General features: G+C 69.5%; 56 protein-coding genes and 1 riboswitch (2 of these 57 cut by a window edge). Of the genes, 48 read left to right on the plus strand and 8 right to left on the minus strand.

Features of this window, described 5'->3' with window-relative positions; translation table 11 throughout:
* The 7 genes from rsmD to mutM form a co-directional block, all read left to right on the plus strand.
* Positions 1-169 carry the end of a 16S rRNA (guanine(966)-N(2))-methyltransferase RsmD gene (rsmD, locus tag KCH87_RS22910; RefSeq protein ID WP_308298888.1) on the plus strand. The gene continues 503 nt to the left of window position 1, outside the view, so only the last 169 of its 672 coding nucleotides appear in the window; its start codon lies beyond the left edge, outside the window; it ends in the stop codon at positions 167-169.
* A 26-nt stretch (positions 170-195) separates the two neighbouring features.
* Positions 196-675, plus strand: a complete 480-nt coding sequence (gene coaD / locus KCH87_RS22915; protein WP_210588153.1) for a pantetheine-phosphate adenylyltransferase — start codon at positions 196-198, stop codon at positions 673-675.
* A 144-nt stretch (positions 676-819) separates the two neighbouring features.
* A complete protein-coding gene (locus KCH87_RS22920; RefSeq protein ID WP_210588081.1) occupies positions 820-1,887 on the plus strand; it encodes a DivIVA domain-containing protein in 1,068 nt (355 codons plus the stop codon).
* A gap of 159 nt (positions 1,888-2,046) precedes the next feature.
* Complete coding sequence (locus KCH87_RS22925) at positions 2,047-2,694, plus strand: DUF177 domain-containing protein (protein WP_374199018.1); 648 nt, start codon at positions 2,047-2,049, stop codon at positions 2,692-2,694.
* A 2-nt stretch (positions 2,695-2,696) separates the two neighbouring features.
* Positions 2,697-2,870 (plus strand): 50S ribosomal protein L32, encoded by a 174-nt coding sequence (gene rpmF, locus KCH87_RS22930; RefSeq protein ID WP_015657589.1) that lies wholly within the window; start codon positions 2,697-2,699, stop codon positions 2,868-2,870.
* Between the two features lie 19 nt (positions 2,871-2,889).
* Positions 2,890-3,783 (plus strand): ribonuclease III, encoded by an 894-nt coding sequence (gene rnc / locus KCH87_RS22935; RefSeq protein WP_210588155.1) that lies wholly within the window; start codon positions 2,890-2,892, stop codon positions 3,781-3,783.
* Positions 3,784-3,863: 80 nt separating this feature from the next.
* Positions 3,864-4,724: a bifunctional DNA-formamidopyrimidine glycosylase/DNA-(apurinic or apyrimidinic site) lyase gene (mutM, locus tag KCH87_RS22940; protein WP_210588082.1), complete on the plus strand. Its 861-nt coding sequence runs from the start codon at positions 3,864-3,866 to the stop codon at positions 4,722-4,724.
* Here the strand turns inward: mutM and KCH87_RS22945 are convergent.
* Positions 4,697-5,098: a helix-turn-helix domain-containing protein gene (locus KCH87_RS22945; protein ID WP_210588083.1), complete on the minus strand. Its 402-nt coding sequence runs from the start codon at positions 5,096-5,098 to the stop codon at positions 4,697-4,699. The two genes, mutM and KCH87_RS22945, sit on opposite strands and share 28 nt — an antisense overlap.
* A gap of 107 nt (positions 5,099-5,205) precedes the next feature.
* Between KCH87_RS22945 and KCH87_RS22950 the strand changes: the two genes are divergently transcribed.
* Complete coding sequence (locus KCH87_RS22950; RefSeq protein WP_210588084.1) at positions 5,206-5,796, plus strand: flavodoxin family protein; 591 nt, start codon at positions 5,206-5,208, stop codon at positions 5,794-5,796.
* Between the two features lie 70 nt (positions 5,797-5,866).
* Here KCH87_RS22950 and KCH87_RS22955 read toward each other — a convergent pair whose 3' ends face one another.
* Positions 5,867-6,964, minus strand: a complete 1,098-nt coding sequence (locus KCH87_RS22955; RefSeq protein ID WP_210588085.1) for a CAP domain-containing protein — start codon at positions 6,962-6,964, stop codon at positions 5,867-5,869.
* Between the two features lie 160 nt (positions 6,965-7,124).
* Between KCH87_RS22955 and KCH87_RS22960 the strand changes: the two genes are divergently transcribed.
* The 4 genes from KCH87_RS22960 (at position 7,125) to KCH87_RS22975 (ending at position 13,503) form a co-directional block, all read left to right on the plus strand.
* Positions 7,125-7,406, plus strand: a complete 282-nt coding sequence (locus KCH87_RS22960; protein WP_210588086.1) for an acylphosphatase — start codon at positions 7,125-7,127, stop codon at positions 7,404-7,406.
* Positions 7,407-7,787: 381 nt separating this feature from the next.
* Positions 7,788-7,991, plus strand: a complete 204-nt coding sequence (locus KCH87_RS22965; protein ID WP_210588087.1) for a hypothetical protein — start codon at positions 7,788-7,790, stop codon at positions 7,989-7,991.
* A gap of 218 nt (positions 7,992-8,209) precedes the next feature.
* The gene (gene smc / locus KCH87_RS22970; protein WP_210588088.1) at positions 8,210-11,833 is read left to right on the plus strand and encodes a chromosome segregation protein SMC; all 3,624 of its coding nucleotides are present in this window, start codon (positions 8,210-8,212) and stop codon (positions 11,831-11,833) included.
* Positions 11,834-12,081: 248 nt separating this feature from the next.
* Positions 12,082-13,503: a sugar porter family MFS transporter gene (locus KCH87_RS22975; protein ID WP_210588089.1), complete on the plus strand. Its 1,422-nt coding sequence runs from the start codon at positions 12,082-12,084 to the stop codon at positions 13,501-13,503.
* 91 nt (positions 13,504-13,594) lie between these two features.
* Here the strand turns inward: KCH87_RS22975 and KCH87_RS22980 are convergent, their stop codons facing one another.
* The gene (locus tag KCH87_RS22980) at positions 13,595-14,575 is read right to left on the minus strand and encodes an LLM class flavin-dependent oxidoreductase (RefSeq protein WP_210588090.1); all 981 of its coding nucleotides are present in this window, start codon (positions 14,573-14,575) and stop codon (positions 13,595-13,597) included.
* Positions 14,576-14,852: 277 nt separating this feature from the next.
* On the opposite strand from KCH87_RS22980, the gene ftsY reads away from it, so the two are divergent.
* The gene (gene ftsY, locus KCH87_RS22985) at positions 14,853-16,046 is read left to right on the plus strand and encodes a signal recognition particle-docking protein FtsY (protein WP_210588091.1); all 1,194 of its coding nucleotides are present in this window, start codon (positions 14,853-14,855) and stop codon (positions 16,044-16,046) included.
* Positions 16,047-16,130: 84 nt separating this feature from the next.
* On the opposite strand, the gene KCH87_RS22990 is transcribed toward ftsY, so the two are convergent.
* Positions 16,131-16,796, minus strand: a complete 666-nt coding sequence (locus tag KCH87_RS22990) for a bifunctional DNA primase/polymerase (RefSeq protein ID WP_210588092.1) — start codon at positions 16,794-16,796, stop codon at positions 16,131-16,133.
* A gap of 433 nt (positions 16,797-17,229) precedes the next feature.
* On the opposite strand from KCH87_RS22990, the gene KCH87_RS22995 reads away from it, so the two are divergent.
* The 6 genes from KCH87_RS22995 to ftsH all read left to right on the plus strand — a co-directional run bounded on the left by KCH87_RS22995 (position 17,230) and on the right by ftsH (position 26,853).
* Positions 17,230-18,714 carry a hypothetical protein gene (locus tag KCH87_RS22995; RefSeq protein WP_210588093.1) on the plus strand — a complete coding sequence of 495 codons (1,485 nt, stop codon included), beginning with the start codon at positions 17,230-17,232 and terminating at the stop codon, positions 18,712-18,714.
* A 306-nt stretch (positions 18,715-19,020) separates the two neighbouring features.
* On the plus strand, positions 19,021-20,358 hold the full coding sequence (locus tag KCH87_RS23000; protein WP_210588094.1) for an ammonium transporter: 1,338 nt from the start codon (positions 19,021-19,023) through the stop codon (positions 20,356-20,358).
* Positions 20,355-20,693, plus strand: a complete 339-nt coding sequence (locus KCH87_RS23005) for a P-II family nitrogen regulator (RefSeq protein ID WP_003997576.1) — start codon at positions 20,355-20,357, stop codon at positions 20,691-20,693. The genes KCH87_RS23000 and KCH87_RS23005 overlap by 4 nt, the downstream gene beginning before the upstream one ends.
* A 24-nt stretch (positions 20,694-20,717) precedes the next feature.
* Positions 20,718-23,165 (plus strand): [protein-PII] uridylyltransferase, encoded by a 2,448-nt coding sequence (locus tag KCH87_RS23010; RefSeq protein WP_210588095.1) that lies wholly within the window; start codon positions 20,718-20,720, stop codon positions 23,163-23,165.
* Between the two features lie 111 nt (positions 23,166-23,276).
* Positions 23,277-24,830 (plus strand): signal recognition particle protein, encoded by a 1,554-nt coding sequence (gene ffh / locus KCH87_RS23015; RefSeq protein ID WP_210588096.1) that lies wholly within the window; start codon positions 23,277-23,279, stop codon positions 24,828-24,830.
* A gap of 91 nt (positions 24,831-24,921) precedes the next feature.
* The gene (gene ftsH / locus KCH87_RS23020; protein WP_210588097.1) at positions 24,922-26,853 is read left to right on the plus strand and encodes an ATP-dependent zinc metalloprotease FtsH; all 1,932 of its coding nucleotides are present in this window, start codon (positions 24,922-24,924) and stop codon (positions 26,851-26,853) included.
* A 183-nt stretch (positions 26,854-27,036) separates the two neighbouring features.
* Here ftsH and KCH87_RS23025 read toward each other — a convergent pair whose 3' ends face one another.
* Positions 27,037-27,894 (minus strand): SAM-dependent methyltransferase, encoded by an 858-nt coding sequence (locus KCH87_RS23025; RefSeq protein ID WP_210588098.1) that lies wholly within the window; start codon positions 27,892-27,894, stop codon positions 27,037-27,039.
* Positions 27,895-28,093: 199 nt separating this feature from the next.
* Here KCH87_RS23025 and proS point away from each other — a divergent pair, with 199 nt between their 5' ends.
* From proS to KCH87_RS23115, 18 genes are all read left to right on the plus strand, one after another.
* Positions 28,094-29,509 (plus strand): proline--tRNA ligase, encoded by a 1,416-nt coding sequence (proS, locus tag KCH87_RS23030; RefSeq protein WP_210588099.1) that lies wholly within the window; start codon positions 28,094-28,096, stop codon positions 29,507-29,509.
* Between the two features lie 251 nt (positions 29,510-29,760).
* Positions 29,761-30,363 (plus strand): hypothetical protein, encoded by a 603-nt coding sequence (locus KCH87_RS23035; protein WP_210588100.1) that lies wholly within the window; start codon positions 29,761-29,763, stop codon positions 30,361-30,363.
* A 281-nt stretch (positions 30,364-30,644) separates the two neighbouring features.
* Entirely contained in the window at positions 30,645-31,064 is a 420-nt protein-coding gene (rpsP, locus tag KCH87_RS23040; RefSeq protein WP_210588101.1) for a 30S ribosomal protein S16, read from the plus strand.
* Positions 31,065-31,066: 2 nt separating this feature from the next.
* A complete protein-coding gene (locus KCH87_RS23045; RefSeq protein WP_003973401.1) occupies positions 31,067-31,306 on the plus strand; it encodes an RNA-binding protein in 240 nt (79 codons plus the stop codon).
* 84 nt (positions 31,307-31,390) lie between these two features.
* Positions 31,391-31,960: a ribosome maturation factor RimM gene (rimM, locus tag KCH87_RS23050; RefSeq protein WP_210588102.1), complete on the plus strand. Its 570-nt coding sequence runs from the start codon at positions 31,391-31,393 to the stop codon at positions 31,958-31,960.
* Entirely contained in the window at positions 31,957-32,790 is an 834-nt protein-coding gene (trmD, locus tag KCH87_RS23055) for a tRNA (guanosine(37)-N1)-methyltransferase TrmD (protein WP_210588103.1), read from the plus strand. Before rimM ends, trmD begins: the two co-directional genes overlap by 4 nt.
* Positions 32,791-32,925: 135 nt before the next feature.
* On the plus strand, positions 32,926-33,276 hold the full coding sequence (gene rplS / locus KCH87_RS23060; protein ID WP_210588104.1) for a 50S ribosomal protein L19: 351 nt from the start codon (positions 32,926-32,928) through the stop codon (positions 33,274-33,276).
* Positions 33,277-33,321: 45 nt separating this feature from the next.
* Complete coding sequence (lepB, locus tag KCH87_RS23065) at positions 33,322-34,077, plus strand: signal peptidase I (protein WP_210588105.1); 756 nt, start codon at positions 33,322-33,324, stop codon at positions 34,075-34,077.
* Positions 34,070-35,161, plus strand: a complete 1,092-nt coding sequence (gene lepB, locus KCH87_RS23070) for a signal peptidase I (RefSeq protein ID WP_210588106.1) — start codon at positions 34,070-34,072, stop codon at positions 35,159-35,161. Before lepB (KCH87_RS23065) ends, lepB (KCH87_RS23070) begins: the two co-directional genes overlap by 8 nt.
* A complete protein-coding gene (lepB, locus tag KCH87_RS23075) occupies positions 35,052-36,032 on the plus strand; it encodes a signal peptidase I (RefSeq protein WP_210588107.1) in 981 nt (326 codons plus the stop codon). The genes lepB (KCH87_RS23070) and lepB (KCH87_RS23075) overlap by 110 nt, the downstream gene beginning before the upstream one ends.
* A 70-nt stretch (positions 36,033-36,102) precedes the next feature.
* Positions 36,103-36,879: a signal peptidase I gene (gene lepB / locus KCH87_RS23080; RefSeq protein ID WP_210588108.1), complete on the plus strand. Its 777-nt coding sequence runs from the start codon at positions 36,103-36,105 to the stop codon at positions 36,877-36,879.
* Positions 36,869-37,393 (plus strand): NUDIX hydrolase, encoded by a 525-nt coding sequence (locus KCH87_RS23085; RefSeq protein WP_210588109.1) that lies wholly within the window; start codon positions 36,869-36,871, stop codon positions 37,391-37,393. The genes lepB (KCH87_RS23080) and KCH87_RS23085 overlap by 11 nt, the downstream gene beginning before the upstream one ends.
* Before the next feature lie 56 nt (positions 37,394-37,449).
* Positions 37,450-37,758 carry a DUF2469 domain-containing protein gene (locus KCH87_RS23090; protein WP_003965949.1) on the plus strand — a complete coding sequence of 103 codons (309 nt, stop codon included), beginning with the start codon at positions 37,450-37,452 and terminating at the stop codon, positions 37,756-37,758.
* Between the two features lie 107 nt (positions 37,759-37,865).
* Positions 37,866-38,237 carry a YraN family protein gene (locus tag KCH87_RS23095; protein WP_210588110.1) on the plus strand — a complete coding sequence of 124 codons (372 nt, stop codon included), beginning with the start codon at positions 37,866-37,868 and terminating at the stop codon, positions 38,235-38,237.
* Positions 38,238-39,863, plus strand: a complete 1,626-nt coding sequence (locus KCH87_RS23100; RefSeq protein WP_210588111.1) for a YifB family Mg chelatase-like AAA ATPase — start codon at positions 38,238-38,240, stop codon at positions 39,861-39,863. It begins immediately after the preceding gene.
* A complete protein-coding gene (gene dprA / locus KCH87_RS23105) occupies positions 39,860-41,020 on the plus strand; it encodes a DNA-processing protein DprA (RefSeq protein ID WP_210588112.1) in 1,161 nt (386 codons plus the stop codon). Before KCH87_RS23100 ends, dprA begins: the two co-directional genes overlap by 4 nt.
* A 271-nt stretch (positions 41,021-41,291) precedes the next feature.
* Positions 41,292-42,134, plus strand: coding sequence for an RNA polymerase sigma factor WhiG (gene whiG / locus KCH87_RS23110; RefSeq protein WP_210588113.1), 843 nt, complete (start codon positions 41,292-41,294; stop codon positions 42,132-42,134).
* 84 nt (positions 42,135-42,218) lie between these two features.
* Positions 42,219-42,776: a TetR/AcrR family transcriptional regulator gene (locus tag KCH87_RS23115; protein ID WP_210588156.1), complete on the plus strand. Its 558-nt coding sequence runs from the start codon at positions 42,219-42,221 to the stop codon at positions 42,774-42,776.
* 126 nt (positions 42,777-42,902) lie between these two features.
* Here KCH87_RS23115 and KCH87_RS23120 read toward each other — a convergent pair whose 3' ends face one another.
* Positions 42,903-43,505 (minus strand): M23 family metallopeptidase, encoded by a 603-nt coding sequence (locus tag KCH87_RS23120; RefSeq protein ID WP_210588114.1) that lies wholly within the window; start codon positions 43,503-43,505, stop codon positions 42,903-42,905.
* A 271-nt stretch (positions 43,506-43,776) separates the two neighbouring features.
* Here KCH87_RS23120 and rpsB point away from each other — a divergent pair, with 271 nt between their 5' ends.
* The 11 genes from rpsB (at position 43,777) to KCH87_RS23175 (ending at position 55,059) form a co-directional block, all read left to right on the plus strand.
* Positions 43,777-44,766 carry a 30S ribosomal protein S2 gene (rpsB, locus tag KCH87_RS23125; protein ID WP_210588115.1) on the plus strand — a complete coding sequence of 330 codons (990 nt, stop codon included), beginning with the start codon at positions 43,777-43,779 and terminating at the stop codon, positions 44,764-44,766.
* A 195-nt stretch (positions 44,767-44,961) separates the two neighbouring features.
* Positions 44,962-45,798: a translation elongation factor Ts gene (tsf, locus tag KCH87_RS23130; RefSeq protein ID WP_210588116.1), complete on the plus strand. Its 837-nt coding sequence runs from the start codon at positions 44,962-44,964 to the stop codon at positions 45,796-45,798.
* A gap of 186 nt (positions 45,799-45,984) precedes the next feature.
* Entirely contained in the window at positions 45,985-46,743 is a 759-nt protein-coding gene (gene pyrH / locus KCH87_RS23135; protein ID WP_210588117.1) for a UMP kinase, read from the plus strand.
* 130 nt (positions 46,744-46,873) lie between these two features.
* On the plus strand, positions 46,874-47,431 hold the full coding sequence (gene frr, locus KCH87_RS23140) for a ribosome recycling factor (RefSeq protein WP_210588118.1): 558 nt from the start codon (positions 46,874-46,876) through the stop codon (positions 47,429-47,431).
* The gene (locus KCH87_RS23145) at positions 47,431-48,579 is read left to right on the plus strand and encodes a phosphatidate cytidylyltransferase (protein WP_210588119.1); all 1,149 of its coding nucleotides are present in this window, start codon (positions 47,431-47,433) and stop codon (positions 48,577-48,579) included. The genes frr and KCH87_RS23145 overlap by 1 nt, the downstream gene beginning before the upstream one ends.
* 153 nt (positions 48,580-48,732) lie before the next feature.
* Positions 48,733-49,182, plus strand: a complete 450-nt coding sequence (locus KCH87_RS23150; protein WP_210588120.1) for an SRPBCC family protein — start codon at positions 48,733-48,735, stop codon at positions 49,180-49,182.
* Positions 49,183-49,225: 43 nt separating this feature from the next.
* The gene (gene rlmN / locus KCH87_RS23155; RefSeq protein ID WP_210588121.1) at positions 49,226-50,332 is read left to right on the plus strand and encodes a 23S rRNA (adenine(2503)-C(2))-methyltransferase RlmN; all 1,107 of its coding nucleotides are present in this window, start codon (positions 49,226-49,228) and stop codon (positions 50,330-50,332) included.
* Positions 50,333-50,367: 35 nt separating this feature from the next.
* Positions 50,368-50,486: riboswitch (TPP riboswitch) on the plus strand.
* On the plus strand, positions 50,484-51,566 hold the full coding sequence (locus KCH87_RS23160; protein WP_210588122.1) for a thiamine ABC transporter substrate binding subunit: 1,083 nt from the start codon (positions 50,484-50,486) through the stop codon (positions 51,564-51,566). Its footprint overlaps the riboswitch before it by 3 nt.
* Positions 51,542-53,218 carry an iron ABC transporter permease gene (locus KCH87_RS23165; protein ID WP_210588123.1) on the plus strand — a complete coding sequence of 559 codons (1,677 nt, stop codon included), beginning with the start codon at positions 51,542-51,544 and terminating at the stop codon, positions 53,216-53,218. The genes KCH87_RS23160 and KCH87_RS23165 overlap by 25 nt, the downstream gene beginning before the upstream one ends.
* Complete coding sequence (locus KCH87_RS23170; RefSeq protein WP_210588124.1) at positions 53,218-54,237, plus strand: ABC transporter ATP-binding protein; 1,020 nt, start codon at positions 53,218-53,220, stop codon at positions 54,235-54,237. The genes KCH87_RS23165 and KCH87_RS23170 overlap by 1 nt, the downstream gene beginning before the upstream one ends.
* Before the next feature lie 24 nt (positions 54,238-54,261).
* The gene (locus KCH87_RS23175; protein ID WP_210588125.1) at positions 54,262-55,059 is read left to right on the plus strand and encodes a maleylpyruvate isomerase family mycothiol-dependent enzyme; all 798 of its coding nucleotides are present in this window, start codon (positions 54,262-54,264) and stop codon (positions 55,057-55,059) included.
* A gap of 56 nt (positions 55,060-55,115) precedes the next feature.
* On the opposite strand, the gene KCH87_RS23180 is transcribed toward KCH87_RS23175, so the two are convergent.
* Positions 55,116-55,817 (minus strand): LAETG motif-containing sortase-dependent surface protein, encoded by a 702-nt coding sequence (locus tag KCH87_RS23180; RefSeq protein WP_210588126.1) that lies wholly within the window; start codon positions 55,815-55,817, stop codon positions 55,116-55,118.
* Positions 55,818-55,964: 147 nt separating this feature from the next.
* Positions 55,965-56,814: the 3' portion of an LOG family protein gene (locus tag KCH87_RS23185; protein WP_210588127.1), read on the minus strand. 275 nt of this gene lie beyond the right edge of the window; 850 of the gene's 1,125 nt are visible here — the last part of the coding sequence; its start codon lies off the right edge, out of view — the gene reads right to left on this strand; its stop codon occupies positions 55,965-55,967.

Below are 56,814 nucleotides of genomic sequence, written 5' to 3' on the forward strand. Positions count from 1 at the left end.
CCGCACCGGGGGCTGGCTCGCGCCGGAGGCTCTCGTCACCGTGGAGCGCAGTACCAGAGGCGGCGAGTTCGGCTGGCCGCCCGGCTTCGACGCGATCCGGGCCCGTCGTTACGGCGAGGGGACGTTTTGGTACGGTCGCGCCGCCTCTACGTGCGAAGACGCACGATGACCGGACCGGAGAGCGAGGGATCTCAAGTGCGCCGCGCCGTCTGTCCCGGGTCGTTCGACCCGATCACCAACGGACACCTCGACATCATTGGCCGTGCCTCCAGGCTGTATGACGAGGTCTACGTCGCGGTGATGATCAACAAGGCCAAGAAGGGCCTGTTCGAGATCGAGGAGCGGATCGACCTGATCCGCCAGGTCACCGCCGAATTCGAGAACGTCCGGGTCGAGGCCTTCCACGGCCTGCTCGTCGACTTCTGCAAGGAGCGCGACATCCCGGCCATCGTCAAGGGCCTGCGCGCGGTCAGCGATTTCGACTACGAGCTACAGATGGCCCAGATGAACATCGGCCTGTCGGGTGTCGAGACGCTCTTCGTGCCGACCAACCCCACCTACAGCTTCCTGTCGTCCTCCCTGGTCAAGGAGGTCGCGACCTGGGGCGGAGACGTCTCCCACCTGGTCCCTCCGCTGGTCTTCGACGCCCTCGCCGAGCGGCTGAAGAAGGACTGAGCGGCCGGATCGCGGGCCCCCGGCAAACGCTCCGGAAACCCCTCGCAAGCTGACAATCCGTCACCCGGTGTCCGGCGGGGACCCCATGGCCGTACAGTCGACCCGTCCGTCTCCATCACAGCTGTAGAGAGTGGCGAGCACACGGTGGACGTGCAGAAGAAGCTCGACGAGATCGTCGCCGCGGTCTCCAGTGCCCGGTCGATGCCCATGTCGGCCTCGTGCGTGGTCAACCGCGCCGACCTGCTCACGTTGCTCGAAGAGGTGCGCCAGGCCCTGCCCGGCTCCCTCGCGCAGGCCCAGGAGCTGATCGGCGGCCGTGAGCAGATGGTCGAGCAGGCACGCCAGGAGGCCGAGCGGATCATCCAGACCGCGCACGCCGAGCGCGGCTCGCTGATCTCCGACACCGAGGTCGCCCGCCGCTCGCAGAACGAGGCGGACCGCATTGTCGCCGAGGCTCGCCAGGAGGCCGAGGAGGTCCGCGGCGAGGCCGACGACTACGTCGACTCCAAGCTCGCCAACTTCGAGGTCGTCCTCACCAAGACCCTGGGCTCGGTCGGCCGCGGCCGCGAGAAGCTCCTCGGCACCGGACCCGGCCTCGACGAGCAGGGCTACGAGGACGAGGACGCCCCCGAGCGCAGCCACGACCCCGAGACCCTGCGCCGCTCCGCCGACGAGTACGTGGACGTCAAGCTGGGTGCCTTCGAGGCGGTCCTCGCCAAGACCCTGGACGCCGTCGGCCGCGGTCGGCAGAAGCTGCACGGCCGTATCGCCTCGGACGACCTCGGCGCCCTCGCCGACGACCTCAGCACCGTCCGGCACTCCAGCGACGCCGATTACCTCGCCGACCTCACGGCCCTCGCCGAGCAGGACGCCCAGGCCCCGCAGCAGCCCGAACAGCCCCAGCAGCCGGACTACGGCCAGCCCCAGCCGGCGTACGGCTACCAGCAGACCGCGCAGCCGGACCCGTACGGCGGCGGCTACCAGCAGCAGGCCTACGCCCAGCAGGACCCCTACGGCTACCAGCAGGCCGACCCCTACGCCGCCTATCAGGGCTACGACGCCCAGCAGCAGCCGGCGTACGACCCGAACCAGATGCCGCAGCAGGCCCAGCAGGCCCAGCAGGGCTACGCCCTCGACGAGACCAGCCTGTTCGACACCGGCATGATCAGCGCCGAGCAGCTGCGGGCCTATGAGCAGGGGCGCGGACAGTAGGCCGACACCGGATTGGGCCGAGAGCGAAAGGTCCAGTATCCTGGCTCTTCGGTCGCGTGTACGTCCGCGATCAACGCTGCCCTGGGTACAAGAGATGGGTGACATCTTTGCATCCGGCAGTGGCCCTCTGAGCTCAGAAGATCGAAAGCAGGAATTGGCGTGACAGCCCGCCCGGACCACCGCAACCCTCTCGTGTTCGACACGCACGAGCTGGGGCGGCGGCCTGGTGCGCTACAGCGCCTGACCCGCGAGATCGACGCCCCCAAGGATCTCGGGATCCAGGGAGTCATCGGAGTGCCGGAAGGCGCCCCGGTGAAGCTCGACCTCCGCCTTGAGTCGGTCATGGAAGGGGTGCTTGTCACAGGCACCGCCCGTGCACAGGCCGAGGGGGAGTGCGTAAGGTGTCTGGAGCCGCTGGAGCTGGCGCTCGAAGCGGACTTCCAGGAGATGTTCTCGTACCCTGACGCCGACGACCGGGGCCGCCCGAAGGCGGAGCCGGCCGACGACGCCGAGGAAGACGAGGACAGGCTCTTCATCGAGGACGGACTGTTCGACCTCGAACCCGTGCTGCGTGATGCGGTGGTGCTCGCACTGCCGATGCAGCCGGTGTGCCAGGACGACTGCCTGGGCCTGTGCTCCGAGTGCGGAGCGCGGCTCACGGACGACCCGGACCACCACCATGACGCCGTCGACATCCGTTGGGCGGCACTGCAGGGACTCGCCGGTTCACTCGAAGACGGCGAGAAGGACGAGATCAGTGGCGAAGCGCCTTCGTCGGCGCGCGCCAACGAGAAGCAGGAGAAGTAGCCGTGGCTGTTCCGAAGCGGAAGATGTCGCGCAGCAACACGCGCCACCGCCGGTCGCAGTGGAAGGCTGCGGTCACCCCCCTGGTTGCGTGCGAGCGCTGCCACGAGCCCAAGCAGCAGCACATTGCGTGCCCGTCTTGCGGCACCTATAACAAGCGCCAGGTCCTCGAGGTCTGAGCGGCTGGTGAGAGGCACAGTGTCCACGCCCAAGAAGAATTCCTCCCGTGCGAGCGGGAGTGACCCGGCGGACAACACGGCCTCGTCCCACACGCTGTTGGAAGGGCGGCTCGGGTACAAACTCGAGTCCGCCCTTCTGGTGCGTGCGCTGACCCACCGTTCCTACGCGTACGAGAACGGCGGTCTGCCGACCAACGAGCGGCTGGAGTTCCTCGGGGACTCCGTGCTCGGTCTCGTGGTCACGGACACGCTGTACACGACCCACCCCGACCTGCCCGAGGGCCAACTGGCCAAGTTGCGGGCCGCGGTGGTCAATTCGCGTGCGCTGGCGGAGGTCGGCCGTGAGCTCGACCTGGGTTCCTTCATCCGGCTCGGCCGTGGTGAAGAGGGCACGGGCGGCCGGGACAAGGCGTCCATCCTCGCCGACACCCTTGAAGCGGTGATCGGTGCGGTCTATCTCGATCAGGGCCTCGATGCGGCCTCCGAACTGGTGCACCGCCTGTTCGACCCGCTGATCGAGAAGTCCTCGAATCTCGGAGCCGGCCTGGACTGGAAGACCAGTCTCCAGGAGCTCACCGCGACCGAGGGGCTCGGCGTGCCCGAGTACCTGGTCACGGAGACCGGCCCCGATCACGAGAAGACCTTCACTGCTGCCGCCCGCGTCGGAGGCGTCTCGTACGGCACCGGCACCGGCCGCAGCAAGAAGGAGGCGGAGCAGCAGGCAGCTGAATCCGCGTGGCGGTCCATCAAGGCCGCGGCGGAAGAGCGTGCCAACGCTGCCAGGGCCGATGCGGCCAAGGCCGAAGCGGTCGGGACCGACGCGGCGCAAGCCGACGCGGTCAGGGCCGAGGCGGCCGAGCCCGAGGTGGCAGAAGCCACCGGGGGCGCCGACGAGGCCCAGGCCTCCGCCTGACGAACAGCGCAACCCGAGCGCCCGCCCCGGCTTGTGGGGCGGGCGCTCGGCTCGTACACCGGCTCGTTACGGGGGATCCCATGCCCGAGTTGCCCGAGGTCGAGGTCGTACGGCGGGGCCTGGAACGGTGGGTCGCCCACCGGACCGTCGCCGACGCCGAGGTCCTCCACCCGCGCGCGGTACGCCGCCACCTCGCCGGCGCTGACGACTTCGCGCACCGCCTCAAGGGTCATCGCATCGGCACCCCCAGCCGCCGCGGCAAGTACCTCTGGCTGCCCCTGGAGGACACCGACCAGTCGGTCCTCGCCCACCTCGGCATGAGTGGCCAGCTCCTCGTCCAGCCGCACATCGCACCTGACGAGAAGCACCTCAGAATCCGGGTGAGATTCGCCGACGACCTCTCCACGGAACTGCGCTTCGTCGACCAACGCACCTTCGGCGGCCTGTCGTTGCACGACAACACCCCCGACGGCCTGCCCGACGTCATCGCGCACATCGCCCGCGACCCGCTCGACCCGCTCTTCGACGACGAGGCCTTCCACCAGGCGCTGCGCCGAAAGCGCACGACCATCAAACGGGCCCTGCTCGACCAGTCGTTGATCAGCGGCGTCGGCAACATCTATGCGGACGAGGCCCTTTGGCGCGCCCGCGTCCACTACGAACGTCCGACGGCCGGCTTCACCCGCCCCCGCACCGCCGAACTCCTCGGCCACGTAAGGGATGTGATGAACGAGGCGCTCGCCGTCGGCGGCACCAGCTTCGACAGCCTCTACGTCAACGTCAACGGGGAGTCGGGCTACTTCGACCGCTCGCTCGACGCGTACGGCCGCGAGGGACTGCCGTGCAAGAGGTGCGGTACGCCGATGCGCCGCCGCGCCTGGATGAACAGGTCCAGCTACTTCTGCCCGCAGTGTCAGCGGGCGCCGCGCGTCTCGTCGTAACGAGCCCGTGCGGTGAGCACGTCGTCCATGCGGCCCTCGACGAAGTGGATGAGGGCCAGCAGGCGTTCGGCGACCTCGCGGCCCAGCGGGGTCAGTTCGTAGTCCACGCGGGGCGGGTTCGTCGGCTGGGCCTCGCGGTGCACCAGGCCGTCGCGTTCCAGTGCGTGCAGAGTCTGGGACAGCATCTTCTCGCTCACGCCGTCGACGCGGCGACGCAGCTCGTTGAAGCGCAGGGAACTCTCGTGCAGGGCGCCCAGCGTGAGTGTGCCCCAGCGGCCGGTGGCGTGCTCCAGGGTGTCGCGCGAGGGGCAGGCTCTGTCGAACACGTTGTACGGGAGGTCCTGCGCCTCCGTGCGCCCTTGAATGGTGTCCATCCCTCAAGCGTACTTGAGCGCAGCGCTAACCCGTAGATTGCACTAACTGAAAGTTAGTGCTTTCCTTTGGTTATCGCCAGCGAGCTGCCTACCCCTGGAGTACGTACATGACCAGCCCTGTTGTCTCCATCGCCTACCACTCCGGCTACGGCCACACCGCCGTCCTCGCCGAGGCCGTCCGCTCAGGTGCCGCCACGGCCGGCGCCGAGGTCCACCTGATCAAGGTGGACGAGATCATCGAGGAGCAGTGGGCGACTCTCGACGGCTCGGACGCCATCGTGTTCGGTTCGCCGACCTACATGGGCACCGCGTCCGGCGCCTTCCACGCATTCGCCGAGGCCACCTCGCAGCGCTGGGCCGAGCAGGCCTGGACGGACAAGCTGGCCGCCGGCTTCACCAACTCCGGCTCCAAGAGCGGTGACAAGGTGCACACCCTGCAGTTCTTCCAGGTCCTGGCCGCCCAGCTCGGCATGCACTGGATCAACCTCGGCCTGCTTCCCGGCTGGAGCACCAGCGGCGGCTCCGAGAACGACATCAACCGCCTCGGCTTCTTCACCGGCGCCGCCGCCCAGACCAATACCGACCAGGGTCCGGAGGCCGTCCACAAGGCCGACGTGGAGACGGCCGAGCACCTGGGGCGCCGGGTGGCCGAGACCGCGAAGGTTTTCGCGCGGGGGCGCGCCGCGGTCGCCGCTTAGGCGCTGACGCACGAAAGGCTCCCGACACCGGTCACTGTGACCGGACGGGAGCCCCTCGTCGTATGTGCTGCTAGTAACCGAAGTCCTGCGTCCACCAAGGTCCACCGGACCCGATGTGGACGCCCACGCCCAGCGTCTTGAAGTCGCAGTTCAGGATGTTGGCCTTGTGGCCGGGGCTGTTCATCCAGGCCTCCATGACCGCCGCCGCGTCGGCCTGGCCGCGGGCTATGTTCTCGCCGCCGAGGTCGGTTATCCCGGCTGCCTCGGCCCGGTCCCACGGAGTGGCCCCGCTGGGGTCGGTGTGGTCGAAGAAGCCCTGCTCGGCCATGGCGTCGCTGAACTCCCGGGCCAGCTCGGCCAGCGCGCTGTTGGCGGCCACCGGGCTACAGCCGATCTTCGCCCGCTCCTGGTTGACGAGCGTGAGCACCTCGGCCTCGGCCTTGGCCTCCGCGGAGACCGTCACCGGGGCGCTGGTCTCCTTCGGCGGCGCCTTCGTGGCCTTACGCGTCGGCGTCGGCGTGGCCTTCGGCTTCTTCGAAGGCGTCGTCTCCGGCTTCTTCGACGGAGTCTTGGTCGGTGCAGCGGAGGACGCCGAGACGGACGGCGTCGGCGAGGCCGAACGCTCGGAGTCACGGCTCGTCGACTCGTCGGTGTCGCGGCTCTCGGCGGCGCCGGACGTGCCGCCCTGCTCCGTGGCGGAGTTGGTCGGTGTGTCCACGGCCTGCACGCTGTCGCCGCCGTCACTGCCGCCGCCGAGCTTGTAGTTGTCGACGCCGGGCACCACACCCGCGGCGACCGCGACCGTGCCGATGGCGACCGCGGCGGAGACACCGAGCAGTCCGGTGCGCACCGGATGCACTGCCTTCTTCTTGCGGTGCCCACTTGCCCGCCGTGCGCCCTCGTCGGATGCCGCGTCCGGGAAGACGACGCGGTAGTCCTCGTCCGAGGCGAAGAGGTAGCGCTCGCTGCGCGCGGTGGTCTCGGCGTAGTCCTGCGTGTTCAGGTAGGGCGCCGTGCCTATCGTCCGACGGTCTCCGGCATACGTGTCGTATCCGTCGTACGAGTCCTGCGGGCCGTGGCTCCCCGTGTGGGAACCGTACGTTTCTGTGACCCCCGTGGCGCGGCCCGTGGCGGCGCGGCCGGCGGCTGAGCGTCGGTGGCGTCCCATGTCCTTGCCTTCCTCGTCCTATGCGGTCGACTCGCCCGAGCGGTCAACGCAACTCACTCGATCGAGTGAGTTTCATATGAGATTCATTGGGGCTGGACGGTACCGCATGGCGCTCGGTGAGGAAGTGTCTCGAGAGACATTGGCCGGTTAGGTTGCACCCATGAGCGAGGATGTGCGGCTGGTCGCCTGGGTGCGTGGACGCGTCCAAGGTGTGGGTTTTCGCTGGTTCACGCGGGCCAAGGCCCTCGAACTCGGCGGCCTGAGTGGTTTTGCTCTCAATTTGGAGGACGGACGGGTCCAGGTGGTCGCGGAGGGCCCGCGCGGGGCGTGCCAGGGGCTGCTCGACTGGCTTCAGGGCGCCGACACGCCCGGGAGCGTGGACGGTGTCACCGAGATCTGGGACACACCTCGCGGCGGCTACGACGGCTTCGCCATCCGCTGAGCGATTTCTGTAAAGCGCCCCAGGCGGAAGCGGAGGGACATGCCACCGGCAGCTGCCGCGAGCAGAAAGGGCCTGGTGGTTGCCAAGAACCGTGCGTCGTGGCAGGCTCCGCACCTAAGGATGATCGTCGCGCCCTGAGAGGCCCGCAGGAGCAGCAGCGCCGCCGTTTCCCGGCCGCGCGCCCCCGGGATGCCCACCAATACAGGGCGTGATCGTGTTGACCGTCAAACTTTTTGGTGAGACGCTGAAAGCCCCGCGCACCTTAGCTGTTTGGCATGGATGAACGGCAACACAAACTCAACAGTGCCAAGCACCGCGGGTGCGATTCCCTCACGACCCACACCGCTTCGGTCGGTCACTCAGTGTGGAGGACCATCCATCATGGCAAAGGCGCTTCTCGGTTACGTCGGCGGCTCCGACCCTCGACTCCTCGCCGAGATGCGACGGCTCCAGCAGCGCGTCCAGGACCTGGAATCCGAGCTCGGACGGATCCAGGCGGAGAACGACGAGCTGACGGCTGCCGCTTCTCACGACAGGATCATGGAGAGCATCGACGCACACCAGGCGGAGCCTGCGCTCACCTGATCACTGCATCACACAACGACAGCAGTGGTTGGGCTGCCCGGATCAGCCGCTAAGTTGTCAGAGTTTGCAAGGGACGCTTCGGCGTCCCTTCTTTCTTGCCCCCGCGCATCCTTTCACTCTCTTTAACGTCTGGTGTGCCCTGCACGTTCATGGGTGAAACCGCGGGGTACCCCAGGGTTCAACGTGTGAGATACCGGCGGGAGGTAGAGTCCAGCGGCGTGCACCTCAAGGCCCTGACCCTCCGTGGGTTCAAGTCGTTCGCCTCGGCGACCACGCTCCGGTTCGAGCCGGGGATCACGTGTGTCGTCGGACCGAACGGCTCGGGCAAGTCCAATGTCGTGGACGCGCTCAGCTGGGTCATGGGTGAGCAGGGCGCAAAGTCGCTGCGCGGCGGCAAGATGGAGGACGTCATCTTCGCCGGCACCACCGGCCGTCCGCCGCTGGGCCGGGCCGAGGTGTCCCTGACCATCGACAACTCGGACGGGGCGCTGCCCATCGAGTACGCCGAGGTCACCATCACGCGGATCATGTTCCGCAACGGCGGCAGCGAGTACCAGCTCAACGGCGACACCTGCCGCCTCCTCGACATCCAGGAGCTCCTCTCCGACTCCGGCATCGGCCGCGAGATGCACGTCATCGTCGGCCAGGGCCAGTTGGACTCCGTCCTGCACGCCGACCCCATGGGCCGCCGCGCCTTCATCGAAGAGGCGGCCGGCGTCCTCAAGCACCGCAAGCGCAAGGAGAAGGCGCTCCGGAAGCTGGACGCGATGCAGGCCAACCTCGCGCGCGTGCAGGACCTGACGGACGAACTCAGAAGGCAGCTCAAGCCCCTGGGCCGGCAGGCCGCCGTCGCGCGCAGGGCCGCCGTCATCCAGGCCGACCTGCGGGACGCCCGCCTCCGTCTCCTCGCCGACGATCTCGTACGACTCCGCGAGGCGCTCAATGCCGAGGTCGCCGACGAGGCCGCGCTGAAGGAACGTAAGGAAACCGCCGAGCTGGAGCTGAAGAAGGCGCTCCAGCGGGAGGCCCTCCTGGAGGATGAGGTACGGCAGCTCACGCCGCGCCTCCAGCGCGCCCAGCAGACCTGGTACGAGCTCTCCCAGCTCGCCGAGCGCGTCCGCGGCACGATCTCGCTGGCCGACGCGCGCGTGAAGAGCGCCACCTCGACGCCCCCGGAGGAGCGGCGCGGCCGCGACCCCGAGGACATGGAGCGGGAGGCCGCCCGTATCCGGGAACAGGAGGCCGAGCTCGAAGCGGCCCTGGAGGCGGCCGAGCGAGCGCTGGACGACACGGTCGCGCACCGCAGCGAACTGGAGCGCGAACTGGCGATGGAGGAACGGCGCCTGAAGGACGTCGCCCGCTCCATCGCCGACCGCCGTGAAGGACTCGCCCGGCTGAACGGCCAGGTCAACGCCGCCCGCTCACGCGCCGCCTCCGCCCAGGCCGAGATCGACCGGCTGGCCTCGGCCCGGGACGAGGCCCAGGAGCGGGCCGTCACCGCCCAGGAGGAGTACGAGACCCTCAAGGCCGAGGTCGACGGCCTCGACGCGGACGACGCCGAACTCGCCGGACAGCACGACGCGGCCAAGACAGCGCTCGCCGAGGCGGAAGCCGCCCTGACGGCAGCCCGCGAGGCGGCCACGGCGGTGGAACGCAAACGCGCCGCCACCCAGGCCCGCCATGAGGCCCTGGCGATGGGTCTGCGGCGCAAGGACGGAACCGGCGCACTGCTGAGCGCGAAGGACCGGCTCACGGGCCTGCTGGGTCCGGCGGCGGAGCTGCTTACGGTGACGCCGGGCCACGAGGTCGCGCTGGCGGCTGCGTTCGGGGCGGCAGCCGACGCGATCGCGGTGACGTCCCCGTCGGCGGCAGCGGACGCGATCCGCCTGCTGCGCAAACAGGACGGCGGACGGGCGGCCCTGCTGCTCGCGGGTGACCCGGACGCGCCCGGTGGGGCAGCGCCCCAAAGGGGCGCGGGGAACTGCGCGACCAGCCACGACGTACCTGCAGACGAGCGACGGCCTGTCCCGGCACCCCCTGCGGAGCACTTCGCTGCCGACCTGGTCCGTGGCCCCGCCGAGCTGATGTCCGCCGTGCGTCGGCTGCTCCGGGGGGTCGTCGTCGTGGAGACCCTCGAGCAGGCCGAGGACCTCGTGTACGCGCGGCCCGAGTTGACCGCCGTAACCGCCGAAGGCGACCTCCTGGGCGCGCACTTCGCGCACGGCGGCTCCGCCGGGGCCCCCAGCCTGCTCGAAGTACAGGCCTCCGTGGACGAGGCCGCCGCCGAGCTGGAAGAGCTGGCCGTACGGTGCGAGGAACTCACCGAGGCACAGCACGCGGCGACCGCGCGGCGCAAGGAGTGCGCCGCGCTCGTCGAAGAGGTGGGGGAGCGGCGCAGGTCCGCAGACCGGGAGAAGTCGGCCGTAGCGCAGCAGCTCGGGCGGCTGGCCGGGCAGGCGCGCGGCGCTGCCGGAGAGGCCGAGCGGTCCACCGCGGCGACGGCGCGGGCGCAGGAAGCGCTCGACAAGGCCGTGGAGGAAGCCGAGGTGCTGGCCGAGCGGCTCGTCGTCGCCGAGGAGATGCCGGTCGAGGAGGAACCCGACACCTCCGTACGGGATCGGCTCGCCGCCGACGGCGCCAACGCACGGCAGACGGAGATGGAGGCCCGCCTTCAGGTCCGTACGCACGAAGAGCGGGTCAAAGGACTGGTCGGACGTGCCGACTCCCTCGACCGCGCCGCCCGAGCGGAGCGCGAGGCACGCGCGCGTGCCGAGCAGCGGCAGGCGCGCCTCAGGCACGAGGCCTCCGTCGCGGAAGCCGTCGCCTCCGGTGCGCGGCAGCTGCTCGCCCACGTCGAGGTCTCCCTCACCCGCGCCGACCAGGAACGCACCGCCGCCGAGGCCGCCAAGGCGCGGCGCGAGCAGGAGCTGACCGTCGCCCGGGGCGCGGGGCGCGATCTCAAGGCCGAGCTCGACAAGCTGACGGACTCCGTGCACCGCGGTGAGGTGCTCGGCGCCGAGAAGCGGATGCGGATCGAGCAGCTGGAGACCAAGGCGCTGGAGGAACTGGGCGTCGAGCCGGCCGGGCTCGTCGACGAGTTCGGCCCGCATCAGCTGGTCCCGCCCTCGCTCCCGGCGGAGGGAGAGGTGCTGCCGGAGGATCCCGAGCATCCCCGCAACCAGCCCAAGCCATTCCTCCGGGCCGAGCAGGAGAAGCGGCTGAAGGCGGCCGAACGGGCCTATCAGCAGCTCGGAAAGGTGAACCCGCTCGCGCTCGAGGAGTTCGCGGCTCTGGAGGAGCGGCACAAGTTCCTCAGCGAGCAGTTGGAGGACCTGAAGAAGACCCGCGCCGATCTGCTCCAGGTCGTCAAGGAGGTCGACGAGCGGGTGGAGCAGGTCTTCACCGAGGCCTTCAGGGACACGGCCGTTCAGTTCGAAGGGGTCTTCAGCCGGCTCTTCCCGGGCGGCGAGGGACGGCTGATCCTGACCGACCCCGACAACATGCTCACCACGGGCGTCGATGTCGAGGCGCGTCCCCCGGGCAAGAAGGTCAAGCGGCTCAGCCTGCTCTCCGGTGGCGAACGCTCGCTGACCGCCGTCGCGATGCTGGTGTCGATCTTCAAGGCGCGGCCCAGCCCGTTCTATGTGATGGACGAGGTCGAGGCGGCCCTCGACGACACCAACCTTCAGCGGCTGATCCGCATCATGCAGGAGCTTCAGGAGGCTTCGCAGCTGATCGTGATCACTCACCAGAAGCGGACGATGGAGGTCGCCGACGCGCTGTACGGCGTCTCCATGCAGGGCGACGGTGTGTCGAAGGTCATCTCCCAGCGACTCCGCTGAAGGCTCCCCGCGGGCTGCGCCAAATGCGTGCCACCTGCACCGGTTCTGACCAGTGCTTTGGGATCATCCCTTCAAGTCTTGAACGCATACCTCTCACGTAGAGGGTGCATTTTCTTAACAACGTCATATTGACTTCGAAACTTGAAGGCATAGCCTGAGCAACGTTGTTTTTACCTTCAGGTACCTTCTGGTGGACCTCGAAGGGCTGACCCCAACCGGCAGCGTTGCCGGTGGCCCGAGGAGTACACGTGACCAGCACAGCGCAGGCACCCCAGTCAGGAGCCGGTACGGCTCATCCCGAACATCTCGGGCGCGTCATCTTCATCGCGGCGGCGGCCGCGATGGGCGGATTCCTCTTCGGTTACGACAGCTCCGTGATCAACGGCGCCGTCGAGGCCATCCGCGACCGCTACGACATCGGCTCCGCGGCGCTGGCGCAGGTCATCGCCATCGCCCTGATCGGCTGTGCCATCGGTGCCGCCACCGCAGGCCGGATCGCCGACCGTATCGGCCGCATCCGGTGCATGCAGATCTCCGCCGTGCTGTTCACGATCAGCGCCGTCGGCTCGGCGCTGCCCTTCGCGCTGTACGACCTCGCCTTCTGGCGCGTCGTCGGCGGCTTCGCCATCGGCATGGCCTCCGTGATCGGCCCGGCCTACATCGCCGAGGTCGCTCCGGCCGCGTACCGCGGGCGGCTCGGCTCCTTCCAGCAGGCCGCGATCGTCATCGGCATCGCCGTCTCGCAGCTGGTCAACTGGGGTCTCCTCAACGCCGCCGACGGCGACCAGCGCGGCCAGATCCTGGGCCTGGAAGCCTGGCAGGTCATGCTCGGCGTCATGGTGATCCCGGCCGTCATCTACGGCCTGCTGTCCTTCGTGATCCCCGAGTCGCCGCGCTTCCTGGTCTCCGTCGGCAAGCACGAGCGGGCCCGCGAGGTCCTCGCCGAGGTCGAGGGCAAGGACATCGACTTCGGTGCCCGGATCGCCGAGATCGAGCACGGCATGAACAGCGAGCACAAGTCGACGTTCAAGGACCTGCTCGGCGGTGGCGGCTTCTTCTTCAAGCCGATCGTCTGGGTCGGCATCGGCCTGTCGGTCTTCCAGCAGTTCGTCGGCATCAACGTCGCGTTCTACTACTCCTCGACCCTGTGGCAGTCGGTCGGCGTCGACCCGACGGACTCGTTCTTCTACTCCTTCACGACGTCGATCATCAACATCATCGGCACCGTGATCGCGATGCTCCTCGTGGACCGTGTCGGCCGTAAGCCGCTGGCCCTCATCGGCTCCATCGGCATGGTGATCGGTCTCGCGCTGGAGGCCTGGGCGTTCTCCTTCAACCTCGTCGACGGCAAGCTGCCGGCCACGCAGGGCTGGATCGCCCTGATCGCCGCCCACATCTTCGTCCTCTTCTTCGCGCTGTCCTGGGGTGTCGTCGTCTGGGTCTTCCTCGGCGAGATGTTCCCGAACAAGATCCGCGCCGCCGCCCTGGGCGTGGCCGCCTCCGCACAGTGGATCGCCAACTGGGCCATCACCGCGAGCTTCCCGTCGCTGGCCGACTGGAACCTCTCCGTGACCTACGTGATCTACACCGTCTTCGCGGCGCTCTCCATCCCGTTCGTCCTCAAGTACGTGAAGGAGACGAAGGGCAAGGCGCTGGAGGAGATGGGCTGAGCCTCGTAAGAGGCCCCCGATGAACTCGGGGAGAAGAGCCAAGTCCCCGCTGCTCCTCTCCCCGTACTCGTAAGAGACGTACTGCCCCGGCTCAGCCTTCGAGGTCACCCAGCCGGGGCAGTACGTTTTCGCAGAACAGCCGCAGACTGCGCCACCCCTCGTCGACCGGCATCCCGCCCGACAGCGGATGCAGGACGTAGTTGTCGAGCCCCTGCGCCACGCACTCGTCCGGCGTGAGAATCCGGTAGACGCCCTCGGCGCGCAGCTCGTCCACGGTCGTGGCCGCCGACTTCACCGCGGACCGGATGGAGCCGGACTGCCAGGAGGCGTACGTCCGGGCCTCGTGCAGGAAGTGACGGCCGTGCTCCGCCCACGTCCGCTCCGGGTCCTCGGCGATGTGCAGCAGCGGCTGCTCGGCCGCGGGCATCATGGTCCAGCCCTCGGTGCCGTACTCGACGAGCCGTTCCTTGTAGTACGCCTCCAGCTCCGGCAGATGCGCGCTGGGGAAGAAGGGCAGGCCGAGCCGGGCGGCCCGGCGGGCGGCGGCCTGTGAGGAGCCGCCGACCAGGAGGAGGGGGTGCGGGTCCGTGTACGGGCGCGGGGTGACCCGTACGGTACGGCCGCGGTACGCGAACTCCTCGCCGGTCCAGGCCTTGAGGACCGTCTCCAGGAGTTCGTCCTGGAGCCGCCCCCGCCGCTTCCACTCCACGTCGAACAGGGCGTACTCCTCGGGCCGGTAACCGATTCCGGCGACCGTCACCAGCCGCCCGCCGCTCAGCAGATCCAGTACGGCGATGTCCTCGGCGAGCCGCAGCGGGTCGTGCAGCGGGCCGATGATCGCCGAGACCGTCACCGCGATGCGCTTGGTCGCGCCGAAGACCGCGCCCGCGAAGACGAACGGCGACGGCAGCCAGTTGTTCGCGGCGCCGTGGTGCTCCTCGGTCTGCACGGTGGTGATCCCGCGGTCGTCGGCGTACGCCGCCATCTCCAGCGCCGCCCGGTAGCGGGCGCTGAGCGAGGCGGGGGTCGCGCCGGGCTCGACGAGGTTGAAACGTACGACCGTGACGGGCATGGGAAGTCCCCCTTCGCCGGTGGCTGCGAAGGCGGACGGTAGCTGACGGGGCGTCAGACAGCCAGAGGTACGGGCTCCCCGGCGGGCCCTGTTTCCACCACCACGGGCTTCGGCGCCATCGGGAGTACGACGATCCCGGCGCCGTCCACCGTGTTGCGTACGATCGCCGACGTGGGCGCCGAACGGATACGTCGACCACTCTCGAAGCGGCTTATGCCCCTTGGAGGAAAGCACAAGCTGGGTCCGGCCGAGGCTCATGGCTGATACTGGACGGGTTATGGAAATCGTCATCCTTGTTGTAGTCATCGCCGTGGTGGTGCTCGGCGCGCTCGGCGGGCTGGTCGTCGGCAGCCGGCGCAAGAAGCCGCTGCCCCCGCCGCCGCCCGCCGCCCCCGACATCACCGCCCCTCCGGCCGAGCCGCACGTCGGCGACGAGGCCGAAACACCGCGCGACGAACCGCGCCGGACCATAGAGGAGGTGGACCTCCCGGACGGCTCGGCCCCGGCCACCGTCGAAGAGCTCCCGCCGGCCGAGATCGAGGTCCCGGAGCCGACCGCGGGGCGCCTCGTGCGTCTCCGCGCCCGTCTCTCCCGCTCCCAGAGCGCCCTCGGCCAGGGGCTGCTCACGCTGCTGTCGCGCGAGCACCTCGACGACGACACCTGGGAGGAGATCGAGGACACCCTGCTCACCGCCGACGTCGGTGTGCAGCCCACCCAGGAGCTGGTCGAGGGGCTGCGTGAGCGCGTGAAGGTGCTCGGCACCCGCACGCCCGATGAGCTGCGCAGCCTGCTGCGCGAGGAGCTGCTCAAGCTGGTCGGCACCGACATGGACCGCACCGTGAAGACCGAGCCGGAGGACCGCAAGCCCGGCATCGTGATGGTCGTCGGCGTCAACGGCACCGGCAAGACCACCACCACGGGCAAGCTCGCCCGTGTCCTCGTCGCCGACGGCAACAGCGTGGTCCTCGGTGCCGCCGACACCTTCCGCGCCGCCGCCGCCGACCAGCTACAGACCTGGGGTGAGCGGGTCGGTGCGTACACCGTGCGCGGGCCCGAGGGCGGCGACCCCGCCTCCGTCGCCTTCGACGCGGTCAAGGAGGGCAAGGAGATGGGCTCCGACGTCGTCCTCATCGACACCGCCGGGCGCCTGCACACCAAGACCGGCCTCATGGACGAGCTCGGCAAGGTCAAGCGCGTCGTCGAGAAGCACGCTCCGCTGGACGAGGTGCTGCTCGTGCTGGACGCGACCACCGGGCAGAACGGGCTCGTGCAGGCCCGGGTCTTCGCCGAGGTCGTCGACATCACCGGCATCGTCCTGACCAAGCTGGACGGCACGGCGAAGGGCGGCATCGTCGTCGCGGTCCAGCGCGAGCTGGGCGTGCCCGTCAAGCTGGTCGGCCTCGGCGAGGGTGCGGACGATCTGGCGCCGTTCGAGCCGGAGGCATTCGTGGATGCGCTTATCGGAGAGTGACTCACACGCCGACTACGAACAAGCGCCCGCCCCCAAGGTCCGGTTGGGGACGGGCGCTCTGCTTTTCCGCTGTCCGGAGGAGGACTACGCGCGCGACCGATGCGCGACGTAAGCCAACGTCCCCAGCAGCAGCCGGGCCTCCGGCGGCCGAGTGGCCGAGTCCAGCTCGGGGGACCGCAGCCAGCGCACCGGGCCCAGGCCGCCCCGGTCGGACGGCGGGGCCGTGATGTAGGCGCCCTGGCCCAGACCGTGCAGGTCGAGGGAGGTCGGGTCGTCCCAGCCCATGCGGTAGAGAAGCTCGGGGAGCTCGGCGGCGGCGCCGGGGGCGACGAAGAAGTGGGCGCGGCCCTCAGGGGTCGCGGTCACCGGGCCGACGGGGAGGCCCATGCGCTCCAGCCGGGCCAGGGCGTGGCGCCCGGCGGGCTCGGCGACCTCGATGACGTCGAACGTCCGGCCGACCGGCAGCATCGCCGAGGCGCCGGGGAACTCGCCCCAGGACTCGGTCACTTGGTCAAGGGTCGCACCGGCGGGCACTTCCGGCGCGAAGTCCAGCGGATGCGCGCCCGGCGCCCGGCAGTCGGAGTGGCCGCAGGAGCAGGCGCCCGCCGCGGCCCGTGCGCCCGGCACCACGCCCCAGCCCCAGAGTCCGGTGAACTCGGCCACGGCTGTGCAGTCCGAGGTGCGGCCGCGGCGGCGCGAGCCGGACCGGATGTCGCGGATGCCCCGACTGCTGCCGATCGTGAAGCCCATGCCCCCTCCAACGGGTCCGACGCACCGGTGGTTACGAGACCACCCGGAATGTGACTGACCGTGTCCTTGCTTCGGTGCAACCGGCGCCTTCGAGCGCCTCGGGTGGTGCGCTCGGCTTCATGCGCCCCTGAGTGCACCGCTCCGCCCACTCCTGGCCGTCCTATGTCAAGTGAATCGCTTACGAGCGACCGTGAGTTCATTCGAAGGGGTGGCGAATGGTGGCGTTTCCGGGATCGCCATGGCTGGAGGCGTGATCGTAGGATTACTTTGAGTGCACGAGTCCTGGGGGCACATGCACTCGTGGGTATGCCGGAGGCAACTCGGCTTTCCGTTCGAAGGGTGACAAGTACCGGACGGACAGCCGTATTTACCGGCATTCTGATAGGGCTTGGCGCACTCGGCGACAAGTGGTCTCAGGGATGGGGGCGTTCCAGTGGGCGGCAACGGCGGCAGCGGCGCGACCGCGACCAGCACGGACAAGCGCCCCAATGAGCTGCTCGGCTCGTGGTTCGTGCGCAGCGGCTGGTCCAAGGGCGAGCTCGCGCGGCAAGTGAACCGCAGGGCACGCCAATTGGGGGCCAACCACATCTCCACGGACACCTCGCGGGTGCGCCGCTGGCTGGACGGCGAGAATCCGCGCGAGCCGATCCCCAGGATCCTGTCCGAGCTGTTCTCCGAGCGGTTCGGATGTGTCGTCTCCGTCGAGGACCTCGGTCTGCGCGCCGCCCGCCAGGCCCCCTCCTCGACCGGAGTCGACCTGCCCTGGACGGGCCCGCAGACCGTGGCCCTGCTCAGCGAGTTCTCGCGCAGCGACCTGATGCTGGCGCGGCGCGGCTTCCTCGGGACCTCGCTGGCCCTCTCCGCGGGCCCGTCCCTCATCGAGCCGATGCAGCGCTGGCTGGTGCCGGCGCAGCAGTCCGCGCAGCAGGGGACGGAGCCGGAGCCGACCTCCCGCGCGCGGGGGCGGCTGTCCAGGCCCGAGCTGGAGCTCCTCGAGTCCACCACCGTGATGTTCCGCCAGTGGGACGCCCAGTGCGGCGGCGGCCTGCGCCGCAAAGCCGTCGTCGGCCAGCTGCACGAGGTGACCGACCTCCTCCAGGAGCCCCAGCCCGAGGCCACCACCCGCACACTGTTCAAGGTCGCCGGCGAGCTGGCCGAGCTGGCCGGCTGGATGTCGTACGACGTCGGACTCCAGCCCACCGCGCAGAAGTACTTCGTCCTCGCCCTGCACGCCGCCAAGGAAGCGGGCGACAAGCCGCTCGGCTCGTACATCCTGTCCAGCATGAGCCGCCAGATGATCCACCTCGGGCGGCCCGAGGACGCCCTGGAGCTGATCCACCTCGCGCAGTACGGCAGCCGGGACTGCGCGAGCCCCCGCACCCAGTCGATGCTGTATGCGATGGAGGCCCGCGCGTACGCCAACATGGGCCAGCCCGGCAAGTGCAAGCGGGCGGTGCGGATGGCCGAGGACACCTTCGGCGAAGCCGACGAGTGGGACGATCCCGACCCCGACTGGATCCGGTTCTTCTCCGAGGCCGAGCTGTACGGCGAGAACTCCCACTCCTTCCGCGATCTCGCCTATGTCGCGGGCCGCAGCCCCACCTACGCGTCCCTCGCCGAGCCCGTGATGCAGCGGGCCGTCGACCTCTTCGCCAAGGACACCGAGCACCAGCGGTCGTATGCGCTGAACGCGATCGGGATGGCCACCGTGCATCTGCTCCAACGGGAACCGGAGCAGGCCTCGGTGCTCGCCGCCGACGCCATGCGGATCGCCAAGAAGGTCCGCTCCGAGCGCGTGAACACTCGTATTCGAAAGACGGTCGACACGGCCGTACGCGACTTCGGGGATCTCGCCGAGGTCGTGGACCTCACCGACCGGCTCGCCATCGAGCTGCCCGAGACCGCAGAAGCGGTCTGACACCCCAGAACCCCGGCCGCGGCCGGCCCTCCCGAACAGCCCGACTCGGCTCCCCCATGCCAGGTCATCGGAGGACCGGCCGTGGTCGGACCCTGAAGGTTGCGCCACGATAACGATCGCTTGGCCGGACATCTCGCAGTTCATCAACGCGTAACACGCAGGGCGCCTTCGTCACGGCGGCGAAACATCGAGGGGCTTCGACGGAAACCGCGCTGCGCCAATCTCATGGCGCATAAACCGGCCCACGCCTCAAATCCGCTCAAGGCTTCGCCCGCACGGGGCCGTACCAACGACGAGGAGACGCCGATGGCACCAGCCGCCATCACGCTAGCCGCAGACGCTCCCACGCTGTCTGCCGCAAACACCGGATTCATGCTGATCTGTTCGGCCCTGGTGTTGCTCATGACCCCCGGTCTCGCCTTCTTCTACGGCGGCATGGTCCGGGTCAAGAGCACTCTGAACATGCTGATGATGAGCTTCATCAGCATCGGCATCGTGACCATCCTGTGGGTGCTGTACGGCTTCTCCCTCGCCTTCGGCACGGACAAGGGCAGCATCATCGGCTGGACGTCGGACTACGTCGGACTCAGCGGCGTCGAGACCGGTGACCTGTGGTCCGGCTACACCATCCCGGTCCTCGCCTTCATGGTCTTCCAGCTGATGTTCGCGATCATCACGCCCGCCCTGATAAGCGGTGCTCTCGCGGACCGCGTGAAGTTCACCGCCTGGGCGCTGTTCGTCGCCCTGTGGGCCACGATCGTGTACTTCCCGGTCGCCCACTGGGTCTGGGGCACCGGCGGCTGGGCGTTCGACCTGGGCGTCATCGACTTCGCCGGTGGTACGGCGGTCCACATCAACGCGGGTGCCGCGGCGCTCGGCGTGATCCTGGTCATCGGCAAGCGGGTCGGCTTCAAGAAGGACCCGATGCGCCCGCACAGCCTCCCGCTGGTCATGCTCGGCGCCGGTCTGCTGTGGTTCGGCTGGTTCGGATTCAACGCCGGCTCGTGGCTCGGCAACGACGACGGCGTCGGCTCGCTGATGTTCGTCAACACGCAGGTCGCCACCGCTGCCGCCATGCTGTCCTGGCTGATCTACGAGAAGATCCGCCACGGCGCGTTCACCACGCTGGGCGCCGCCTCCGGTGCGGTCGCCGGTCTGGTCGCCATCACCCCCTCGGGTGGTGCGGTCTCCCCGATCGGCGCGATCGTCGTCGGTGTCGTCGCCGGTCTGCTGTGCGCCATGGCCGTCGGCCTGAAGTACAAGCTCGGCTACGACGACTCGCTCGACGTCGTCGGCGTCCACCTCGTCGGCGGTGTCGTCGGCTCCCTGCTCATCGGCCTGCTGGCCAGCGGCAAGGGCCAGTCCGAGGTCGAGGGCCTCTTCTACGGCGGCGGCATGACGCAGATGTGGAAGCAGCTCGCCGGTGTCGGCGCGGTCCTCGCCTACTCCCTGATCGTCTCCGCGATCCTCGCCTTCCTCATCGACAAGACCATCGGTATGCGGGTCTCCGAGGACGAAGAGGTGACCGGCATCGACCAGGCCGAGCACGCCGAGACCGCATACGACTTCAGCGGCGCCGGCGGCGGCGCTGCCCGCAGCGCGTCCCCGACCCCGGCCGCGGACGCGAAGAAGGTGGACGCATGAAGCTCATCACCGCCGTCGTGAAGCCGCACCGGCTCGACGAGATCAAGGAAGCCCTCCAGGCCTTCGGCGTGCACGGTCTGACCGTCACCGAGGCGAGCGGCTACGGTCGTCAGCGGGGACACACCGAGGTCTACCGGGGTGCCGAGTACACCGTCGACCTGGTCCCCAAGATCCGTATCGAGGTTCTCGCCGAGGACGACGACGCCGAGCAGCTGATCGACGTCATCGTCAAGGCGGCCCGTACCGGCAAGATCGGTGACGGCAAGGTCTGGTCCCTCCCGGTCGAGACGGCCGTACGGGTTCGGACCGGCGAGCGCGGCCCGGACGCGCTCTAAAAGAAGAGGAACAGGAGTCGCTGGGTGACGAGTACGGGTGCACGGGAAGAAACAGAGGACTCGGGACCCAGCGGCTACGCGGCGGCCCGGCTGCGCCTCCTCCAGGAGGGAGCGCGGTCCGGGCCGCCGCGCCGTGCGGCCCTCGCCGAACTGACCGACGACTGGCTGTCGGGACTGTTCGGCGCGGGCGCCGACGGCCTCAAGGGTGTCTCCCTCATCGCCGTCGGCGGCTACGGCCGCGGCGAGCTGTCCCCCCGCAGCGACCTCGACCTGCTCCTGCTGCACGACGGCACCGACTCCGACGCGATCGCCGCGCTGGCCGACCGCATCTGGTACCCCGTTTGGGACCTCGGCCTCGCCCTCGACCACTCGGTCCGTACGTCGGCCGAGGCCCGGAAGACGGCCGGGGAAGATTTGAAGGTCCAACTCGGTCTCCTGGACGCCCGGCACATCGCGGGCGACCTCGGCCTGACCGCAGGACTGCGCACGGCCGTGCTGGCCGACTGGCGCAACCAGGCGCCGAAACGTCTCCCCGAACTCCAGGAACTGTGCGCCGAACGCGCCGAGCGCCAGGGCGAGTTGCAGTACCTGCTGGAGCCGGATCTGAAAGAGGCCCGCGGCGGCCTCCGTGACGCCACCGCCCTGCGCGCCGTCGCCGCGTCCTGGCTGGCCGACGCCCCGCGCGAGGGCCTCGACGACGCCCGGCGGCGCCTCCTCGACGTACGCGACGCCCTGCACCTGGCAACGGGACGGGCGACCGACCGGCTGTCCCTCCAGGAGCAGGACCAGGTCGCCGCCGAGCTCGGGCTCCTCGACGCCGACACCCTGCTGCGGCAGGTGTACGAGGCGGCGCGCGTCGTGTCGTATGCAAGCGATGTCACCTGGCGTGAAGTGGGGCGCGTGCTGCGGTCGCGCGCCGTGCGGCCGAGGCTGCGCGCCATGCTGGGCGGCGGGAAGCCGGTCGCCGATCGCTCCCCGCTGGCCGAGGGCGTGGTGGAGCAGGACGGCGAGGTGGTGCTCGCCCGCGCCGCGCGCCCCGAACGCGACCCCGTGCTCCCCTTGCGCGCCGCGGCCGCCGCCGCAGAGGCCGGCCTCCCGCTCTCCCTGCACGCCGTACGGCGCATGGCGGCCGCCACCCGCCCCCTGCCCACCCCCTGGCCCGCCGAGGCACGCGAACAGCTCGTGACCCTGCTGGGTTCCGGTCACCCGACCGTCGAGGTGTGGGAGGCGCTGGAGGCCGAGGGCCTGATCACCCGTCTCCTGCCCGACTGGGAGCGGGTCCGCTGCCGCCCGCAGCGCAACGCCGTGCACATCTGGACCGTCGACCGGCACCTCATCGAAACGGCCGTCCGCGCCTCCGAGTTCACCCGCCGGGTCAGCCGGCCCGACCTGCTTCTGGTCTCCGCGCTGCTGCACGACATCGGCAAGGGCTGGCCCGGCGACCACTCGGTGGCGGGCGAGATCATCGCGCGTGACGTGGCGGGCCGGATCGGCTTCGACCGCGAGGACGTCGCCGTGCTCGCCGCGCTCGTACGGCATCACCTGCTGCTGGTCGAGACGGCCACCCGGCGCGACCTGGAGGACCCGGCCACCGTGCGCGCGGTCGCCGAGGCGGTCGGGACGCAGGGCACGCTGGAGTTGCTGCACGCGCTGACCGAGGCGGACGCGCTGGCCACCGGCCCGGCCGCCTGGTCCTCCTGGCGCGCATCCCTGGTCGCCGACCTGGTGAAGCGGGTCTCGGCCGTGCTCGCCGGGGACGTTCCCGAGGAGCCGGAGGCGGGCGCGCCCACCGCCGAGCAGGAACGGCTGGCGATCGAGGCGATCGCGACCGGCAGCCCGGTGCTGTCGCTGCGCGCGCAGACCGAGCCGCCGACCGAGGACCAGCCGTCCGGCGATCCGGAGCCGCTCGGTGTGGAGCTGCTCATCGCCGTACCGGACCAGAAGGGCGTGCTGCCCGCCGTGGCCGGTGTGCTGGCGATGCACCGGCTGGCCGTACGGACCGCGGAACTGCGTGCCCTGGACCTGCCCGACGGCGTCGAGGGGTCCGTGCTCCTGCTGGACTGGCGGGTCGCCGCCGAGTACGGCTCGCTGCCGCAGGCCGCCCGGCTGCGGGCCGATCTCGTACGGGCGCTGGACGGATCCCTGGACATCGCGGGCCGCCTGGCCGAGCGCGACGCCGCGTATCCGCGCCGCCGGGGTGTCGTGGCGCCCGCGGCCCGGGTGACGGTCGCCCCGGCCGCGTCCCGGCTCGCGACGGTGATCGAGGTCCGGGCCCATGACGCCCCGGGTCTGCTGCACCGGATCGGGCGGGCGCTGGAGGACGCGAACGTCCGGGTACGCAGTGCGCATGTGTCGACGCTGGGGGCGAACGCGGTGGACGCGTTCTACGTGACCGGGCCGGAGGGGGCGCCGCTGCCCAGCGAGGACGCGGGGTCCGTGGCGCGGAAGCTGGAGGAGACGCTGAGGGGCTGAGGTCTGCAATGACCAGGGTCTCCAGCACGGGTGGAGACCCCACCGCGCCCGGCCAGATACCCTGGAGGGCGATTCATCAGCCAGCCACCGACCCTGAGGACCGCGAGCGCCGTGTTCGATACTCTCTCCGATCGCCTCTCAGCGACTTTCAAGAACCTGCGCGGCAAGGGACGGCTCTCCGAGGCGGATATCGACGCCACCGCGCGCGAGATCCGGATCGCCCTTCTCGAGGCGGATGTGGCGCTGCCTGTCGTCCGGACGTTCATCAAGAACGTCAAGGAGCGCGCCCTCGGCGCCGAGGTCTCCAAGGCGCTGAACCCGGCCCAGCAGGTCCTGAAGGTCGTGAACGAGGAACTCGTCACGATCCTCGGCGGCGAGACCCGTCGTCTCCGCTTCGCCAAGCAGCCGCCCACCGTGATCATGCTGGCGGGTCTCCAGGGTGCCGGTAAGACGACCCTCGCGGGCAAGCTCGGCCACTGGCTGAAGGAGCAGGGCCACTCGCCGCTGCTCGTCGCCGCCGACCTCCAGCGTCCGAACGCCGTGAACCAGCTCAGCGTCGTCGCCGAGCGCGCCGGTGTCGCGGTCTTCGCGCCGGAACCCGGCAACGGCGTCGGTGACCCGGTCAAGGTCGCCAAGGACTCCATCGACTTCGCGAAGTCCCGGGTCCACGACATCGTGGTCGTCGACACCGCCGGCCGCCTGGGCATCGACCAGGAGATGATGCAGCAGGCCGCCGACATCCGGGACGCGGTCTCGCCGGACGAGATCCTCTTCGTCGTCGACGCGATGATCGGCCAGGACGCGGTCAACACCGCCGAGGCCTTCCGCGACGGCGTCGGCTTCGACGGCGTGGTGCTCTCCAAGCTCGACGGTGACGCCCGCGGTGGTGCGGCGCTGTCGATCCGCCAGGTCACCGGCAAGCCGATCATGTTCGCGTCGAACGGCGAGAAGCTCGACGACTTCGACGCCTTCCACCCTGACCGGATGGCCTCCCGCATCCTCGACATGGGTGACCTGCTCACCCTGATCGAGCAGGCGGAGAAGACGTTCAGTCAGGAAGAGGCCGAGAAGATGGCCTCCAAGCTGGCGTCCAAGAAGGGCCAGGACTTCACCCTGGACGACTTCCTGGCCCAGATGGAGCAGGTCAGGAAGATGGGCAGCATCTCCAAGCTGCTCGGCATGCTGCCCGGCATGGGTCAGATGAAGGACCAGATCAACAACCTCGACGAGCGTGACGTCGACCGCACGGCCGCGATCATCAAGTCGATGACGCCGGGCGAGCGCCAGGAGCCGACGATCATCAACGGCTCGCGGCGGGCGCGTATCGCCAAGGGTTCCGGTGTCGAGGTCGGCGCGGTGAAGAACCTCGTCGAGCGCTTCTTCGAGGCCCGCAAGATGATGTCCCGCATGGCCCAGGGCGGCGGCATGCCCGGTATGCCGGGCGCCCCGGGCATGGGCGGCGGCCCCGGCCGGTCGAAGAAGCAGCCCAAGAAGGCCAAGGGCAAGCAGCGCTCCGGGAACCCGATGAAGCGCAAGCAGCAGGAGCAGGAGGAGGCCGAGCGCCGCGCCGCCGCCGCTCAGGGCGGCAACGCGTTCGGTGTGCCGGGCCAGCAGGCGCCGCAGGACTTCGAGCTGCCGGACGAGTTCAAGAAGTTCATGGGCTGACGACTTGGTTCGTACGACGCCGGGGGCGCCTCTCTCCGTGGAGGTGCCCTCAGCGCGTGCCCTGGCTCGACATGTGCCTTAACGTCCAGATATGAGCAATGCCGCGCCACCACGCAAGGCTCCTGACCAGCCGTGGCGCACCGAGGGCACGCCGGACGAGCCGACCGGACGGTCCGGTGGCCGACGCGTACGCCCGCGCTGGTGGGGTCTGCTCCTTACCGCGGCGATCGTGTTCCTGCTGGCCTACGTGGGGCTGACGTACCTCGGCACGGGCGACGAGCCGACGATCTCGTACACCGAGTTCAGCAAGCAGGTCGACGACGACAACGTCTCCAAGATCTACTCCAAGGGCGACGCGATCCAGGGCCAGCTCAAGAACGCCCGGGACAATCCCGAGGGCAGCGGCGACTACACGAAGTTCAGGACACAGCGCCCGGCCTTCGCGGACGATGACCTCTGGCAGAACCTGAGCAGTCACGACGTCACCGTGACCGCGCGGCCGGTCGTGCAGGAGCGCAGCCTCCTGTCCAACGTGCTGATCTCCCTGGTGCCGATCGTGATCCTCGTCGTGGCGTGGATTCTCGTCGCCCGGAGGATGGCCGGGGGCGGTGCGGGGCGCATGCTCGGCCGCAGGGCGCCGCCCAAGCCGGTCGAGCTCCGACCGGGGACCCAGCGCACGACGTTCGCCGACGTGGCCGGCATCGACGAGGTCAAGGGCGAGCTGGACGATGTCGTCGACTTCCTCGAGCACCCCGACGCCTACCGCAGGATGGGCGCGAAGATGCCGCGCGGCGTGCTGCTCGCGGGGTCCCCCGGCACCGGCAAGACCCTGCTGGCGCGGGCGGTGGCGGGCGAGGCGGGGGTGCCCTTCTTCTCCGCATCCGCGTCCGAGTTCATCGAGATGATCGTCGGCGTCGGCGCGTCCCGAGTCCGGGAACTGTTCGCCGAGGCCCGTAAGGTGGCGCCCTCGATCATCTTCATCGACGAGATCGACACCATCGGACGGGTACGCGGCGGCGGCGCGTCGGTGAGCGGTCACGACGAGCGCGAGCAGACGCTGAACCAGATCCTCACGGAGATGGACGGCTTCTCCGGCTCGGAGGGCGTGGTCGTCATAGCGGCGACGAACCGCGCCGACATCCTGGACCCGGCGCTCACCCGGCCCGGCCGCTTCGACCGGGTGGTCAACGTCTCCCCGCCGGACCGCGGCGGACGCGAGGCGATCCTGCGGATCCACACCCGCGGGATCCCGCTCGCCGAGGACGTGGATCTGACCCGGCTCGCCCGTACGACCCCGGGCATGACGGGTGCGGATCTGGCCAATCTCGCCAACGAGGCGGCTCTGCTCGCGGTCAAGCGCAAGCAGGAGCAGGTGACCGCCTCGGACCTGTCCGAGGCCCTGGAGAAGGTGCAACTGGGCGCCGAGCGCACCCTTGTGATGCCCGAGGAGGACCGCCGACGCACCGCCTATCACGAGAGCGGGCACGCACTCCTCGGCATGCTTCAGCCCGGCGCCGACCCCGTACGCAAGATCACCATCGTGCCGCGTGGCCGGGCGCTCGGGGTGACGATGTCGACGCCCGAGGTGGAGCGGTACGCGCACTCCGAGGAGTACCTGCGCGGCCGCATCATCGGCGCACTGGGCGGCATGGTGGCGGAAGAGGTGGTCTACGGCGTCGTCACCACGGGCGCGGAGAACGACCTCGAACAGGTCACCAACATCTCGCGCGCGATGGTGGCCCGCTGGGGCATGAGCGAGCGCGTCGGCCGGCTCTCCGCCCTGCCGAGCGACGCCCAGCAGGCGTACGGGCTCGCGGCCGCCCCGCACACCCTCGACGTGATCGACCACGAGATGCGCCGCATCGTCGACGAGTGTTACGAGGAGGCCCTCCGTAAACTCCGGGACCACCGCGGACAGCTGGACGCGCTGGCCCAGGCGCTGCTGGAGAACGAGACGCTGGAGGAGGTCGACGCCTACCGGATCGCCGGGATCTCCAGGCTGAGCAAGGACACGGACGCTTAGGGCCTGTCCGGCGGATCATGCCGCAGACGCGGGGTCTGGCGCGCCCATCTGCGGCGTTGTCGTCGGTTGCCCAGGCTCCGCGTCGACGCCCTCGTCCGCCTTGCAGCTGGACGGGCCAGGCCCCGCTCACCAGCGCTTATAGGGCGCCGCCGATTTCCTGCGACCTGATCCGCCGGACAGGCCCTAGGGAACCCGCGCGATCAGATACCGGAACACGTTCGGCATCCACACCGTCCCGTCCGGCCGCAGATACGGATGCAGGGCCTCCGTCAGCTCCTTGTCCACCTGTGCCTGGTCGGTCGCGGTGATCGCCGCGTCGAAGAGCCCCGTGGACAGCAGCCCGCGCAGCGCGCTGTCCATGTCGGCGTACCCGAAGGGGCACGCCACCCGGCCCGAACCGTCCGGCTTGAGGCCCGCACGCTGGGCGACCTCCTCCAGGTCGTCGCGAAGGGCGGGGCGCCAACTGCCCGCGCTGCGCAGCGGATCCGCCAGCTTGGCGGCCACCCGCAGCACGGACGACGTGGCGCAGCGTTCCGGCGGACCCCAGCCGGCCAGCACCACGGGCGCCCCCCGCCCGGCGAGCGGTGTCGCTGCCTCGAGCAGCTCGCCGAGTCCCTCCGAGTCGCCCGCGAGGCACCCGATGGGCTCGAAAGCGGTCACCAGGGTGTACGTGGGCGCCTCCGCGTCGGCCGCGTCCTTCGGCGAGCCGTCGATGAGCCGGGTGTCCGCACGCCCGCGTGTGCCCCACGCCTCGGGCAGCAGCCGCTCCCGCGCGAGCGCGAGCCGCTGCGGGGAGGAGGGTTCGACACCGGTGACGGCGGCGCCTCTGGAGGCCGCCAACAGCAGGGCAAGACCGGCTCCGCAGCCGAGGCCGAGAAGCCGGGTGCCGGCGCCCACTTCCAGTCGCTCGTAGGCGGCCTCGTAGAGCGGCACCAGCATCCGCTCCTGGATCTCGGACCAGTCACGCGCGCGTGCACACAGATCCACGCGGGACCCGAGTCCCGCTGGAGACAGGTGCTGCCGCACGAGCGTAGGTGTCATCGAAAGCGCCCCAATCCGCCGAGAGTTGCCACTGTGCCCGATTCCATAGCCCCCGTGACGTGCGCTCGCTCTCCCCCCGTATGCCAGGAAACTCCGCACTCGACCGCTCGTCCAGTGGGTTACCGGGCCCGTCTTGCGGGTTGGCCGAGCGGGCGAAAAGATTTCACGTCCCTGCAACGTGGGCCCGTACCATCGCGCCATGGCAAAGGCACCCGTTCTCACGCCGCGGGCGGACGACTTCCCCCGCTGGTACCAGGATCTGATCACCAAGGCCGAGCTGGCCGACAACGGCCCGGTGCGCGGCACCATGGTGATCCGACCGTACGGGTACGGACTGTGGGAGCGGATGCAGGCCGAGATGGACGCCCGCATCAAGGAGACGGGCACCGAGAACGCGTACTTCCCCCTGCTGATTCCGCAGTCGTACTTCGCCAAGGAGGCCGAGCACGTCGAGGGCTTCGCGCCCGAGCTCGCCGTGGTCACCCACGCCGGCGGCAAGGACCTCGAAGAGCCGGCCGTGGTCCGCCCCACCTCCGAGATGATCATCAACGACTACTTCTCGAAGTGGGTGCAGAGCTACCGCGACCTGCCCCTGCTGATCAACCAGTGGGCGAACGTGGTCCGTTGGGAGCTGCGGCCCCGACTCTTCCTCCGTACGACCGAGTTCCTGTGGCAGGAGGGCCACACCGCGCACGCCACGCACGAGGAGGCGCGCGACTTCGCCGCGCACATCCACCGGAAGGTCTACGAGGACTTCATGGTGAACGTCCTCGCCATCGACAGCGTCCCCGGCCGCAAGACCCTCAAGGAGCGCTTCGCGGGCGCCATCAACACCCTCACCCTCGAAGCGATGATGGGCGACGGCAAGGCACTCCAGATGGCCACCAGCCATGAGCTGGGCCAGAACTTCGCCAAGGCGTTCCACACCCGGTACCTGTCCAGGGACGGCAAGCAGGAGCTCGTCTGGCAGACGTCCTGGGGGTCCACGACCCGCATGATCGGCGCCCTGGTGATGACTCACGGAGATGACAACGGGCTGCGGGTCCCGCCGCGCCTCGCCCGGGTCCAGGCCGTCGTCCTCGCGATCAAGGGCGATGACGCGGTTCTGGCCAAGGTCCGCGAAATCGGCGATCAGCTGACGGCGGCGGGCATCCGCGTCCACGTCGACGACCGTACGGACACCCCCTTCGGGCGCCGCGCCGTCGACTGGGAGCTCAAGGGCGTGCCCGTACGGATCGAGGTCGGCCCCCGTGACCTGGAGAACGGCACCGCGATGCTGGCCCGCCGTATCCCCGGCGGCAAGGAGCCGGTGCCGATCGAGTCGCTCGTACGGGTCCTCCCCACGATCCTCGAAGAGGATCAGGCGCTGCTGCTGACCCAGTCCCGCGAGCGCCGTGAGTCCCGTACGTCCGACGTGTCGACCGTCGAGGAGGCCGTCGACGCGACGACCGCCGGCGGCTGGGCGCGCATCCCCTGGGCGGCGCTCGGCGAAGAAGGCGAGGCCAAGCTGGGTGAGCACGCCGTGACCGTACGGTGTCTGGTCGCCGAGGACGGGTCGGTGCCGGACACCGATGACGCACCCGGTAACGTCGCGATCGTCGCGCGCGCTTACTGAGGCATGGGTCCAAGCGGCCGAAACGCCTCTTGCGCATCGCGCGAACACACGTACCCCGGCGTGCGGACGTCGTATACGCGCCGGGGCGTACGTCAGCCTACGTACCAGCTTGTGGTGAGCTGTGAGGCTTCTCCGCAGATCAGCGCACCCGCCCTCGTCCGGACGCATCAGCGGCAACTGACGGGTACGTGCAAATTATTTGGGATGCCCCGGAATAGGAACACAGCGGCACTCTGGCTCGTTGTCATTACGTGAGCACGACACAGACACCACCTGTTCTCGCCGCAGAGCTGGCAGAGGCGTGGGCCGATATTCAGCGGTACCACCCCGAGCTGCCGGATCTTGCCGCGCCCGAGTCACTGATCGGGGAGTCGTCGTCCGCCTGCGGGCACGAGCTCTCCTTCGAGCGACTGCTCCATGAGGCAGTCCACGGCATCGCCGCCGCCCGCGGAATTCGCGACACCTCGCGGGCCGGCCGCTACCACAACCGCAGATTCCTCGCGATCGCCGAGGAGATGGGCCTGGACCACCCGGAGGAACCGCATCCGAGCAGCGGCTTCTCCCTGGTCGCGCTCAACCCCGAGGCCAAGCGGCGCTACCGCCCGACGATCGAGCGCCTCCAGCGCGCCCTGAAGGCCCATACGGCAGCGACGTCCGCGGACACGTCCCGCACCTTCCGCGGCCCGGCGGCCCGCCACGGCTCCTCGGGCGGCGGCGTCAGAGTCAAGGCGGTATGCGACTGCGGCCGCAACGTGCGGGTCGTCCCGTCGGTACTGGCCCAGGCACCGATCGTGTGCGGCGGCTGCGGAAAGCCGTTCCGGATTCCGGAGGTGGTGGGCGCGGTAGCGAGCTGAGACGACGGCTGCTCGTGGCAGCCGTACCCAGTTCGCCGCTCCGTCGTGCCGTGCACCCGACGTACGTGACCGACGCCGGGTGCCGGTCCGGCCTGCCCGGTCACATGCACCATCGGTCCGACGCGGCCCGCAGGGTATGGCACAATGGCTAGCTGTACTCGACAGCCGCACAGGAACCCTCTCGCCTCCGGCTGACGCGTCCATCGGGCACTCGGGTACCGCAACCCCACGCGGCCATCTCGCCGTGCCCAACCACGTCAAATCCAGGAGAACCCACTCCCGTGGCAGTCAAGATCAAGCTGAAGCGTCTGGGCAAGATCCGTTCGCCTCACTACCGCATCGTCGTCGCCGACTCCCGCACCCGTCGTGACGGCCGTGCGATCGAGGAGATCGGTCTGTACCACCCGGTGCAGAACCCGTCGCGCATGGAGGTCGACGCCGAGCGCGTGGCCTACTGGCTCGGTGTCGGCGCTCAGCCGACCGAGCCCGTCCTCGCCATCCTGAAGAAGACCGGCGACTGGCAGAAGTACAAGGGCGAGCCCGCCCCGCCGCCGCTGCTCCAGCCGGCCGAGAAGGCGGCGCGTCCGTCCTTCGAGGCTCTCGGTGGCGACAGCGAGGGCAAGGGTGAGGCGATCACCCAGAAGAAGAAGGCTGAGAAGAAGGACGAGGCTCCCGCCGCGTCCGAGTCGACCGAGGCCTGAGCATGCTCGAGGAGGCTCTCGAGCACCTCGTAAAGGGCATCGTCGACAACCCGGACGATGTGCAGGTCGCCTCGCGCAACCTGCGCCGCGGACGCGTGCTCGAGGTCCGGGTCCACCCGGACGACCTCGGCAAGGTCATCGGCCGTAACGGCCGTACCGCACGCGCTCTGCGCACCGTCGTGGGCGCCATCGGCGGCCGCGGTGTCCGCGTCGACCTGGTCGACGTGGACCACGTCCGCTGACGTCAAAACGCAGCACCGGCTCGGGCCGGGGAGGGCCAGTGGGCCGTCCCCGGCCCGTAGTCGTACTACAGGAGATCAAGCACAGTGCAGCTGGTAGTCGCTCGTATCGGCCGTGCCCACGGCATCAAGGGCGAGGTCACCGTCGAGGTCCGCACCGACGAGCCGGAGCTGAGGCTCGCGCCCGGCGCCGTACTGGAGACGGACCCAGCCTCGACGGGCCCGCTCACCATCGAGACCGGCCGCGTCCACAGCGGCCGCCTCCTCCTGCGCTTCGAGGGTGTGAAGGACCGCAACGCCGCCGAGGCGCTGCGCAACACCCTCCTGATCGCCGAGGTGGACCCGGAGGTGCTCCCCGAGGAGGAGGACGAGTACTACGACCACCAGCTGATGGACCTGGACGTGGTCACCAAGGACGGCACCGAGGTCGGCCGGATCACCGAGATCTCCCACCTGCCCTCGCAGGACCTGTTCATCGTGGAGCGCCCGGACGGCAGCGAGGTGCTGATCCCCTTCGTCGAGGAGATCGTCACCGAGATCGACCTGGAGGAGCAGCGCGCGGTCATCGACCCGCCGCCGGGTCTGATCGAAGACCAGGCCGCCCGCGACGAAGTCGCTGATGGACACAGTGTCTCGTCCAGGGACACAGAAGCATGAGGCTCGACGTCGTCACGATCTTCCCCGAGTATCTGGAGCCCCTGAACGTCTCCCTCGTCGGCAAGGCACGCGCGCGTGGACAGCTGAATGTGCACGTGCATGATCTGCGGACCTGGACGTACGACCGCCACAACACGGTCGACGACACCCCGTACGGCGGCGGCCCCGGCATGGTGATGAAGACCGAGCCCTGGGGCGACGCCCTGGACTCCGCCCTGGCCGACGGCTACGAGACGGGCTCCCACAGCCCTGCGCTCCTCGTTCCGACGCCCAGTGGCCGCCCCTTCACCCAGGAACTCGCCGTCGAGCTCTCCGAGCGCCCCTGGCTGATCTTCACGCCGGCCCGCTACGAAGGCATCGACCGCCGCGTCATCGACGAGTACAGGACCCGGATGCCCGTCTACGAGGTGTCCATCGGCGACTATGTCCTCGCGGGCGGCGAGGCAGCCGTACTCGTCATCACGGAAGCCGTGGCACGCCTGCTGCCCGGCGTCCTGGGGAACGCCGAGTCCCACCGGGACGACTCCTTCGCGCCCGGCGCCATGGCCAACCTCCTGGAGGGGCCCGTCTACACCAAGCCGCCCCAGTGGCGCGGCCGGGAGATCCCGGAGGTGCTGCTCAGCGGGCACCACGGCAAGATCGCCCGCTGGCGCCGGGACGAGGCGCTGAAGCGTACGACGGCCCACCGGCCCGACCTCATCGAGCGCTGCGACCCCAAGGCCTTCGACAAGAAGGACCGCGAGATGCTCTCCATCCTGGGCTGGATGCCCGATCCGGAGGGGGAGCCGTACGGCCGATTTTGGCGCAGGCCGGAGGGCGTGGAAGAATAGGCCGCTGCTGTGCGCCGTCCGGCGTGCGCCCCTGCCACAGGGGGACACGACGCCCGCCCCGACAAGCACGGCTCTCATTCAGGAACACCTAGTTTCCGTTGATGACCTGTGGCATCAGCGAGGAAAGCAGACGAAATGTCTCACCTGCTCGATACCGTCGACTCCGAGTCGCTGCGCAGCGACGTCCCGGCCTTCCGCCCGGGTGACACCGTGAACGTCCACGTCCGCGTCATCGAGGGCAACCGCTCCCGTGTGCAGCAGTTCAAGGGCGTAGTCATCCGCCGCCAGGGCTCCGGTGTCCGCGAGACCTTCACGGTCCGCAAGGTCTCCTTCTCCGTCGGCGTCGAGCGCACCTTCCCGGTGCACACCCCGATCGTCGAGAAGATCGAGCTCGTCACCAAGGGCGACGTGCGCCGCGCGAAGCTGTACTACCTGCGCGACCTGCGCGGCAAGGCCGCGAAGATCAAGGAGAAGCGCGAGAACTGAGCGCTTCTCGGAGGTCACAGCGGGGCCGGATAGCATCTGGCCCCGATGGACACCGAAGCACAGCAGACGGAGCGCGACCGCTCCTCCCGCCCTTTCGAATCCGAGAACTCGGACGCTTCCGAGGACAACTCGGACGGTTCCGAGGAGATCTCGGACACAAGAGGGCAGGAGGGACGGTCGCGTTTCGCGTTGGTGTCGTGGATCGCCGACTGGCTCCCGGGTGGGCGGATCAGCCTGACCTTGCTCGTCTGCCTGCTGTTTCTTCTCCTGCTTAACGCGTTCGTGGCGCGGCCCTTCCAGATTCCCAGCGGATCCATGGAGAGCGGATTGAGGATCGGGGACCGCGTTCTCGTAAATAAGTTGGCGTACCGTTTTGGTGCTCAGCCGCGCCGTGGTGATGTGATCGTGTTCGACGGAACCGGGTATTTCGGGGACGCGGACTACATCAAGCGCGTTGTGGGTGTGGGGGGAGACCACGTGGTCTGCTGTGACAAGAAGGGGAGGATCGTGGTGAACGGCCGGTCGGTCGATGAGTCGTCGTTCCTGTACCCCGGCGACAGCCCGTCCACGGTGTCCTTCGACGTCGCCGTTCCGGAGGGCACCCTGTTCGTCCTCGGCGACCACCGCAGCGACTCCAGCGACTCCCGCGACCACCTCGGCTCGCCGGGCGGCGGCATGATCCCCGTGGACGACGTCGTGGGCCGGGCCGACTGGATCGTCTGGCCGTCCGGACACGCCACCCGCCTGCACCGTCCGGACGCTTACGCGCGCGTGTCTGCCGCGGAGAGCGCCCATGGGTAACCGCGGCAGGCCGCGTGGTGTCTCCGGTCACGCGGCCGACAACCTGCTGCCCACCGGCTCCCGGCGCGCCATCAGCGTGGGCAGCGGCCGGACCCGCGCCGAGCGGCGCAAGCTCCAGCGCAAGGTCAAGCGGCGGCGCAGGCGCTCCGCGGCCAAGGAGATACCCCTCCTCGTCGGTGTCGCGGTCCTCATAGCCCTCGTGCTGAAGACGTTCCTCGTCCAGGCCTTCGTGATCCCGTCCGGCTCCATGGAACAGACGATCCAGATCGGCGACCGCGTCCTGGTCGACAAGTTCACCCCGTGGTTCGGCTCGAAGCCGCAGCGCGGTGACGTCGTCGTCTTCAAGGACCCCGGTGGCTGGCTCCAGGACGAGCAGACCACCACGAAGAAGGAAGACCCCATTGTCATCAAGCAGGTCAAGGAAGGGCTCACCTTCATCGGCCTGCTGCCGTCCGACAACGAGAAGGACCTCATCAAGCGGGTCGTCGGAGTCGGCGGCGATCGCGTCAAGTGCTGTGACACGCAAGGACGGGTGACCGTCAACGGCGTTCCCCTGGAGGAGGGTGACTACCTCTATCCCGGGAACGTCCCGTCCCAGGCCGAGTTCGACATCACCGTCCCGCAGGGACGGCTGTGGGTGATGGGCGACCACCGGAGCAACTCCGCGGACTCCCGCTCGCATCAGGACGAGGACTACGGCGGCACGGTCTCCGAGGACGAGGTGGTGGGCCGGGCCAGGGTCATCGCCTGGCCCTTCAACCACTGGGACTCCCTGAACGAACCAAATACATACGCTTCCGTGTCCGACTCGACGGCCGGGTCGACCGCGGCTCCCCAGCTGTCGCATAGGGTTGCACCCGACGATCCGAACGGAACGATCCAACTCCCGACCCCTGCGGAACTCCCGCTCGTTATGGGAGTGGTGGGCCTGCGCCGCGTATGGGGCAGGCGGCGGCACAGAGTAAGGAGTTGGCGTGGGGGATGTGGCGGTTGGCGCACGGTCCGGGCAAGACGGCGAGGACCGCGGGCGCCCCGTGGAAGCGGCTGTCCCGGCCGCGGACAGCGCCGTGACCCCCGGGAATGACTCCGGGGTGCCCGACGACGGCATGACGGCGGACGGGCGGAACGGGTCCGGGGGCCTGGGTCCGGGCGACCCGACCCCCGCGGCGAAGAAGCCGCGCTCCTTCTGGAAGGAGTTGCCCATCCTGATCGGTATCGCGCTGGTACTGGCGCTGCTGATCAAGACGTTCTTGGTGCAGGCGTTCTCGATCCCCTCCGACTCGATGCAGAACACCCTCCAGCAGGGTGACCGCGTCCTGGTCGACAAGCTCACCCCGTGGTTCGGCTCCGAGCCCGAGCGCGGCGAGGTCGTCGTATTCCACGACCCCGACAACTGGCTGGCGGGCGAGCCCACGACGGATCCGAACGCCCTTCAGACCTTCCTCAGCTGGATCGGCCTGATGCCGTCCGCGGAGGAGAAGGACCTCATCAAGCGTGTGGTCGGCGTCGGCGGCGACACCGTCGAGTGCAAGGGCACGGGCCCGCTGACGGTCAACGGCAAGGCGCTGAACGAGTCGTCGTACGTCTACCCCGGCAACACGCCGTGCAGCGTGGACGACCAGGGTGGCCAGTTCACGGTGAAGGTCCCCGAGGGCTTCATCTGGGTCATGGGCGACCACCGGCAGAACTCCCGCGACTCCCGCTACAACCAGTCGGACGCCAACAACGGCATGGTCCCGGTGGACAAGGTCGTCGGCCGCGCCATCGTCAAGGCCTGGCCGATCAACCGCTGGGGCACGCTCCCGGTCCCGGACACCTTCGACCAGTCCGGCCTGAACGACCAGGCAGCGGCCGCGGCCACGTCGCCGGGTGCCGTGGCGCTCGTCGGAGCGGTGCCGCTGGTGCTGGTCCGGCGCCGCCGGAAGTCGTCCGAGTTCCGGAAGGTCTCCGAGTAACTCCGGGCTCGGATTATGAACCAAATCTTGGGCTGACCCGGTGCCGTACCCCCGGGTAGGGTGCGGACCCATGGGTGGCGAGAGCACGACACGTACGGCCCCGCGCAGCGGTGGGGTGGACAGGAGCCCGGCGGGCGGCCGGATCGGACAGCGGTTGTCCGGACTGGCCGTGGCGCTGGGCCTTGTGCTGTTCCTCGGAGGATTTGCGTGGGGAGCGGTCGTCTACCGGCCGTACACCGTGCCCACCAGCTCGATGTCGCCGACGATCGGCATGGGCGACCGGGTGCTCGCGCAGCGGGTCGACGGCGGTGAGGTACGCCGGGGTGACGTCGTCGTCTTCACGGACAAGACCTGGGTGACCAACGCGCCCGTGGTCAAGCGGGTCGTCGCTGTCGGCGGCGACACGGTTGCCTGCTGCACGGACGGCAAGCTGACCGTCAACGGCAAGCAGGTCGACGAACCGTATCTGCCCGAGGGCAGCGCGGCCGAGGCCACGGACTTCCCGACCGTGACGGTCCCCGAGGGCCGGCTGTTCCTGCTCGGTGACGAGCGGGAGGGCTCGCTGGACTCCACCGCGCATCTGACGGACGCCGCCAGCGGCACCGTGGCGCGCAGCGCCGTCAGCGCCCGGGTCGACGCGGTCGTCTGGCCCATGGACGGCATGCTCCAGCGCCCCACCGGCTTCCAGACGCTGGGCGCCCTGTCCTCGCCCGGACCGCTGCGTACGATCGTCGCCCTGGTGATCGTCGGCGGCGTCCTCGTCCTCGGCGGTGGCGCGTACGGCCCGATCGCCAAGCGGTTCGGTTCCCGCAACCCGACGAGCCCGGAGCCGGCCGGTGCCCGCTGAGGCGACGGACGCCGGCGCGGAACCGTACGAAGGCGGGCTGCGCAAGGTGGCCCGGGTCGTCCTCCTCGACCCGGAGGACCGCATCCTGCTGCTGCACGGCCACGAGCCGGACGATCCGGCCGACGACTGGTGGTTCACTCCCGGTGGCGGCCTGGAGGGCGACGAGACCCGTGAGCAGGCCGCTCTGAGGGAACTCGCGGAGGAGACCGGCATCACCGAGGTCGAGCTCGGTCCGGTGCTGTGGCGGCGGAAGTGCTCCTTTCCGTTCGCCGGCCGCCGCTGGGACCAGGACGAGTGGTACTACCTGGCCCGTACGACGCAGACGGCCACACGGGCCGCGGGCCTCACCGAGCTGGAGCGCCGCAGTGTCGCCGGAGCGCGTTGGTGGACCTGTCAGGAACTGACCCGGACGCATGAGACGGTGTATCCGACCAGACTCGCCGAGCTGCTCCGCAGGCTGCTCGACGAAGGTCCCCCGGCCAGGCCCGAGATCCTTGACACGGAAATCGTCTAGAGGCTCACGGGACTGGCGCACAATGGTGGGATCGCACGGCTGAAGGGGAACATGCCATGAGCGCCGAGGACCTCGAAAAGTACGAGACCGAGATGGAGCTCAAGCTCTACCGGGAGTACCGCGATGTCGTCGGTCTGTTCAAATATGTGATCGAGACCGAGCGACGTTTCTACCTGACCAACGACTACGAGATGCAGGTGCACTCGGTCCAGGGTGAGGTGTTCTTCGAGGTGTCCATGGCGGACGCCTGGGTGTGGGACATGTACCGGCCGGCCCGGTTCGTGAAGCAGGTCCGCGTGCTCACGTTCAAGGACGTGAACATCGAGGAGCTGAACAAGAGCGACCTGGAGCTGCCGGGCGGGTGAGCGTCCCCCGCGAGGGTGACGGAGTTTTCCACAACCGCTGAGTGGTCCACCAAGATCCACTTCGTGGGATCGGATGCGTGACGGTTGGCGCCGGAGGTGGTGCCGACATGAACACACATCTGGCACGTAATGCACTCGGCAAGTACGGCGAGGAGCTGGCCGCGCGGCGGCTGGCCGAGGCCGGGATGACCGTCCTGGAGCGCAACTGGCGCGCCGGACGGTCCGGGGAGATCGACATCGTGGCCCGGGACGGGGATGTCCTGGTCGTCTGCGAGGTCAAGACCCGCAGGGCGGGTGTCTTCGAGCATCCGATGGCCGCGGTGACCCCGGAGAAGGCGGAGCGCCTGCGCGGCCTCGCCGAGCGCTGGATCCACACCCACGGAGGGGCTCCGCCGGGCGGCGTCCGCATCGACCTCATCGGCGTCGTCCTGCCCCGCCGCGGGGCCGCCGTGGTCGAGCATGCGCGGGGGGTGGCCTGAATGGGATTCGCTCGTACGTGCTCGGTGGCGCTGGTCGGCGTCGAGGGCGTGGTCGTCGAGGTCCAGGCCGACCTCGAACCGGGTGTCGCCGCGTTCACGCTGGTCGGGCTGCCGGACAAGAGCCTGACGGAGAGCCGGGATCGGGTTCGGGCCGCGGTGGTGAATTCGGGGGCGGAGTGGCCCGCCAAGAAGCTGACGGTGGGGCTCAGCCCGGCGTCGGTGCCGAAGGCGGGCAGCGGCTTCGATCTGGCGGTCGCATGCGCCGTTCTCGGCGCCGCGGAGCGGATCGACCCACGGGTCCTCGCCGACATCGTGATGATCGGAGAGCTGGGTCTGGACGGCAGGGTGCGGCCGGTTCGGGGCATCCTGCCCGCCGTGCTCGCCGCGGCTGACGCGGGCTATGAGCAGGTGGTCGTGCCCGAGTGCGCCGCCGCCGAGGCCTCCCTGGTGCCTGGTGTGTCCGTACTGGGTGTGCGCAGCTTGCGCCAGCTGATCGCGGTTCTCGCCGACGAGCCCGTGCCGGAGGAGGAGCCTGACGACCAAGGCCGCCCCGACCCGCTCCTGGCCGGCCTGCGCGTACCCGGCACAGGTGCGGCGACAGGCATGCACAGCATGGGCACCGCGCAGCCCGATCACGGCCATGACCTCGCCGACGTCGTCGGTCAGATCTCCGCGCGCACGGCGGTGGAGGTCGCCGCGGCAGGCGGCCACCACCTGTTCCTGGAAGGACCGCCCGGTGCTGGGAAGACCATGCTCGCGGAGCGGCTGCCCGCCATCCTGCCCCGGCTCGGCCGACAGGAGTCGCTGGAGGTCACGGCGGTGCATTCGGTGGCGGGTCTGCTGCCGCCGGGCAAACCCCTGATCGACGTCGCCCCCTACTGCGCCCCGCACCACTCGGCGACGATGCAGGCCCTCGTCGGCGGCGGCGCCTCCATCGCCCGGCCCGGAGCGGTGTCGCTCTCTCACCGGGGCGTTCTCTTTCTGGACGAGGCACCGGAATTCAGGAGCCAGGCCCTGGACGCTCTGCGGCAGCCGCTGGAGGCGGGGCACGTCGTGATCGCGCGGAGTGCCGGCGTGGTGCGCTTCCCGGCGAAGTTCCAGATGCTGCTCGCGGCCAACCCCTGTCCGTGCGGCCGCTTCTCCGTGCAGGACGACTTCTGCGAGTGCCCACCGTCGTCGATCCGCCGCTACCAGGCCAGGCTGTCCGGCCCGCTGCTGGACCGGGTCGACCTCCGGGTCGAGGTGGACCGCGTCACGAGGGCAGAGCTGACCGAGCGCGGTGCACGGGGCGAATCCACCGCGACGGTCGCCGGCCGGGTGCGAGGCGCCAGGGAGCGGGCGGCTGCACGCCTCGCCGGCACGCCATGGTGCACCAACAGCGAAGTCCCCGGGCGGGAACTCCGCAGCCGGTGGTACGCCGCTCGCGGTGCCATGGACGAAGCGGAACGGAACCTGGAGCGGGGCGTGCTGACCGCTCGCGGACTCGACCGTGTGCTGCGCGTCGCCTGGACCGTCGCGGACCTCGTGGGCCACGACCGGCCCGACGCGACGGACGTCGCCCTGGCGCTGCAACTGCGCACGGGGGTGCCACGCGGCGTGCCCATGGCCATCGGGGCGCTGACGTGAACGGCGACAGCGACCCGGACGACGAACTCCTCGCCCGTGCCTTTCTCACCCGTGTCATCGAGCCCGGCGACGAGGTCGGTGGGCGGTGGGTGCGGGAGTTGGGGGCCGTGGAGGTGGCGCGGGTGTTGCGGGAGGGTACGGCGCAGCTTGTCGGGGTGACGGACAAGCGGTGGGCCGGGCTGCGGGCCAGGGCCGGGGCGGCCGAGCCCCGGCAGGATCTCGCCGTCGCCCGGGACGCCGGGGTGCGGTTCGTGTCTCCGGGGGATGCCGAGTGGCCGGGGCAGCTCGACGACCTGGGGGACGCCCGGCCCCTGGGACTGTGGGTGCGTGGACGGCCCAGTCTGCGGATATGGGCGCTCAGGTCGGTCGCCGTGGTGGGCGCGCGGGCCTGCACGGAGTACGGCGCGCACATGGCCGTCACCCTCGCCGCCGGGCTCGCCGAACGGGGGTGGGTGGTCGTGTCCGGCGGGGCCTACGGGGTCGACGGCGCTGCACACCGCGGTGCCCTCGGCGCCGGCGGTGCCACCGTCGCCGTCCTCGCCTGCGGTGTCGACCGGCCCTACCCGCGGGGACACACCGAGTTGATCACCAGGATCGCCGAACAGGGGCTGGTGATCGGCGAGTTGCCGCCCGGTGATCATCCGACCCCGAACAGATTCGTCCTGCGGAACAGGGTGATCGCCGCGCTCACCCGGGGCACCGTGGTCGTCGAGGCCGCCCATCGAAGTGGATCGCTGGTCACGGCCCGGGCGGCACAGCGACTCGGGCGCCACACCATGGGGGTGCCGGGGCCGGCCACCAGCGGGCTCTCGGCGGGGGTGCACGAACTCCTGCGCGGGGACGCGGTGCTGGTCACCGATGCCGCGGACGTCGTCGAGCTCGTCGGCGCCATGGGCGAGCTGGCCCCGGACCGGCGGGGCCCCGTGCTGCCTCGGGACCTGCTGGAACCGGGCGCCCGCCGGGTCCTGGCCGCGCTGCCCGCCCGCCGGGCCGCCGCGGTGGACGAGATCGCGCGGGGCGCGCAGACGACGGAGGACGACACGATCGCGAGGCTGTACGAACTCCGAGCACTTGGTTACGTCGAACGACACGGCGACGGCTGGAAGTTGACACGCCAGGCAATGATCTCCGTCCACAGTGGTCGACGCCGGTGCTGACCGAGCGTGTTCGGCCGTCCGGGGGAACCCCGACGCCCTTGGGATTTCCCGCAGTTGGCGCCCGCCGGTGATCACGCACAGCGATCGTCGTGACCCGGCGGGGCGTCCAGCGGAACGTATCTGCGCACACCTTTGGCCCCGCCCTTCGCGCACTGCGACACTTCAGTCACGCTACGCTCACGTGGATCCGGACGCAGACCGGCAACTCCCCACCAGACCGACAGCTCACCCAGGCAACCTCACTTCACGGCAGAACGGCACAAGGCGACGAATGCCCCAGCACACCTCCGGGTCCGACCGGGCGGCGATCCCCCCAGCCGCCCGTGACGGTGGCAGCGTGCGGCCGCCCGCTCCCTCGACGCTCGACGAGTTGTGGCGGTCGTACAAGGCGACGGGGGACGAGCGGCTGCGCGAGCAGCTGATCCTGCACTACTCGCCGCTCGTGAAGTACGTCGCCGGCCGGGTGAGCGTCGGGCTGCCGCCCAATGTCGAGCAGGCGGACTTCGTGTCCTCCGGGGTGTTCGGGCTGATCGACGCGATCGAGAAGTTCGACATCGACCGGGAGATCAAGTTCGAGACGTATGCGATCACCCGCATCCGGGGCGCCATGATCGACGAGCTGCGGGCGCTGGACTGGATTCCGCGGTCGGTGCGGCAGAAGGCGCGGAACGTGGAGCGGGCGTACGCGACGTTGGAGGCGCGGCTCAGACGTACGCCGTCGGAGGGGGAGGTGGCCGCCGAGATGGGGATCGCGGTGGACGATCTCCACGCGGTCTTCAGCCAGTTGTCGCTGGCCAACGTGGTGGCGCTGGAGGAGCTGCTGCATGTGGGGGGTGAGGGTGGCGACCGGCTGAGCCTCATGGACACGCTGGAGGACACCGCCGCGGACAACCCGGTGGAGGTGGCCGAGGACCGGGAGCTGAGGCGGTTCCTGGCGCGGGCGATCAACACGTTGCCCGAGCGGGAGAAGACCGTGGTCACGCTGTACTACTACGAGGGGCTCACGCTCGCCGAGATCGGGAACGTGCTCGGGGTGACCGAGAGCCGGGTCAGCCAGATCCACACCAAGTCCGTGCTTCAGCTGCGGGCGAAGCTGGCGAGTTTCGGCCGATGAGCGAAGGGAGCGCGGGGGAGTGACTCCCCTCGCGGGCGGCGCGTCCGTAAAGTGTTTGACGTGCCAAGGATTCGAGCGGCCTCTGTGGCCGAGCACCGGTCGATGCAGCGAGCCGCCCTGCTGGACGCGGCTCGGTCTTTGCTGTCCGAGGGTGGGACGGAGGCGCTGACGTTTCCGGCCCTCGCCGAGCGGACGGGGCTTGCGCGGTCGTCCGTGTACGAGTACTTCCGGTCGCGGGCCGCCGTGGTCGAGGAGCTGTGCGAGGTCGACTTCCCTGTGTGGGCGGCGGAAGTGTCGGCGGCCATGGAGCGGGCTGGTACGCCCGAGGGCAAGGTCGAGGCGTACGTGCGGCAGCAACTGGCGCTGGTCGGGGATCGGCGGCATCGGGCCGTGGTCGCCATCTCCGCGAGTGAGCTGGACGCGGGGGCTCGGGAGAAGATCCGGGCGGCGCACGGCGGGCTGGTCGCGATGATCGTCGAGGCGTTGGGGGAGATGGGCCACGCGGAGCCTCGGCTTGCTGCGATGTTGCTACAGGGTGTGGTGGATGCGGCTGTGCGGCGGATTGAGCTGGGGGCCGCTGAGGAGCCTTCGGCTATTACGGATGCGGCTGTGTCTATGGCGCTGCGGGGTGTGCGCGGCTAGTGGTGGGTTGCGGTGGGGTGGGTCGCGCAGCCCGGCGCTGACGGGGTGCCGCCTGCGCCCACCCGTGCCGCCCTAGGCGGCACGAATGCCCGCAGCCGGGCGGTTCGGCTGCCCGCAGGCTGACGGCTAGGCGGGCAGCGGTACGCCCAGTACCGGTAGCAGTCTTGATGGGCCCCTGTGCAGTAGCCACGGGGGGAGTAGCGACAGTGGGTCCAGGTAGGTCTTGGCTCTGAGCAGGCCCCAGTGCATGCACGGTGTCGTGCAGTGTGAGCCCCCGACTTCCACCGTCCCCACCACCTCGCCCGGCTCCACCTCGTCACCCTTCTTCACCGAAGGGCTCACCGGCTCGTATGTCGTCCGTAGGGGTGGTGTGCCCGTTGCCGACAGTTCGACCGAGACGACCCCCTTCCCTGCCACGCGGCCCGCGAAGGACACCCGGCCCGCCGCCACCGCCCGTACAGGTGTGCCGGGGGTAGCGGTCAGGTCCACGCCTCGATGGCCTCGGCCGTATCTCGTCGCCGGGGGTTCCCAGCCCCGTACCACCGAGGGCCGTACCCCCACCGGCCAGGTGCGGGCGATGGCCGGAACCGTGCGGTCAGGTGCCGGGGGTGCCGCGCGCACGTGGGCCGGAGAGTCGGCCCACGCGCCCGGTGCCAGGAACGCCAGGGTCAGGGCAGGCAGGAGGCCCGCCCAGGTGACCGCACATCGTTTCGCTCGCGCATGTGACATGTGAGAACCGTTCCGCACACCGGCCGATCATGGCCGGGACCTGTGGACTACTCCCGGGTTGTGGACAGCGGCGTCACCCGGTCCCTCGCGGGTCCCGTACACTTCTTCTGGCGATCCGGGTCACCGGGTCGACTTCGCACGCCCCGATACACGACCGGCAACGGTCCGTATCAGCGCCCCTCGGTCCTTCGTGGCACGGCGCATGTGGGCGTCAGGCGCGAGTGCCGATCCGGCACCCGCGGCACAACCGAGAAACTCAAGGAGAACGGCCATGGCCGTCGTCACGATGCGGGAGCTGCTGGAAAGCGGCGTCCACTTCGGTCACCAGACCCGTCGTTGGAACCCGAAGATGAAGCGATTCATCTTCACGGAGCGCAACGGCATCTACATCATCGACCTGCTCCAGTCGCTGTCGTACATCGACCGCGCCTACGAGTTCGTCAAGGAGACCGTCGCCCACGGCGGCACGGTCATGTTCGTCGGTACGAAGAAGCAGGCGCAGGAGGCGATCGCCGAGCAGGCGACCCGCGTCGGCATGCCCTTCGTCAACCAGCGCTGGCTGGGCGGCATGCTCACCAACTTCTCCACCGTCTACAAGCGTCTGCAGCGCCTCAAGGAGCTTGAGCAGATCGACTTCGAGGACGTCGCCGCGTCCGGTCTGACCAAGAAGGAGCTTCTCGTGCTCTCGCGCGAGAAGGCCAAGCTGGAGAAGACCCTCGGCGGTATCCGCGAGATGTCCAAGGTTCCCAGCGCCGTCTGGATCGTGGACACCAAGAAGGAGCACATCGCCGTTGGTGAGGCCCGGAAGCTCAACATTCCGGTCGTCGCGATCCTCGACACCAACTGCGACCCCGACGAGGTCGACTACAAGATCCCGGGCAACGACGACGCGATCCGCTCCGTCACCCTGCTCACCCGTGTGATCGCCGACGCGGTCGCCGAGGGCCTCATCTCCCGCTCCGGTGTCGCCACCGAGGGCAAGGGCGAGAAGGCCGCGGGCGAGCCGCTCGCCGAGTGGGAGCGCGACCTGCTCGAGGGCGAGAAGAAGGCCGACGAGGCCGCTCCGGCCGCCGAGGCTGCTGCTGAGGCTCCGGCTGAGGCCGCTGCCGCTGAGGCTCCTGCTGCTGAGGCTCCTGCTGCTGAGGCTCCTGCTGCTGAGGCCCCCGCTGCCGAGGCTCCTGCCGCCGAGGCCCCCGCCGCCGAGGCTGAGGCTCCCGCCGCCGAGGCCGAGGCTCCGGCCGCCGAGGGCGAGCAGGCCTGACCCTCTGGGTCGTAGGGCCGTATGGCTGAAAGTGACGGCGGGTGGCGTCGACCACGCCACCCGCCGTTCACCCGCAGCCTCTAGATCTGCAGAGTCCGCAGATCTTCGTAGCCCGTAGATCTTCGGCGGACGCCGCTCAAGCCGCGGCCGCCGCCGACTTCGAGACTTCGAACTCCGAGAAGAGATTCACAGATCATGGCGAACTACACCGCCGCTGACGTCAAGAAGCTCCGTGAGCTCACCGGCGCCGGCATGATGGACTGCAAGAAGGCGCTGGACGAGGCCGAGGGCAACGTCGAGAAGGCCGTCGAGGCGCTCCGCATCAAGGGCCAGAAGGGCGTCGCCAAGCGCGAGGGCCGCTCCGCCGAGAACGGCGCTGTGGTCTCGATCATCGCGGACGACAACTCCTCCGGTGTCCTCGTCGAGCTGAAGTGCGAGACGGACTTCGTCGCCAAGGGTGACAAGTTCCAGGCTGTCGCGAACGCGATCGCCGAGCACGTCGCCAAGACCTCCCCGGCCGACCTCGAGGCGCTGCTCGCCTCCGAGATCGAGCCCGGCAAGACCGTTCAGGCGTACGTCGACGAGGCCAACGCCAACCTGGGCGAGAAGATCGTCCTGGACCGCTTCGCGCGGTACGCCGACGGCTTCGTGTCGGCGTACATGCACCGCACGATGCCCGACCTGCCGCCGCAGATCGGTGTCCTCGTCGAGCTGGACAAGCCGAACGCCGAGATCGCCAAGGGCGTCGCCCAGCACATCGCCGCCTTCGCGCCGAAGTACCTCTCCAAGGAGGACGTTCCGGCCGAGGTCGTCGAGTCCGAGCGCCGCGTCGCCGAGGAGACCACCCGCGCCGAGGGCAAGCCCGAGGCCGCCCTGCCGAAGATCGTCGAGGGTCGCCTCAACGGCTTCTTCAAGGACGCCACGCTGCTGGGCCAGCCGTACGCGCTCGACAACAAGAAGTCCGTCCAGAAGGTTCTGGACGAGGCCGGTGTCACCCTGAAGCGCTTCACGCGCATCAAGGTCGGCATCTGAGTCCGTACCGCGATCGACGCGCGACCCCGATAGGGTCGACAGCAGTCGTCCGCGTACGACGTCGCGCACGCGTGCGTGGCGGACGACAGCAGATCTGACGAGGAGGCCATTGCCGCACATGGGAGCACCCACCCCATCGGCAATGGCCTTCTTCGTATGTGCGACACGTTAAGAGGCGAAATTTCCATGACCACCAAGCCCCAGAAGAGCGACGACGGCAAAGTACGCGGCCGGTTCATGCTGAAGCTGTCCGGAGAGGCGTTCTCCGGCGGCGGGGGCCTGGGCGTCGACCCTGACGTGGTGCACAAGATCGCCCGCGAGGTCGCGGCCGTCGTGCGCGACGGGGCGCAGATCGCGGTCGTCATCGGCGGCGGCAACTTCTTCCGTGGCGCCGAACTCCAGCAGCGCGGCATGGACCGGGCCCGCTCCGACTACATGGGCATGCTCGGCACCGTGATGAACTGCCTCGCCCTCCAGGACTTCCTGGAGAAGGAGGGCATCGACAGCCGGGTGCAGACCGCCATCACCATGGGGCAGGTCGCCGAGCCGTACATCCCGCTGCGCGCCGTGCGGCACCTGGAGAAGGGCCGTGTGGTGATCTTCGGCGCCGGTATGGGCATGCCGTACTTCTCCACCGACACCACCGCCGCCCAGCGCGCCCTGGAGATCGACGCCGAGGCCCTGCTGATGGGCAAGAACGGCGTCGACGGGGTCTACGACTCCGACCCGAAGACCAACCCGGACGCCGTGCGCTTCGACTCCCTCGGCTACGGCGAGGTCATCACCCGCGACCTCAAGGTCGCCGACATGACCGCCATCACGCTGTGCCGCGACAACAAGCTCCCGATCCTGGTCTTCGAGCTTCTGGCGGAGGGCAATATCGCGCGCGCCGTCAAGGGTGAGAAGATCGGCACGCTTGTGGGTGACCAAGGCAGCCAGGGCTGATGACCCTGACCGGGGGATGGACAATGTTCTGCCGGTCGGGAAACGTGCAGAAGGAAGACGCGACGCAGCCGGCCGCCGCCCCCCGCAAGGAACCGCAGCCGGGCCTACTCAAGACACGCAGGAGCAAGTGGTGATCGAAGAGACCCTCCTCGAGGCCGAGGAGAAGATGGAGAAGGCCGTCGTGGTCGCCAAGGAGGACTTCGCCGCGATCCGCACCGGCCGTGCGCACCCGGCGATGTTCAACAAGATCGTGGCCGACTACTACGGCGCGCCGACGCCGATCAACCAGCTGGCCTCGTTCTCCGTGCCGGAGCCGCGTATGGCGGTCGTGACGCCGTTCGACAAGACCGCGCTGCGCAACATCGAGCAGGCGATCCGCGACTCCGATCTGGGCGTCAACCCGAGCAACGACGGCAACATCATCCGAGTGGTGTTCCCGGAGCTCACCGAGGAGCGCCGTCGCGACTACATCAAGGTCGCCAAGAGCAAGGCCGAGGACTCGCGGGTGTCCATCCGCTCCGTCCGCCGCAAGGCCAAGGACGCCATCGACAAGATGATCAAGGACGGCGAGGTCGGCGAGGACGAGGGCCGCCGTGCGGAGAAGGAGCTCGACGACTCCACCCACAAGTACGTGGCCCAGGTGGACGAACTCCTCAAGCACAAGGAAGCGGAGCTGCTCGAGGTCTGATGAACGACTCTTCCTGGGGGGCGCCGCCACAAGCCGGGTACTGGGGGCCGTCCGACAGCGGGCCTGTCCAAGGGGCTGCCCCGGCGGGTCCCGCGTACGATGCGCACAACGCGCAGCAGACTCGCCCCATGCCCATCGTGCCCGACATGCCCGCGTATGGCGGAGACCAGGATGACGAGCGGGGGGCCGCTCGGCTGGGCGGCCCCTTGTTCCGCGACGATACGCCGCAGACGTCGCCCTACGGGATGCCCAACGGGACGCCCTACGGGACGGCGCAGCAGAATCCGGAGCCCATGCCCGACGCCCCGCAGCCGGCGCCCGCACCGCAGAAGAAGAGCGCGGGCAGGGACCTGGGTGCGGCCATAGGGGTCGGGGTCGGGCTCGGTGCGGTGATCATCGCGTCGTTGTTCGTCGTCAAGGCCGTGTTCGTCGGCGTGATCGCGGTCGCCGTCGTGGTGGGCCTCTGGGAGCTGACGTCCCGGCTTCAGGAGCGCAAGAGCATCAAGGCGCCGCTCGTGCCGCTGGCGGTCGGCGGTGCGGGGATGGTCGTCGCCGGTTACGTCCGCGGTGCCGAGGGCGCCTGGGTGGCGATGGCGCTCACCGCGCTGGCGGTGCTGGTCTGGCGGATGACGGAACCGCCCGAGGGCTACCTCAAGGACGTCACGGCCGGCGTCTTCGCGGCCTTCTACATCCCGTTCCTCGCCACCTTCGTCGCCATGATGCTCACCGCGGACGACGGGGCACGGCGGGTTCTCACCTTCCTGCTGCTGGCCGTCGTCAGCGACACGGGCGCGTACGCCGTCGGCTGGCGCTTCGGCAAACACAAGCTCGCCCCGCGCATCAGCCCCGGCAAGACCCGCGAGGGCCTGCTCGGCGCGGTCACCTTCGCGATGGCGGCGGGCGCGCTGTGCATGCAGTTCCTGATCGACGACGGGTCCTGGTGGCAGGGCCTACTGCTGGGCCTCGCGGTCGCGGCCAGCGCCACGCTCGGCGACCTCGGCGAGTCCATGATCAAGCGGGACCTGGGCATCAAGGACATGGGCACGCTGCTTCCCGGACACGGCGGCATCATGGACCGGCTGGACTCACTGCTGCCGACCGCCCCGGTGGTGTGGCTGCTGATGGTGCTGTTCGTCGGTTCGGCTTGACGGTACCCGGAGTCGCTGGAGCCCTCGCCCTGGTCACGGGGCGAGGGCTCTTGTCCTTGGCGTGCCGGTCCGCCCGGTGGGAGGATTCCCGTATAAGCCCTCAAAGAGGGTCACTCCGGAACTCTCCAAGGGGCCGCCCTGAAAGGGGGCACCATGTCAGGCTTCCGAGAAACGATCGTCGTGGATCGCAGTCCCGAAGAGGTCTGGGCGTATGTCATCGACCCCTCCCATCTGCCGGAATGGCAGGAGAGCGCGGTCGCAGCGGAGCAGCTCGAAGAGGGCCCTATGGGCGTCGGCTCCCACGTCCGGGTCACCCGGCACGTGGGCAGCAGGGACATGCCGATGACCATGGAGGTCACCGAGTTCGACCCACCCCGCACCTGGGGCATGCAGGGCATCGACGGACCCATCAGGGGACATGTCCACGGTGAGATCGCCCCGCTCGACGAGGGGCGCCGCTCCCGCGTGACCATGGCGCTCGACTTCGAAGGGCACGGCATCGGCAAGGTCCTCCTGCCCCTCGTCGTCCGCCCCCAGGTCCGCAAGGAACTCCCGCGCAACGAACTGCACCTCAAGGAACAACTGGAACACCCCACCCCGTAGCCCGTCCGGGGGCACGCGAACGATCTGCGACACTGGTTGAGCTATGCCTAAGCCCGGAGAACTCACTTTCGTCGCCCCCCGCGGAGCCAAGAAGCCGCCGCGGCACCTTGCCGATCTCTCGCCTGCCGAGCGCAAAGAGGCTGTTGCCGAGATCGGGGAGAAGCCGTTTCGCGCCAAGCAGCTTTCGCAGCACTACTTCGCGCGGTATGCGCACGACCCGGCTCAGTGGACCGACATCCCGGCCGCCGCGCGCGGCAAGCTCCAGGAGGCGCTGCTTCCGGAGCTGATGACGGTCGTGCGGCATCTGTCGACGGACCAGGAGACCACGCGCAAGACGCTGTGGCGGCTGTTCGACGGGACGCTCGTGGAGTCGGTGCTGATGCGGTACCCGGACCGGGTGACGATGTGCATCAGCTCGCAGGCGGGCTGCGGTATGAACTGCCCGTTCTGCGCCACGGGGCAGGCGGGTCTCGACCGGAATCTGTCCACCGCCGAGATCGTGCACCAGATCGTGGACGGGATGCGGGCGCTGCGGGACGGCGAGATTCCCGGGGGGCCGTCGCGGCTCTCCAACATCGTCTTCATGGGTATGGGCGAGCCGCTCGCCAACTACAAGCGGGTCGTGGGTGCCATTCGTGCGCTCACCGATCCCGAGCCGGACGGGCTGGGGCTGTCGCAGCGTGGGATCACCGTCTCGACCGTCGGGCTGGTGCCGGCGATTCACCGGTTCTCCGACGAGGGCTTCAAGTGCCGGCTCGCGATCTCGCTGCACGCGCCGGACGACGAGCTGCGCGACACCCTCGTACCGGTCAACACCCGGTGGAAGGTGCGCGAGGTCCTCGACGCCGGGTGGGAGTACGCGGCCAGGTCCGGGCGCCGGCTGTCCATCGAGTACGCGCTGATCCGGGACATCAACGACCAGGCGTGGCGCGGTGACCGGCTCGGGCGGCTGCTCAGGGGCAAGCCGGTGCATGTGAATCTGATCCCGCTGAACCCGACGCCGGGCTCGAAGTGGACCGCGTCCCGGCCCGAGGACGAGAAGGCGTTCGTCGAGGCCATCGCCGCCCACGGCGTGCCGGTGACCGTCCGGGACACCCGAGGTCAGGAGATCGACGGGGCGTGTGGTCAGCTGGCGGCCACCGAGAGGTAGTCTGATCGACGTCAGTACAACTTCATATCCGACTCATTTTCCGACAGGGGAGCGCCACAGCGCTGAGAGTGCGGCCGCCGTAATTCCGGTGGGCCGCAGACCCTCTGAACCTCGCCCAGGTCATTCTGGGTAGGAAGTTCGGTCTTCACTCATGAGAACCACGAACAAGTACATAGTCATGGCCATCGGGCTGGGCCTCGTCACGCTGTCCGCGTGCGGATCGTCGTCCGGGCCGTCCGACTCCGGCGGCGACTCCAAGACCGTCACGCTCGTCAGCCACGACTCATGGGCCGTCTCGAAGAGCGTCATCGCCGATTTCGAGAAGGAGTCCGGCTACCAGGTCAAGGTCCTGGAGGACGGTGACGCCGGGCAGGCAGTCAACAAGGCGATCCTGACGAAGGACAACCCGCAGGGCGACGTCTTCTTCGGCGTCGACAACACCCTGCTCTCGCGGGCCCTCGACAACGGCCTCTTCCAGTCGTACGAGGCGAAGGACGCCGACCTGATCAAGCCCGAGTACCGGGTCGACGAGGACAAGCACCGCGTCACGCCCGTCGACACCGGCGACATCTGCGTCAACTACGACAAGGCGTACTTCAGCAAGCACAAGCTGACCCCGCCCACCTCCTTCGCCGACCTGATCAAGCCCGCGTACAAGAATCTGCTCGTCACCGAGAACGCCTCCACCTCCTCGCCCGGCCTCGGCTTCCTGCTCGGCAGCGCAGCCGAGTACGGCGACGACGGCTGGGAGGACTACTGGAAGAAGCTGAAGGCCAACGGCGTCAAGGTCGTCGACGGCTGGGAGCAGGCCTACAACGAGGAGTTCTCCGGTTCCGCCGGCGGCAAGAAGGCAAAGGCCGACCGGCCGCTCGTCGTCTCGTACGCCTCCTCGCCGCCCGCCGAGGTCATCTACGCGGACCCGAAGCCGACGACCGCACCGACCGGCGTCGCGACCGGCACCTGCTTCCGGCAGGTCGAGTACGCGGGGCTGCTGAGCAACGCGCAGAACACCGAGGGCGGCAAGGCGCTCCTCGACTTCATGCTCACCAAGACGTTCCAGGACGACATGCCGATGAACATGTTCGTCTACCCGGTACGTGAAGGCGCCCAGGTGCCCGAGGAGTTCACGAAGTACGGTCCGCAGGCCGCGGACCCCGAGACCATGGACCCGGCGAAGATCGCCGCCAACCGCGACCAGTGGGTCAAGTCGTGGACCTCACTCGTACTGAAGTAGCCCCCGAAGCAGCCTCCGTCCGCCGGAAGTACGCGGCGCGGCTCGCGCTCATGGCCGTGCCCGTCGCGTTCTTCGCGGTCTTCTTCGCCTATCCGGTCGCCGCGATCCTCGCGCGTGGGCTCCATGTCGACGGCGTCTGGCACTTCGGGCGGATCTGGGACGTGGTCGCACAGTCCGACATCCGGCACGTCCTGTGGTTCACCACCTGGCAGGCACTCGCCTCCACCGCGCTCACCCTGCTCATCGCACTGCCCGGCGCCTATGTCTTCGCCCGCTTCGACTTCCCGGGCAAGCAGGTCCTGCGGGCGATCGTCACCGTCCCCTTCGTGCTGCCGACAGTCGTCGTCGGCACGGCGTTCCTGGCGCTCGTGGGCCGCGGCGGGCTGCTGGACGAGCTGTGGGGCGTACGGCTTGACACGACCGTCTGGGCGATCCTGCTGGCGCACGTCTTCTTCAACTACGCGGTCGTCGTACGGACGGTCGGCGGGCTCTGGGGACAGCTCGACCCGCGACAGGAAGAGGCGGCGCGGATGCTCGGGGCGTCACGGCTGAACGCCTGGCGTCAGGTCACCCTCCCGGCCCTGGCACCGGCCGTGGCAGCAGCGACGCTGATGGTGTTCCTCTTCACCTTCACCTCCTTCGGCGTGGTGCAGATCCTCGGCGGACCGACGTTCTCGACGCTGGAGGTCGAGATCTACCGGCAGACCTCGGAGATCTTCGATCTGTCCACGGCCGCGGTGCTGACGATCATCCAGTTCCTCGCAGTCGGCGCGATCCTCGCCCTGCACGCCTGGACCGTACGGCGGCGGGAGACCGCGCTGCGCCTGGTGGACGCGTCGGTGACGGCCCGGCGACCGCGCGGGACGGGCCAGTGGGCGCTGCTGGCGGGCGTCCTCGCCTCCATCGTCGTACTTCTGCTGCTGCCGCTGGCCGTGCTGGTGCAACGGTCCTTCGACGCGCCCGACTTCGGCTACTACCGGGCGCTTACATCGTCCGACGGGGGCGTGTTCCTGGTGGCGCCGATCGAGGCGATCGGCAATTCGCTCCAGTACGCCGTCGTCGCCACCGTCATCGCCGTGGTGATCGGCGGTCTCGCCGCCGCCGCGCTCACCCGGCGGGACGCGGGCCGGTTCGTGCGCGGGTTCGACGCGCTGCTGATGCTGCCGCTCGGGGTGTCGGCGGTGACGGTCGGGTTCGGGTTTCTGATCGCGCTGGACGAGCCGCCGCTCGATCTACGGGCCTCCTGGATCCTGGTGCCGCTCGCGCAGGCGCTGGTCGGTGTGCCGTTCGTCGTACGGACCATGCTGCCCGTGCTGCGAGCCGTGGACGGGCGGCTCAGGGAGGCGGCGGCCGTGCTCGGTGCGTCGCCCTGGCGGGTGTGGCGTGAGGTCGATCTGCCGATGGTGCGACGGGCACTGCTGATCGCGGCCGGGTTCGCGTTCGCGGTGTCGCTGGGGGAGTTCGGGGCGACGGTGTTCATCGCGCGGCCCGACAACCCGACGCTGCCCGTCGCGGTGGCCAAGCTGCTCGGGCGGGCCGGCGAGCTCAACTACGGCCAGGCGATGGCCCTTTCGACGATTCTGATGGTGGTGTGCGCGGTGGCGTTGCTGGTGCTGGAGCGGCTGCGGACCGATCGGACGGGGGAGTTCTGATGCTGCTGAGCATCGACGAGGCGACCGTACGGTTCGGCGGTCGGGCCGTGCTCGACGCCGTCGGCCTGGGGGTCGCCGAGCACGAGATCGTGTGCGTGCTCGGGCCCAGCGGCAGCGGCAAGTCGACGCTGCTGCGTGCGGTGGCGGGACTGCAACCCCTCGACTCGGGGCGGGTGTTGCTCGACGGGCGCGATCAGTCGGGGGTGCCCGCGCACCAGCGTGGGGTCGGGCTGATGTTCCAGGACCATCAGCTGTTCCCGCAGCGCGACGCGGGCGGCAATGTGGCCTTCGGGTTGCGGATGCACGGCGCCTCGAAGGGCGAACAGGCGGAGCGGGTACGGGAGTTGCTCGATCTGGTCGGGCTGCCGGGTGCCGCCGGCCGTGCCGTCGCGTCCCTCTCCGGCGGGGAGCAGCAGCGGGTGGCGCTGGCCCGTGCGCTCGCGCCCCGGCCGCGGCTGCTGATGCTGGACGAGCCGCTCGGCCAGCTCGACCGGTCGCTGCGGGAGCGGCTTGTCGTCGAACTCCGGGAACTCTTCGGCCGGTTGGGCACCACCGTGCTCGCGGTCACGCACGACCAGGGCGAGGCCTTCGCGCTCGCCGACCGGGTCGTGGTGATGCGGGACGGGCGGATCGCACAGACCGGTACGCCCCTTGAGGTGTGGCAGCGGCCGGCGGACGAGTTCGTCGCCCGCTTCCTCGGCTTCGACAACGTGGTCGAGGGGACGGTCGTCGGGGAGGCCGCGGACACGCCGTGGGGGAAGCTGCCGGTGGGTGAGGGCGCCGCACAGGGGACGCGGACGCTGCTCGTACGGCCCGCCGGTGTGCGGCTGGTGTCCACCGACACGGGCCTGCGCTGCACGGTGACCGCACGCACCTTCAAGGGCACCCATGTCGCCGTACACCTTCAGCCGGAGGACGCACCGCGCCTCGAAGCTGCGTGTGCGCTGCGGGACGCGCCGGACGCCGGGGACGCGGTCGGGGTGGAGTTCGACGCGGCCGAAATCGTCGTGCTCGACTGACCGGGCCCCTCTAGGGTCAGGGGCATGACGCGACTCGCACATGACCGCTACTGCGACGAAATCGCCGACCAGGTGGGCCGGTTGAGGGCGGTGGTGGCATCCGGTGCCGACCTGTCCGCCATGGTGCCGACCTGTCCGGACTGGTCGCTGGAGTATCTCGTACGGCACATGGGCGGTGCCTTGCGCTGGGTCGAGCTGCTGGTGCGGACGCGGGCGCAGGAGGAGATCCCCGAGGACAAGGTGGAGCTGGCCCACGGCCCCGAGGCCAAGGGCGACCCCGCCGCGCTGGACGCCTGGCTCGCCGAGACCGGCGAGATGGTCCTCGCCGCGCTGCGCGAGGCCGGTCCTGACACGAAGGTGTGGGCGTGGGCCGGGATCCACACCTCCGGATTCTGGGCGCGCCGGATGACGCACGAACTCACCGTCCACCGCGCCGACGCCACCCTCGCCGCCGGACTGCCCTACGACGTCGCGCCGGAGGTGGCGGCCGACGCGATCGACGAGTGGCTGGAGATCATCGAGTTCGTGCAGCGGACGATGCCGCACGACGCGGCGACGGAGCTGCGCGGCCCCGGACGCAGCATCCATCTGCACGCCACCGACACCACGCCCGAGGTGAACGCCGAGTGGGTTATTGAGCTCGGCGAGGAGGGCGTCACCTGGCGCCGGGGCCATGAGAAGGCGACCGTCGCCCTGCGCGGCCGGCTGACCGACGTACTGCTCGCCTTCTACCGCCGACTGCCGCTGGACAGCCCGCGGTTGGAGGTCCTCGGCGAGCGGGAGCTGCTGGAGTTCTGGCTGGAGCGGGCGACGTTCGACTGACATGTGTGTGGCCCGCCCCGAGAGCGGGACGGGCCACAACGGTGGTGCCTGAGGCGTCAGCGGGTGCTGTTGGCCCCACGACGGCGGAAGCCGAAGTAGACGGCGCCGCCACCCAGGGCGACCAGCGCTGCCGCGATACCGGCGATGATGCCGGTGTTGGAGTTGGCGCCGGTCTCGGCGAGGTTGGAGTCACCGGCCGCGGGGGACGGGGCGCTGCTCGCGGTGTCCGCGGGCGGGGTGCTGTCGCTCTCCGAGGCCGACGGGGTCGGGGTGGGCGTGTCGGACTCGGCCGGGGTGGAGGGGGTCTCCGACGGCGTCGGGGTGGCCGGCGGGGTCGGGTTCTCCTCCTTCTTGCAGGCCGTGGCCGGGGTCACCAGGTTGGGCTTGATGTCCTCGTCCACGTAGGGCGCGGCGTTGACGTGGATGCGGTACTCGGCGCTCGGCTTCCAGTTCTCCTCGAAGGTGATGGTCACGCCCTCGCGTGAGCCCTTGACCACCTGCTCGCCGACCTTCTTGAGGTCGGCGCCGTTGTTCTGCAGGTACACGGTGACGGTCGCCGGCACACCGGCGGGGTCCACGTCGGTGACGCTGATGACACCCTTGTCGCCGTCGCACTTGGCGGCGGCCGAGAACTCATTGATGTTGCAGGCGAGGGCGTTGCCGGCGGCACCGAGCGCAAGCGCGGCCGAGGCGGAGGCGACACCGAGGATGCGCACGGAGCGTGCGACGGTACGGCGGGAAAGGGGCAGGACTGCCACGTTTGTCCTTCACAAAAAGCGCAAATGCGGGGGGCTGAGGGGGTGTTGATGGGACACCAACATTCCCAGGAGTCTCACAGGTCTATAAGTGCCGCGTAAGCACTGTCAACGCATATGCACAGCGAAGGCCTTGGCTTTGCCCTCTTATTAACCGCCGACGCGTTTCAACGCAGCCGGAGCCTCCTCGATTCGGTCGACCAGGGCAATTCGGGCCTCCATCGAACGGTCCCGGGCGAGCGCCTGGAGCAGCGGCCAGGTCGGCAACTTTTCCGTCCAGTGCGCCCGGTTCACCAGGACCATGGGTGTGGGCTCGCCCCGCGACTCGTAGTAGTTCGGCGTCGCGTTGTCGAATATCTCCTGTACGGTGCCGGCGGCCCCCGGCAGGAAGACGACGCCCGCGGTGGAGCGGGCCAGCAGGCCGTCCTCGCGGGTGGCGTTGGCGAAGTACTTGGCTATGTGCGCGGCGAACGCGTTCGGCGGCTCGTGGCCGTAGAACCAGGTCGGGATGCCGACCGAAGGGCCGCCCTGAGGCCAGCGCTCACGGACCTCGAACGCGGCGCGCGCCCAGTCGGTGATCGACGGGACGAACTTCGGGGATTTGGCGAGGAGTTGGAGCGCCTCGGTGAGCATGCCGTCGCCGTACGGCGCCGCGTACGCACCCAGGTTCGCCGCCTCCATGGCACCCGGCCCGCCGCCGGTGGCGACCGTGAAACCGGCCCGGGCCAGCTCACGGCCGAGGCGGGCGGCATCGCCGTACTCCTCCGTGCCGCGCGCCATGGCGTGCCCGCCCATGACGCCGACCACCCGGGCGCCGACGAGGAGTTCGTCGAGGGCGTCCGAGACGGCGTCGTCGTGGATCGAGCGCAGCATGGAGGAGAAGATGTCGCCGTCCGACTTGGTCTGCTGGAACCAGGTGTACGCGCGGGCGTCCGGGGTCGCCTCATAGCCCTCGTCGAGGGCGGCGAACAGCTCGTCGGGCGAGTAGACGAAGCCGCGG

It is taken from the genome of Streptomyces sp. GESEQ-35 (assembly GCF_017948485.1).
Classification (GTDB): domain Bacteria; phylum Actinomycetota; class Actinomycetes; order Streptomycetales; family Streptomycetaceae; genus Streptomyces.

Coding starts and splice junctions, on each gene's coding strand:
- mutM (WP_210588082.1), top strand. CDS start 3,864: ATGCCCGAGTTGCCCGAGGTCGAGGTCGTACGGCGGGGCCTGGAACGG.
- KCH87_RS22945 (WP_210588083.1), bottom strand. CDS start 5,098: ATGGACACCATTCAAGGGCGCACGGAGGCGCAGGACCTCCCGTACAAC.
- KCH87_RS22950 (WP_210588084.1), top strand. CDS start 5,206: ATGACCAGCCCTGTTGTCTCCATCGCCTACCACTCCGGCTACGGCCAC.
- KCH87_RS22955 (WP_210588085.1), bottom strand. CDS start 6,964: ATGGGACGCCACCGACGCTCAGCCGCCGGCCGCGCCGCCACGGGCCGC.
- KCH87_RS22960 (WP_210588086.1), top strand. CDS start 7,125: ATGAGCGAGGATGTGCGGCTGGTCGCCTGGGTGCGTGGACGCGTCCAA.
- KCH87_RS22965 (WP_210588087.1), top strand. CDS start 7,788: ATGGCAAAGGCGCTTCTCGGTTACGTCGGCGGCTCCGACCCTCGACTC.
- KCH87_RS22980 (WP_210588090.1), bottom strand. CDS start 14,575: ATGCCCGTCACGGTCGTACGTTTCAACCTCGTCGAGCCCGGCGCGACC.
- ftsY (WP_210588091.1), top strand. CDS start 14,853: ATGGAAATCGTCATCCTTGTTGTAGTCATCGCCGTGGTGGTGCTCGGC.
- KCH87_RS22990 (WP_210588092.1), bottom strand. CDS start 16,796: ATGGGCTTCACGATCGGCAGCAGTCGGGGCATCCGCGACATCCGGTCC.
- KCH87_RS23000 (WP_210588094.1), top strand. CDS start 19,021: ATGGCACCAGCCGCCATCACGCTAGCCGCAGACGCTCCCACGCTGTCT.
- KCH87_RS23005 (WP_003997576.1), top strand. CDS start 20,355: ATGAAGCTCATCACCGCCGTCGTGAAGCCGCACCGGCTCGACGAGATC.
- ftsH (WP_210588097.1), top strand. CDS start 24,922: ATGAGCAATGCCGCGCCACCACGCAAGGCTCCTGACCAGCCGTGGCGC.
- KCH87_RS23025 (WP_210588098.1), bottom strand. CDS start 27,894: ATGACACCTACGCTCGTGCGGCAGCACCTGTCTCCAGCGGGACTCGGG.
- proS (WP_210588099.1), top strand. CDS start 28,094: ATGGCAAAGGCACCCGTTCTCACGCCGCGGGCGGACGACTTCCCCCGC.
- KCH87_RS23045 (WP_003973401.1), top strand. CDS start 31,067: ATGCTCGAGGAGGCTCTCGAGCACCTCGTAAAGGGCATCGTCGACAAC.
- trmD (WP_210588103.1), top strand. CDS start 31,957: ATGAGGCTCGACGTCGTCACGATCTTCCCCGAGTATCTGGAGCCCCTG.
- rplS (WP_210588104.1), top strand. CDS start 32,926: ATGTCTCACCTGCTCGATACCGTCGACTCCGAGTCGCTGCGCAGCGAC.
- lepB (WP_210588105.1), top strand. CDS start 33,322: ATGGACACCGAAGCACAGCAGACGGAGCGCGACCGCTCCTCCCGCCCT.
- lepB (WP_210588106.1), top strand. CDS start 34,070: ATGGGTAACCGCGGCAGGCCGCGTGGTGTCTCCGGTCACGCGGCCGAC.
- lepB (WP_210588108.1), top strand. CDS start 36,103: ATGGGTGGCGAGAGCACGACACGTACGGCCCCGCGCAGCGGTGGGGTG.
- KCH87_RS23090 (WP_003965949.1), top strand. CDS start 37,450: ATGAGCGCCGAGGACCTCGAAAAGTACGAGACCGAGATGGAGCTCAAG.
- KCH87_RS23095 (WP_210588110.1), top strand. CDS start 37,866: ATGAACACACATCTGGCACGTAATGCACTCGGCAAGTACGGCGAGGAG.
- KCH87_RS23100 (WP_210588111.1), top strand. CDS start 38,238: ATGGGATTCGCTCGTACGTGCTCGGTGGCGCTGGTCGGCGTCGAGGGC.
- whiG (WP_210588113.1), top strand. CDS start 41,292: ATGCCCCAGCACACCTCCGGGTCCGACCGGGCGGCGATCCCCCCAGCC.
- KCH87_RS23120 (WP_210588114.1), bottom strand. CDS start 43,505: ATGTCACATGCGCGAGCGAAACGATGTGCGGTCACCTGGGCGGGCCTC.
- rpsB (WP_210588115.1), top strand. CDS start 43,777: ATGGCCGTCGTCACGATGCGGGAGCTGCTGGAAAGCGGCGTCCACTTC.
- tsf (WP_210588116.1), top strand. CDS start 44,962: ATGGCGAACTACACCGCCGCTGACGTCAAGAAGCTCCGTGAGCTCACC.
- pyrH (WP_210588117.1), top strand. CDS start 45,985: ATGACCACCAAGCCCCAGAAGAGCGACGACGGCAAAGTACGCGGCCGG.
- KCH87_RS23145 (WP_210588119.1), top strand. CDS start 47,431: ATGAACGACTCTTCCTGGGGGGCGCCGCCACAAGCCGGGTACTGGGGG.
- KCH87_RS23150 (WP_210588120.1), top strand. CDS start 48,733: ATGTCAGGCTTCCGAGAAACGATCGTCGTGGATCGCAGTCCCGAAGAG.
- rlmN (WP_210588121.1), top strand. CDS start 49,226: ATGCCTAAGCCCGGAGAACTCACTTTCGTCGCCCCCCGCGGAGCCAAG.
- KCH87_RS23160 (WP_210588122.1), top strand. CDS start 50,484: ATGAGAACCACGAACAAGTACATAGTCATGGCCATCGGGCTGGGCCTC.
- KCH87_RS23170 (WP_210588124.1), top strand. CDS start 53,218: ATGCTGCTGAGCATCGACGAGGCGACCGTACGGTTCGGCGGTCGGGCC.
- KCH87_RS23175 (WP_210588125.1), top strand. CDS start 54,262: ATGACGCGACTCGCACATGACCGCTACTGCGACGAAATCGCCGACCAG.